We start from the raw sequence: 45,735 nt of genomic DNA, 5'->3' as shown, positions 1-45,735 counted from the left end.
CGTACCGGGCGACGGCCGGCGCTCCCGCGGTGCCCGCCTCTACAGCCAGTCGTGCTCCCACGCGTAGCGCGCCGCTTCGTGCCGGGTCCGGGTCTGAGTCTTCTGCATGGCGTTCGAGAGGTAGTTGCGTACGGTGCCTTCCGCCAGGTGGAGGCGGGCGGCGATGTCGGCGACGGAATAGCCGTCGCGAGTGACGCGCACGTGCCTCGGCAGCGTACCGGGCGACGGCCGGCGCTCCCGCGGTGCCCGCCTCTACAGCCAGTCGTGCTCCCACGCGTAGCGCGCCGCTTCGTGCCGGGTCCGGGTCTGGGTCTTCTGCAGGGCGTTCGAGAGGTAGTTGCGTACGGTGCCTTCCGCCAGGTGGAGGCGGGCGGCGATGTCGGCGACGGAATAGCCGTCGCGAGTGACGCGCAGGACGTCGATCTCCCGGTCGGTGAGAGGGCAGTCGTCGACCACGGCGAGCGCGGAGACGTCCGGGTCGATCCAGCGCTTGCCGCCGTGCAGCGTGTTGATGACCGACGTGATGTGCGCGGGTTCCGCCGACTTGCTGACGAAGCCCTGGACGCCCAGTTTCAGGGCCTTGCGGAGCACTCCGGGCCTGGCATGGCGGGTCAGCATGAGGATCACCTGCTCCGGCCGGGCGCGGCGGATCTCAGCGACAGCGCCCAGTCCGTCCACACCGGGCATCTCGAGATCGATGACGAGCACGTCGGGCCGGTGCTGGAGCGTGGCCCGCACCGCCGATTCGCCGTCCTGTGCTTCGGCGAGCACGGTGATCTCGCCTTCGAGGCTCAGCAACGCCGCCAGCGCCTTGCGGAGCAGAGCCTCGTCGTCGGCGAGTACCACGGTGGTCATCGGTCGGTCCTCCCGTTCGAAAACGCCGCGGCCGTGAGGAAGCGCCCGTCCGTCTGCTCCACCGTCAGCTCACCTCCGTTGTCGCCCACTCGCTCCCTGAGGGTGGACAGTCCGCTGAGCCCGGACAGGGGAGCCGTCCCCGCGCCGTCGTTGACGATGGTGATGCCCGACTCCGCGACAGTGATCCGCACCCGCGTGGCTTGCGCATGGCGCAGGATGTTCGTCGTCGTCTCCCGCAGGACCTGGCCGAGCAGCTCGTTGACCCGCTCGTCGACATCGGCCTCACGGTCGACCCGCACGCGGATGCCCGCGGCCTCGAAGAGGTTCTTCGCGTTCTCCAGCTCCACGGACAGATTGAGCCGCCGCTGTGCGTACGCCAGCTCCTTGGTCTGGGTGATGGTGTCGCCGACCAGGGCGCGCACCTCCCGCAGTTCCTCCTCCACCCGCCCGATGTCACTGCGCACCAGCTTCTCGGCCAGCGCGATCTTCAGCTTCACCACATGCAGTGTGTGGCCCTGGATGTCGTGCAGATCACTGGCGAACCGCACGCGTTCCCGGACGACGGCCAGCTCCGCTTCGCGTTCCCGTGACTGCTCCAGTTCCTCGACGAGGTCGTAGAAGACCTGCCCGGCGAACATGCTGCCGGTCACCACGACCGTGACACCTGCCGGGATGAGGACGTAGAGGATCAGGACCTCCGGCACATCCGCCGGTGCGACCAGCAGCCGGGCCGCGCCCACAGCGGCGACGAAGGCGATCAGCCCGACGGCGGCCACGATGCGGTGGCGGGGCAGCTTGGGCGCGTACAGGGGGCCCAGGACGGAGATGCTGTAGAACGCCGTATGGCCGCCCACCACCAGCACCCCGGCGATCCACACCATCGCGGTGACGATCAGACAGGGGAGGACGACCCGCGGAATGCCGCTCGCCGTCCACCGAGCGGAGGCGACCAGCGCCGCGGCCACGCCCAGGCTCAGGATGACGGCGTCCCACCACGTCCGGGCATCGACCGCCACCAGCAGGGTCCCGACGGAGGCGTTCACCGTGACCATCGTGGTGACGTTCAGCCGGCGCAGCCGTTCGCGTGTGCCCTCACGGTCCTCGGGCATCAGGTCCTTCCCCGCGGCGGCCTCACCGCTGAGTCCGCTGAATCCCCTGCGTCCGCACGCTGAGTCCGCACGCTGAGCAGCGGGATCGCCGACGCGCTCGCCACGGTGAGGGCAGCGGCCGTCCACATCAGCCACTGGTTGTTCTCGAGCCAGGACTCCATGTCGTCAGGGTAGAGACCGACGCCGAGGCGGTGGACGAAGAAAACCGCGCAGACCAGCAGGAAGACGGCCGTATTCGCCGTCAGCAGTATGCGCAGGGGTCTGGTGTCCATGTACGGCGCTCCGGGGTCGAACAGAAGAGTCTCCCCCGTAGTGTTCTGCCTGCTCACGGGCGGCACCAGTGACACCGCGTCATGGGTTCACCCCCCGAGATGTCACGGTGCGGCGATGACACCACGGCACTGCCGGACAAGCCTGACGACGGCTGAGATCAATGCATGACCTCGACACCAGTCATCGACGTTGACCGCCTCAACCTCAGCTACGGCGACTTCCACGCCGTGAAGGACCTGTCGTTCCAGGTGCGGAAGGGGGAGCTCTACGCGCTGCTCGGCACGAACGGGGCCGGCAAGACCTCGACCCTGGAGACCGTCGAAGGCCACCGCGCGGCCACCTCCGGCACCGTGCGGGTCTTCGGGCAGAGCCCCCGCGACCGGCGGGCCGTGCGGCCCAGGATGGGCATCATGCTCCAGGAGAGCGGGTTCTCCCCGGACCTGACGGTGAAGGAATCCGTCCGGATGATCGGAACGCTCTCCCGGCGCAAGGACAGGGTCGATCGGGTCCTCGACATCGTCGACCTCACGCACAAGGCCGGCACCAAGGTGTCCCAGCTCTCCGGCGGTGAGAAGCGACGTCTGGACTTCGCCACGGCCGTGTACGGGAAGCCGGAGCTGATCTTCCTCGACGAGCCCACCACCGGCTTGGACATCCAGTCCCGGGACGCCCTGTGGGACGCCGTGGACAAGCTGCGCGAAGACGGATCCACCGTCGTGCTCACCACGCACTACCTGGAGGAGGCCCAGGCGCGCGCCGATCGCATCGGGCTCATGCACCAGGGTGCCTTCCACCAGGAGGGGACCGTCGCCGAGCTGACGCGGACCCTGCCGGCCGCCATCCGCTTCTCCCTGCCGGACGCCGCACCGGCGCTGCCGCTGCGGGCCACGCGCGCGAGTGACGGACGGTTCCTCGTCGAGACGTTCGGCCTGCAGGAGACCCTCTACGCCCTGCTCGACTGGGCGCACGCCAACGGGCTGGAGCTGCGGGAACTCGAAGCCGGGCCGACCCGGCTCGACGACGTCTTCCGCGCCATCGGAGACGACTAGCCCGCTCCCCCGACGATCAGCCCCCTCCCCCGGAACCTCCCAGGAAAAGGCCTTTCACCATGCTCTCAATCGCTCTCGGCGAGCTGATCCAGATCTTCCGGAACCGGCTGGTTCTGGTCACCAGTTTCATCATGCCCACGGCGGTCAGCGCGTACTTCATCCGCCAGCACGAAGTCTTCGCGGACCTGGGCAGCCTCGGATACATCGCGGCGGTGGTGGTGTTCACCGTGGGCGCGTTCGGGCTCTACACGACGACGGTGACCACTCTGGCCTCGCGCCGCCAGAACCTCTTCCTCAAGCGGCTGCGCTCCACCCCGGCGGGCGACGCCGGCATCCTCTCCGGCCTGATGCTCCCCGTCACGGTCCTGGCGCTGGTCCAGGTGGTCGCGATCCTCGTCGTGCTGGCCGCGGTCGCCGGCGAACCGGCCAATGTTCCCCTCCTGGCGGCGGCGGTCCTCGCCACCGTCGTCATGATGCTCGGCCTGGGACTGGCCACGGCCGGACTGACGAACTCCCCCGAGCACGCCCAGGTGACCACGCTGCCGGTCAGCCTCGGCACCATCGCCGTCGCCAGTTGGGTGGGGATCAGCGGCACCGAGGAACTCACCCTGCTCAAGCGGCTGCTCCCCGGCGGCTCGGCCACCGAGCTCGTCCTCAACGCCTGGAACGGCGGCGTCCCCGTCACGGACTCCCTCCTCCTGCTGGCTCCCACACTGGGCTGGGTCGTCGTCGCCATCGCGCTGGCGTCCCGCATGTTCCGCTGGGAGCCGCGCCGGTGAGCGGGAACGGGGAGTGCCGCGCTGCCTCACAGCGTTGGTGTCAACCCGAGGTGCGGTCCTGCGCGGCGGTCAGGGCGACCTGGGACTCCCGCGTCCCAGCACACCGTTCCAGGCTGCCGGCATCTCCGCTGGTCAGCACCCGTTCCAGCGTTCCGGCGTCCCGTCATCACCGCCGTTTGTGGCGGGCGGGACGGATCGCGGAACAGGCTGCGGTCGTCCCAGCAGCCCGCTGGACGACCCACTTCGCACGATGGAGATCTCGATGCGTTCGCGCTTTGCCGCCCGCCCCGCCCGCCTCGCCCTGGCCGCCGTCGCGGCGGTGGCCCTCACCGCCACCGCGTCCGCCACGGCCACCGCCGACAGCCGAGGCAGCACCGCGCGGGCCTGCGTAACCAAGGACCTGACCTTCAAGCTCACCACGCAGACGCAGGCGGGTGGCTACTACCTCCTCACCGCCAAGGCCAAGTCGGGCGTCACCTGCTATCTGAAGGGTGTCTTCCCCTCCGCGTCCTTCGGCTCGGCGGCCGACACCGAGGTGGCACCGGCCGAGCACGCCGTCAGCGAGGACGTCGTCCTCTCCGGCTCCACCCGGGCCTACGCCGGCATCAACCCCAAGACCACCAACAACGATTACGGCAAGGAGTTCGAGCGGATCCACCTGTCCATCGCGGGCGACGAGGCCAACTCCATCAGCCTCGACCTCCCCGACACCGCCCTGGTCGACAGGCCCGTCGCCACCAACTGGCACGCCGACCCGGCCGACGCCGTCCCGTTCTCCGACTGACACGCACGCCGGGCGCCTCCGCCGCGCCCTCGTGACAAGACCGCACCCCCGGCCGACGTACGCACCGTCGGCCGGGGGTGTCCAGGTGATGACCACCGACGCGCACGCGATGCCCGCGCGGCGAAAGTCGGTCCATGGACACGGTCATGGATCGCGCGGAGATCGTTTTGCGGGTACGGCATGCGAACGGCCGGTGGTCGGCCAGGACGCTCTGGGTGGTGGTGCTCGACGGGGAGGCGTACGTCCGCTCTGCGTTCGGGCGGCGCAGTGCCTGGTACCGCCGGGTCCTGCGGCACGCGGACACGGAGGTGGAGGCGGCCGGGGTCAGACTGTCCGTCACCCTCCGGCCGGTGGACGACCCCGAGCTCGTCCAAGCCGGGCATCACCCCCACCCACTGGTTCCGCGGCGAGGGCATGATCCACGGCGTGCGTCTCGCGGGCGGCCGGGCCGAGTGGTACCGCAACCGCTGGGTGCGCACTCCCTTCCTGGACGGCGTGCCGTTCACCGGAACCGAGCTCGAGGTCAGCGCCGCCGCCACCAACATCATCTTCCACGGGGGCCGCTATCTGGCCCTGCAGGAGGCCAACCTGCCCTGGGAGGTCAGCGCCGACCTCGACACGATCGGCGTCCACGACTTCGGCGGCAAGCTCACCAGCGCGATGACCGCCCATCCCAAGGAGGACCCGGAGACCGGCGAGCTGCACTTCTTCAGCTACAGCCCCTTCCCGCCGTACCTGACCTACTACGTGGCCGACGCCTCGGGCGACATCGTCGCCTCGCAGGTCGTCGACGGATCCGGCCCCTCGCTCATGCACGACTTCGCCATCACCCGCGAGCACGTCGTCTTCATCAACTCGCCCGTGGTCTTCGACCACGCCGAGCACTCCGGCATCCCTTACCGCTGGCACGACGACGTCCCGCTGCGCATCGGCGTGATGCCGCGCGCCGGAGGCAGGACCACCTGGTTCGAAGCGCCCGACCAGGCGGCGCTGCTGCACGTCGCCAACGCCTACACCGACCCCCACGGCCGGGTCGTCCTCGAAGCACCGCGCTTCGACCGTTCCCCCTGGGAGAACTCGTGGAAGTGGTGGGTCGGCGCTCCCGGCTACGGCACCAGCCCCGACGCCGGCTCGACCTTCCACCGGTGGATCATCGACCCGGCCACGGGCAAGGTCACCACGGAATCCCTCAACGACCTGGTCACCGAGTTCCCGTCGATCAACGACGCCCACACCGGTTCGGCCCACCGCTACAGCTACGCCATCGCCTTCCCCGGCGCGGGCCTGTCGGGCTATCACACCGTCAAATTCGACACCCGGTCCGGCAGGGAGAAGCTGCTCGCCCACGGCGAGGGCCGGATGCCCGGCGAGGCCGTCTTCGCACCCGCCGAGGGCGCGACCGCCGAGGACGACGGCTATCTGCTCACCATCGTCAGCGACCTCAAGGCCGACGCCTCGGAGCTGCTCGTCCTGGACGCGAGCGACCTGAGCACCGTGGCCGCGGTCGAACTCCCCCGCAGGGTGCCCGCCGGCATCCACGGCCACTGGATCCCGGACACCGAACTGCCCGCCTGACCCGCGCCGACCGCCCCGGCGGCGGCTCGGTCCGCTGCCTCGCCGATACGGCCCGGCCTCCGAACCCGCGGGGCGCGAACTGTCTGGATCCCCGACTGCGCCGCGCCGGCCGCCCGGCCCGCTGCGACACCGATGCGGCTCTGGCCCGCACACGGGTCCCGCACATCCAAGGCCACTGGAGCCCCGCCATGGACTGCCCGCCCGACCGACCAGCCCCATCCGCCGTAGGACTCCCCCAAGGCGGCCCGGACCCCGACCCCGACCCCGACCCCGAGGAACCGCCATGACCATGAACTACCCCACGACCATCGACGAGAACGCCCCCGTCATCGCCGACCACACCATCCGGATCGCCGCTCCCCTCGAGCGGATCCGGCGACTGCACACCGAGATCGGCTCCTGGCCCGACTGGCAGCCCGATATCGCCGAGGCCCGACTCGACGGCCCCATCGCGCCCGGCACCACCTTCCACTGGACGACTGCGGGCCTGTCCGTCGACTCCACCCTCTACGCGGTCGACGCCCGGCACCGCATCCTGTGGGGCGGTCCCGCGCACGGCATCACCGGCGTGCACGAGTGGACCTTCACCGAGGACGGCGACGTCGTCGTGGTCCGCACCCGGGAGTCCTGGTCGGGCGCGCCGGTCGACGCCGACCGGGACAACCTGGCCGCCGCGCTGGACTCCTCGCTGAGCGGCTGGCTCAACGCCCTGAAGAAGGCAGCGGATTAGCCCCGTTTTGGCCGAGTTACGCATACGGTCCTTGTTCGTTCAGCAGTGCATGACCAACACGCGACGCACCCTCGCCGCCCTTGCTCTCGCCGGGGCCGCCCTCACCACTACCGGCACAGCTCACGCCGCCGACCCCGGCGACAACGGCGACCAGACCAAGGGCCAGTCCAGCAGCACTGCCGTAAGCACGAACGGGGACAACCTCCTCAGCAGGTCCACCAAGGCACTCAACGCACTCAACCCACTCACCAGCATCCTCCCGGTGAACATCAACGACCTTGGCCGCTAGACATGTGTCTCGGCAGTAAGGCGTGACACGACTCCAAACTCCGGGCCCCGGGGATCTCATGGGATTCCCCGGGGCCCATCCATGGGGTGTCCGGCAACGGGCAGGGGAAGTCGCCGCCCGGACCATGCGCGTCTCGACTGATTCAATGAGCACGCGCCGCGACGGGCACCCCGGCGCAGCCCGCAACGGAGGAGTCTTTGTGACACTGCAGGACATCGCGGCACGGCTGGGTTCGCTGCTCCGCGCCGGCGGTCTGTCCGTCAGCACCGCGGAATCCCTCACCGGCGGCATGCTCGGCGCGACGATCACCGGCACCCCCGGCGCATCGGACTACTACCGCGGGGGCGCGATCACGTACGCGACGGACTCCAAGGCGACGGTCCTCTCCGTAGCCGAGGCGACCCTCGCCTCCGACGGCCCCGTGAGCCCCGCGACGGCCGAACAGATGGCGTGCGGTGTACGAGAGTTGTTCGGAAGCTCCCTCGGTGTCTCGACAACCGGCGTCGCCGGCCCCACCGGCCAGGACGGCAAGCCCGTAGGCCTCGTCTACATCGGCGTCTCCGACACGGAGCGCACGGTCAGCCACGAGTTCAGAAGCACCGGCTCGACGCGCGACGAGGTGCGCCGCCAGGCCGTGGAGCGGGCACTGAGCCTGCTGGTCGACCATCTTCGCCCCAACACGCCACCCCTGACGTAACCCTGAGACGTCCCCCAGGCCTCCCCCATCTGTCCCCCATCCGCCCCCGAGATGTGTCAGAAATCTTTGACAGGTGTCGGATGGCGCTGTCAGCCTTTTCTGACAGGTACGACGGAAAGGGGCCGCGATGCCCGAGGTCCCGCCTCCGGCACCGACGGGCGACGAGTTGCTGAAGGTGCTCTCCGCCCTCGGCAATCCGCACCGCCTGCGGATCGTCGCGGCGCTGCTGGAGAGCCGGAACTACGTCAGCGCGCTGGCGCGCGAGATCGGGATGAGCCGCCCGCTGCTGCACATGCACCTCCAGCGGCTGGAGGCGGCCGGACTGGTCGTCGGCACGCTCGAACTCGGGGAGGACGGCAAGGCGATGAAGTACTTCGATGTCACGCCGTTCTTCTACGAGTTGACCCCCGGCGTCATCGCCCGGGCGTCCGCGACGCTCAGCGATTCCGAGAAGACCGAGGCCGAGAAAGAGGAAGCGAAGTGAATGGGGAACAGGTGACGCTGGCCGACAGCGCGGACACCGTGAGCGCGCTGGTCGGGGCCGTGGGCGCGGGCGGGCTCTTCACTCTGCTGATCGTGATCGTCTGGCAGACAGCCGCCACCTGGCGGGCCCGGATGCTGGCCGCGCGCGAGCAGCAGTACAAGGACCTCGCGACCAAGTACGCCCAGCTCCTCGAGGACACCGTGGAACTGCAGCGCCGCACCGTCGAGGGACAGCGGCAGACCCTCGACGAGCTGACGCAGACCCGGCTGTCGGTGTCCTCGATGGAGAAGATGATGCGCGAGATCGAATAGCGCCCCGAAGCGCGCTGAGAGACGCGTACGGCCGGGAGCGGCAACTCCCGGCCGTACAGAGGAAGAACACACCCTTCGGACACACCACCCGTACGCCACGGCAGGTCGTCACACCCGCAAGCGCCGTGGTGCGGGTCCCATGCGCCCTGGTGCCGGTCGTCGAACGGCCGGCGGCGCGCTCCCTACGTAAGGAGACTACTCATGCGTGCGCTGCTCCAGCATGTCGCCCGCGCGCCCGCCGGACGCCGTGGCAAGTGGCTGGTCCTGGCGGCCTGGCTGATCCTGGCCGTCGCCCTCGGCCCGCTGGCCGGCAAGCTCGGCGACGTCGAGGAATCCGGGCCCAACGCGTTCCTGCCGCGCGGCGCGGAGTCCGCGCTGGTCAACACGGAGCTGGAGAAGTTCCGTACGGACACGGTGATGCCGGCCGTCGTCGTCTACACCGGCGACGGTGCGGAAGCCATGGCGACGACCGACCGCGACGCCTTCGCGCGGTACGTCCCCGCCGGTCAGGAGGTCTCGCGGCCGATCCCGTCCGAGGACGGCAAGGCCTTCATGACGATCGTCCCGCTGGACAGCGAGGACGGCATCACCGACAAGGTCGACGAGCTGCGTACGGTCGCCGGCGCCAACGCCCCGCCCGGCGTGGACGTCGAGGTCGGCGGCCCCGCCGGCTCCCTCGCCGACTCGGTGGCGGTCTTCGACGGCCTCGACACGACTCTGCTGCTGGCCACCGGCCTGGTGGTGGCCGTCCTCCTGCTGCTCACCTACCGCAGCCCGGTCCTGTGGCTGCTGCCCCTGGTGTCGGTGGGCTTCGCGGCAGTCCTCACCCAGGTCGTCACGTATCTGCTGGCGAAGCACGCCGGGCTTCCGGTCGACCCGCAGAGCGCGGGCGTGCTCATGGTCCTCGTCTTCGGCGTCGGCACGGACTACGCCTTGCTTCTCATCGCCCGCTACCGCGAGGAACTGCACCGCCACGAGGACCGTCACGAGGCGATGCGGATCGCGCTGCGCCGCTCCGGCCCGGCGATCCTGGCCTCCGCCGCCACCATCGCCGTCGGCCTGTCCTGCCTGGCGTTCGCCGACATCAACTCCTCCCGCTCGCTGGGGCTGGTGGGCGCGGTGGGCGTCGTCTGCGGCTTGCTCGCCATGGTCACCGTGCTTCCGGCGCTGCTCGTCATCACGGGCCGCTGGGTTTTCTGGCCCTTCGTCCCGCACCACGGCACGCCCGTCCGCAAGCCGCGCACCATCTGGTCCCGGGTCGGAGCCTCTGTCGCCCTGCGTCCCCGCTGGTCGTGGCTGGCGTCGGTCGCCGTCACCGGCGTGCTCGCGCTGAGCGCGGTGGGCGTCAACATGGGCCTGACCCAGGCGGAGATGTTCCAGGACAAGCCCGAGTCGGTCGTGGCCCAGGAGAGGATCTCGGCGCACTACCCGTCGGGCGCCTCCGACCCGGCGGACATCGTCACCCGCGCCGACCGGACCGCCGAGGTCAGGGACGCCGCGGCCGCGGTGGACGGTGTGGCCCGTGTCGAGAACGACACCGCCCGCACGCCGGACGGCGAACTCGCCTCGCTGTCGGTGGTCTTGAAGGACGCCCCGGACAGTCAGGCCGCCAAGGACACGATCGACGCCCTGCGCGACGCCGTGAACCCGATGAACGCTCTGGTCGGTGGTACGACCGCAGAGGCCCTCGACACCCAGCGGGCCGCCGACCGCGACCTGACGACGGTCGTTCCGATCGTGCTCCTCGTCGTCCTGGGCGTCCTGATCCTCCTGCTGCGGGCCCTGATCGCCCCGCTCCTGCTCCTGGCCACGGTCGTGCTGTCGTACTTCGCAGCCCTCGGCGCCTCGAACATCCTCTTCGAACACGTCCTGGGCTTCGCGGGCGTCGACTGGTCGATCCCGCTCATGGGCTTCGTGTTCCTGGTGGCCCTCGGCATCGACTACAACATCTTCCTCATGCACCGCGTGAAGGAGGAGACCGGCAGGCTGGGCCACCACCACGGCGTCCTGGAGGGCCTGACCAGCACCGGAGGCGTCATCACCTCGGCGGGCATCGTCCTGGCCGCGACCTTCGCGATCTTCGCCGGCCTGCCCCTGGTGACGATGGCCCAGATGGGCGTCCTGGTCGGCATCGGCGTCCTCCTGGACACCTTCCTCGTCCGCACGATCCTGGTACCCGCCCTCGCCCTCGACCTGGGCCGCTGGTTCTGGTGGCCGGGCAATCTCTTCCACACCCTGCCCACCGCACGAAACGCCCCCGAGAACACCCTCTCCCACAAGGTGGCGTGAGCCCCTCGGACAAGGGCCGGGATCATCCATCCGTCGGCTCGCGCCGTCGTTTCGGTTCGGTGACGGGGCGGGACCGGCTTGGTGAGGGGCCGTACGTTGTATCGGCATGAGACCCCGTATCGCCGTGATCGGCAGCGGCCCCGCCGGCCTCACCTTCGCCCGCGTACTGCACCGTCATGGTCACCCTGTCACCGTCCTCGAACGCGATGCCGCCCGCGACGCACGTCCCGCGGGCGGCACGCTGGACCTGCACGAGGGGCTGGGCCAACTGGCGCTGGAGAAGGCGGGGGTGCTGGCGGAGTTCCAGGCGCTGTCCCGTCCCGAGGGGCAGGCCATGCGCATCCTGGACACGGACGGGACCGTCCTCCGCGACTGGCGGCCCCGCCCGGACGACCGGGCCAACCCCGAGATCGACGCGGGCAACTCCGCGACCTGCTGCTCGGCCCGCTGGACGTCCAGTGGGGACGGCTCGTGACGGAGGTGGTGCCGGAGAGCCCGGATGGCGTGCTGGTCCATTTCGCGGACGGGCGACAGGAGACCTTCGACCTCGTGATCGGCGCGGACGGTGCCTGGTCCCGGGTCCGCCCGGCGGTCTCGTCCGCGACGCCGCAGTACACCGGCGTCACCTTGATCGAGACCTCCCTGGACGACGTCGACACCCGCCACCCCGACCTCGCCCGGCTGGTCGGCGACGGTTCCGTGGCTGTGTACGGCGTGAACCGCGCGCTCGTCGCCCAGCGCAACAGCGGCGGCCACGTCAAGGTGTACGCCCAGTTCCGCGTGGAGTTGGACTGGCACACGAACCCGGACCTGCACAGGAGCCCGGACCAGCGCGCGGGCCTGGACCTGGCCGACGTCGAGGCCGTGCGATCAAGCCTGCTGGCCCAGTTCGACGGCTGGGCCGCTCCCGTCCTCGACCTCCTCCGCCACGGCACGGCTTTCGTCCACCGCCCCCTCTACGTCCTTCCCGTGTCCCACACGTGGGCCCACGTCTCCGGGGTGACGCTCCTGGGCGACGCCGCCCACCTGATGCCCCCGTTGGGGGCGGGCGCGAACCTCGCGATGCTGGAAGGCGCCGAACTCGCCGAGTCCGTCGCCGCCGCCCCCGGCCCCGGAGATCTGGACGAGGCCGTCCGCGCCTTCGAGAAGCAGATGTGGGCACGAGCCGGCAGGTGGGCGAACATCACGACGGCTGGCCTCGAACGCCTCGTGAGCCCGGACCCCTCCCAAGCCCTCGCCCTCTTCGACGAGGTCCAGCCATCCTGACCGCCAAGCGCGAGAGCATCGCCCACTCCGCCGGTTCCTCGCCCCCCGGGACGCGGGGTCGGCCATCCGCTCCCCAGGAGTGCATCTGACAGGCCGCGCCGGCCAGGAGCGTCACGCCCCCGACCGTGGCTGATCGCCAACGCTGGCGACGCAGCCCGGGACTGGGACCCGCCTCCAGCCCGAATCGAAGTCGGCACATGGACCTAAGACGCTGCGAGTCCCCCGACACGACGCACCGACAGTTCGGTTGCGCAGCCCGCGCCGCATCACACCCAGGTAGCGGCGACCGGATGCAAGGCGTGTTTCCTGGCCGTCGGCGTGGACGGCGGCGGCGTGGGCGGGCCCGCACATGAGCCGCGGTGATGGAGGGGTCGGTCAACTGGGCCTCCAGCGTGGCAAGCCGGCATGGGCTTCAGGACGTGTGGGGGCGGTTTCCGCTGGTGCCGGACCGGGGTGCGAGCGATGACGGCGCAGCTTGGCGGGGCTGGTCAGCAGGCTCTCTCACCTGGGGCTGGGTTGCTGCCAGGCTGGCGAGAATCTTGAGGCGTTCCTCGGAGGTGCTGCCCGGTTCGGCGGTGTAGAGGCTGAGGTCGTGCACGGCCCGGGGAGACACGGGCAGGTGCAGGGACTGGTAGGTCAGCTCCAGAAGGCCGACCTCGGGGTGCTGCAGCCGCTTGACGCCGTCGTGGCGGATACGGACGTCGTGTGCGGCCCACATGGTGCGGAAGTCGGGGCTGACTGTGGACAGTTCGCCGATGAGTTCGCGCAGGGCCCGGTCATGCGGTTCCCTCCCGGCCTCGGCACGCAGCAACGCGACGGTGGCGGCGGCGCCGGAGTCCCAGTCGACGAAGAAGTCCTGTGAGCCCGGGTCGAGGAAGTGGTAGCGGGCGAAGTTGGCGCGGCCGCGCTTGTCGGTGGTGGGGCTGTCGAACATCGGGGCATGCAGGGCCCGAGCCAGCGGGTTGGTGGCGATGACGTCCAGGCGGCCGTTGCGTACGAAGGCAGCGGACATCGCGATGGAGTCCAGCAGCCACCGGATGCGGGGCGGGACCTCGACATCCCTGCGGCGGGACGGCGTGCGCCGGGCGGGCCGGGCGGCGCGAGCCAGGTCGAACAGGTAGGTGCGTTCGTCCTCGTCGAGCTGCAGGGCCTGGGCGACCGCGGCGAGCACATCCTCGGAGACGCCGCTGATGTGGCCTTTCTCCAGGCGGGTGTACCACTCGGTGCTCACCCCGGCCAGCACGGCGACCTCCTCGCGCCGCAGCCCGGGCACTCGGCGCCGGTTGCTGGTGGGCAGTCCGGCCTGCTCCGGGGTGATCTTGGCGCGTCGGCTGGCAAGGAAGTCGCGGATCTCGGTGCGGTGGTCGGAGCGGTCGTCGGGGCGCGGGTCCATGACCTCCACGGTAGCCACCGGCTCGCAAGAAGGGAGGTTGAGTTTGTACCCCCTATAAACGCGACCTTCCTCAAGGGTGGGGCGGCTTGTTCCCTGGGTGACGTACCCCGATCACAACCCCCACGGAGATGAGCCTTGAGTACGCGAGGAGCAACCCTCCACGCCCCCGCCGAGACCGTACGGGCTGACAACCCCCAGCCTCCGTCCGCCCGGCTGCCGCTCGTCGTCTACGTGCTCGCGGTCGGCACGTTCCTGATGGGCACCACCGAGTTCGTCGTGGCCGGCCTGCTGCCCGAGATCGCGGTCGACCTGCAGGTCAGCGTCGCCCGGACCGGCCTGATGATCACCGTCTTCGCGGTCGGGATGATCGTCGGCGCGCCGCTGATGGCGATGCTCACGCTGCGGCTGCCCCAGCGGCTGACCCTGATGCTCGCCCTGGGCGTCTTCGCCGTCGGGCACGTCATCGTCGCCCTCAGCTCGAACGTCACCCTGGTCCTGGCGGCACGGTTCCTGACCGCGATCGCCACCGGCGCGTTCTGGGCAGTGGCCAATGTGGCCGCCGCACGCGCCGCGGGCCCTGCCGCCAGTTCCCGCGCCCTGGGCCTCGTCGGCGCCGGAGCCATGCTCGCGAACGTCGTCGGTGTGCCGCTGGGCGCGTTCGCCGGGCAGCTCATGGGCTGGCGCGGACCGTTCTGGGCGCTTGCGGCCTTCGCCGCCGCGGCCGTCGCGCTGATCGCCCGCACCGTCCCGCACGACGGTGGCGACCAGCAGGCGGTGTCGATCCGGTCCGAGCTGACCGCTCTGCGCTCCGGCCGCCTGTGGCTGGTGCTGGCGGCCTGCGCCACCACGACCGGCGGTGTCCTGGCGGCGTACTCCTACATCTCGCCGCTGCTGACCGGCCGGTCGGGGCTCGCGTCCGGGATCGTGCCGCTGGTCCTGGTCGGCTTCGGCCTCGGTGCCCTGGCCGGCTCGCTCGTCGGAGGCCGTCTGGGCGACCGTCGCCCGCACGCCGTGACCCTCGTGGCCGCCGCAGGAGCCACGCTCCTGCTCCTGGCGATCTCCCTGCTGGCCGGCTACGCCGTGCCCACCATCGTCCTGGTCGCCCTGCTGGGCTTCTTCGGGCTCGGCGCCAACCCGGTGCTGATGGCCATGGCCGTCCGCTTCGCACGCCAGGCACCCGTCCTGGCCTCGGCCCTGACCGTCTCGGCGTTCAACCTCGGCACCGCCATCGGCTCCTGGATCGCCGGCCTCACCCTCGACTCCGGCCTGGGATCCACCGGCCCCGCCGTCGTCGGCACCGCCATCGCCGCCCTCACCCTGATCCCCACCACCGCCCTCGCCCTCACCCAGCGGCGCCGCTCCACAGCAGCCGCCTGGGCCACCACGGAGGCCGACGCCACGCAGGACAGGGCATCAAGAACGGCCGGCTGAAACCACGTGTCTCCAGGGTTCTCCCGCTGGCCGCTGCCGCCGAGGCGCACCGCCTTCCGGGAGACCGCCAGACCATCGGCAAGGTCCTGCTCTCCACCGCCGGCTGACGCACACCACCCCCATCCCGTACTACCTGGAAACGGAGCATCACTCATGCGCGCAACCCTTCTCCACGGCGCCGGCGACGTCCGCGTCGAGAACGTCCCCGACTCCGTCATCAAGCACCCCACCGACGCGCTGGTCCGCATCACCGCGTCCTGCGTCTGCGGCAGCGACCTGTGGCCGTACGGCTCGATGAAGCCCGAAGACGGTCCCGCCCGGATGGGCCACGAGTTCATCGGCATCGTCGAGGACACCGGCTCCGAGGTGACCACCGTCAAGCGCGGCGACCTGGTCCTCGCCCCGTTCGCCATCTCCGACAACACCTGCGCGTTCTGCCGCGCGGGCCTGCACACCTCCTGCTCCCACCCGCACGCCAACTTCTGGGACGGCGAAGCGGAGGAGGGCGGCCAGGCCGAAGCGGTCCGTGTACCCCTCGCCGACGGCACCCTCGTCAAGCTCCCCGTCGCCCCGGACTCCGCCCTCGTCCCGTCCCTGCTGACCCTCTCGGACGTCCTCGGCACCGGCCACCACGCCGCCGTGGCGGGCGGCGTCGACGAGCGCACCCGCGTCACCGTGATCGGCGACGGCGCCGTCGGCCTGCTCGCGGCCCTGTCGGCCAAGCGCCTGGGCGCCGAACAGATCATCCTCATGGGACGTCACCAGGCGCGCACCGACCTCGGCCGCGAGTTCGGCGCCACCGATGTCGTCTCCGCACGTGGCGAGGAAGGCATCGCTCAGGTGCGGGAGCTGACCGGTGGGCATGGCACGCACGTGGTCCTGGAGTGCGTCGGCAACATTTCCGCCTACGAGCAGGCCACCGGCATCGTCCGTCCCGGCGGTGTGATCAGCCGCGTCGGCGTGCCCCAGTACGAGGAGGCGCCGATCGGCTTCGGCAGCCTCTTCCGCCACAACATCCGCCTGGCCGGCGGACCGGCGCCGGTGCGCGCCTACATCGAGGAACTGATGCCCGACATCCTCACCGGCGTCATCGAGCCGGGGAAGGTCTTCGACGTCACCACCGACCTCGACGGCGTCCCGGCCGGCTACAGGGACATGGCCGACCGCAAGAGCCTCAAGGTCCTCGTCGACAACTGACCCCCTGCAATCAACGACCTCTCATCCTCCCCTGCCCCGGTTGCGGCTGATCCGCCCAATGATGCGAAGGCGTACCCATGTCCACTGAACCTGTGTCCGCTGGTCCACCCCCCACTGAACCGGGCGAGCCCTCCTCGGCGCCCACTCGGCGGACCTTCATCGCCACCACTACCGCGGTTAGCGGCGTTGCCGTCGCGGGTGGCGTGATCGGAGGGCCCTTCCTTGCCGGCCCCGAGAAAGCGGCAGCCGCCGCGCCGCCCGCCGGCCGTGTGGCCCTGACGGTCAACGGCACCCGGCGGACGGTGACGGTGGACAACCGCACCTCGCTGCTGGACCTGTTGCGCGAGCACTTCGGTCTCACCGGCTCCAAGAAGGGCTGCGACGCCGGGGCGTGCGGTGCGTGCACGGTGCTGGTCGACGGGCAGCGGCACAACGCCTGCCTGACCCTCGCGGTGCGGCTGGAGGGCGCCGAGGTCACCACGATCGAGGGCTTGGCCGACGGCGACGAACTGCACCCGCTGCAGCAGGCGTTCATCGACGAGGACGCCTTCCAGTGCGGCTACTGCACCCCCGGCCAGATCATGTCCGGCGTCGGCTGCATCAAGGAGGGCCACACCGGCTCGCCGGAGGAGATCCGGGAGTGGATGAGCGGCAACATCTGCCGCTGCGGCTGCTACGTGAAAATCACGCGCGCGGTCGAACAGACCGCCCGCCGGAAGTAGAGGTGCGGCCCCCATGTTTCCCTTCTCCTACACCCGCGTCTCCGACACCCGTGAGGCCCTCGACGCCGGTCGCCGCGGCGGCCGTTACCTAGCCGGCGGCACCACCCTGGTCGACCTGATGCGCGAGACCGTCGAGCGCCCCGAGAACTTGGTCGACATCAGCGGCCTGCCGCTGCGCGAGATCAGAGCCACCGAAGGCGGTGGACTGCGCATCGCTGCGCTGGTGTCCATGTCCGAGGCCGCCGCCCACCCCAAGGTACGCGCCCTGTATCCCGTGATCTCCGAGGCGCTGGAGCTGAGCGCGTCGGCCCAGTTGCGGAACATGGCCTCCATCGGCGGCAACATCATGCAGCGCACCCGGTGCACGTACTTCCGTGACGTGACCGCCGACTGCAACAAACGCGACCCCGGCTCGGGCTGCGCCGCGCTGAAGGGCCACAACCGCACCCACGCGATCCTCGGCACCTCCGACGCCTGCGTCGCCACCCACCCCTCCGACGTCGCCGTGGCGTTCACCGCCCTGGAGGCGACCGTGCAACTGCTGGGCCCGGACGGGGAGCGCCGTATCCCCTTCGCCGACTTTCTGTTGCGGCCCGGCAGTACCCCCGACCGTGAACAGGCCATCCAGCAAGGTGAGTTGATCACCGCCGTGGAGATCCCGGCTCTTCCGCGCCCACTGAAGTCGGGCTACCTGAAGGTGCGCGACCGCCAGTCCTACGAGTTCGCCCTGACCTCGGCGGCCGTCGCCCTGCACGTGCGCGGCGGGGTGATCCGCGAGGCGAAGGTCGCCGCCGGAGGCGTGGGCACCGTGCCCTGGAAGCTGCCCGCCGTGGAACGGCACCTGGTCGGCGAACGCCCCTCAGCAGCCTTGTGGGCAGCCGCCGCGGACAAGGCAGCCGACGGGGCCCGTCCCCTGCGGCACAACCGGTTCAAGCCCGAGCTGCTCAAGCGGACCGTCGAGCGTCAGTTGCGCATCGTGGGAGGTACGAAGTGAGTCCCCAGCCCCAGGCCGCCGTCGGCGCCCCGCTGTCCCGCGTGGACGGGCGTCTCAAGGTCACCGGCCAGGCCCTGTACGCCGCCGAGCACGACGTCGAGGGGGCCCTGCACGCGGTCATCGTCGACAGCAGCATCGGCCTCGGCCGCATCACGTCCATCGACACGGACGCCGCGCTCGCCCACCCCGGCGTTCTCCGGGTGATCAGCCACCGCAACGCGCCGAAGCTGCCGTACCTGGACAACCCAGGGTCGAACAATCCGGAGGGCCGGCGGCTGCGGGTCTTCCAGGACGAAAAGGTCCTCTTCCACGGCCAGCCGGTCGCCGTCGTCATCGCCACCACCCTGGAAGCCGCGCAGCACGGCGCGAGTCTGGTCGAGGTGCGCTACGACGCGAGGAAGCCCTCGACCGACATGGCCGAGGCGAAGCCCGACGAGCCGACCACGTACGCGCGCGGTGACACCGCCGCCGGGCTGCGTGACGCGGCGGTGCGCATGGACCTGAACTACCGCATGGCGCGCAACCACCAGAACCCGATGGAGCCGCACGCCACCATCGCCCGCTGGAACGGCGACAAGCTGACCGTGTGGGACAAGACCCAGTGGGTGGTGGGCACCCAGACCGAACTCTCCACGGTGTTCGACCTGCCTCTGAAGTCCGTGCGCGTCATCTCGCCGTTCGTCGGGGGCGGCTTCGGCAGCGGGCTGCGCTGCTGGCCGCACACCGTGGTCGCCGCACTCGCCACCCGCGAGATGAAACGCCCCGTCAAAGTCGTCCTGAGCCGCAAGCAGATGTACTTCGGCACCGGCTTCAGGCCCTCCTACGACTACCGCCTGCGCCTCGGCAGCGACCGGCGGGGCCGACTGGCCGCCATGGTGCACGAGATGGACGCGGAGACCTCGTCGTACGAGAAGTTCGAAGAAGCCATCATGCTCGCCGGCCAGATGTTCTACAGCACGCCCAACGTCAGCCAGGCGTACCGGAAGGTGCCGCTGGACGTGAGCACCCCGCTGTACATGCGAGGTCCGGGCTTCACGAACGCGTCCTTCGCCATCGAGTCGGCCATGGACGAACTCGCGAACCGGCTCGGTGTCGACCCGATCGAGTTGCGCCTGCGCAACGAGCCGGCCGAGGACGAGTCGAACGGGCTGCCCTGGTCCACCCGCCGGCTGCGCGAGTGCTACAGCGTGGGCGCCCGGGAGTTCGGCTGGGACCGGCGCGACCCCAAGCCCCGCTCGACGCGTGACGGCGACTGGCTGATCGGTCTGGGCATGGCCGCGGCCGTGTACGACCCCGGGCGTTACCCCGCGCAGGCCCGGGTCCGCCTGGACGCGGACGGTACGGCGGTGGCCGAGGCGGCCTCCAGCGACATGGGGCCGGGAACCTACACCTCCCAGACCCAGGTCGCAGCCGACGCCCTCGGGCTGACCATGCGCACCGTCACCTTCCGGCTCGGCGACTCCCTCTACCCGCCGACCCCGCCGCACGGCGGCTCGATGACCATGACCGTGGTCGGTTCCGCCGTCCTCGACGCCTGCGACAAGGTCCGTGGGCAGGCGATCAAGCTGGCCGTGGAGGACGAGGAGTCGCCGCTGTACGGCGTCAAGGCCGAGGACATCGTCGTACGCGGCGGCCGACTGCACGTGCAGGGCACCCCAGCCCGTGGCGAGACCTACCAGCGGCTGCTGACCCGCAACAAGCTCACCCACCTCGAAGCCGACGGCGCCTACGCAGGCGCACCGGAGCCCGCACGGCACTCGTACTTCTCCTACGGCGCGGTCTTCACCGAGGTGGGCGTCGACGCCACCCTCGGTCTCGTACGCGTGCGGCGGATGCTCGGTGTGTACGACGTGGGCCGCATCGTCAGCCCCAAGCTGGCGGACAGCCAGGCGCTGGGCGGCATGGTGGGCGGCATCAGCCAGGCGCTGCTGGAGCACACGGTCACCGACCACCGCGACGGCCGGATCGTGAACGCCGGCCTCGCCGACTACCTGGTCCCGGTCAACGCCGACATCCCCGACCTCAAGGCGATCTACCTGGAGGGCGAGGACCCCGACGCCGACCCGCTCGGCGTGAAGGGGATCGGAGAGATCGTCCAGGTGGGAGTGGCGCCCGCCATCGCCAACGCGGTCTTCAACGCCACCGGCCGCCGCATCCGCGAACTGCCCATCACCGCAGAGGCGTTGATCTGAGCCGAAGTGCCCCGGGCCACTGAGGAGCGGCCCTGCCCCATACCCACGGAGACAGGTTCATGTTGAACATCGCGGACACACTGCACCTCTGGTGCCGCGAAGCACGCCCCTTCGCACTGGCCACCGTCGTCGACGTCCGCGGCAGCGCACCCCTGCCGGCGGGTACGTCGGTCGCGGTGGACGAGGACGGGACCGCGGTCGGCAGCATCTCCGGCGGCTGCGTCGAAGGCGCCGTGTACGAGTTGTGCCGACAGGTGCTCAGGGACGGGGGCGCTCCCCAGCGGGCCTGGTTCGGCTACTCCGACGACGACGCGTTCGCCGTCGGGCTGACCTGCGGTGGCGAGCTCGACGTCCTTGTCCAGCGCGTCGACCCCGCAGCGCAGCCCCACTTGGCCACCGCCTTTGAGGAGGTCCTGCGGGGCAGGCCCGCAGCCGTGGCACAGGTCGTCGATGGTCCCGACGGACTCGTCGGCCGCGCCTTGTGTGTCCTGGGTTACGTCGACGCGGCCCACGGAACGCTGGACGACGAGGAGGTGGACCGGGCGGTGACGGCGCAGGCCGGTGCCCTCCTGCGGGCGGGACGTACCGCCCGCGTCGAGGTCGGCGGCGACGCGGACACCTGCCCCGAAAAGCTGTCCGTCCTCGTCCATGTCCACGCCTCCCGGCCGCGCATGCTGATCTTCGGCGCCGTCGACTTCGCCGCCGCCCTCAGCCGGATGGGACACTTCCTGGGCTACCGGGTCACCGTGTGCGACGCGCGCCCGGTCTTCGCCACCGCGGCCCGGTTCCCGGAGGCGGACGAGGTCGTGATCGACTGGCCCCACCGGTACTTGGAACGAGCCGAGGTCGACGGCCGCACCGCGATCTGTGTCCTCACCCACGACGCCAAGTTCGACATCCCCCTGCTGCGCCTGGCCCTCGACCTGCCCGTCGGCTACGTCGGCGCGATGGGATCCCGGCGCACCCACGACGAACGCCTGCGTCTCCTGAGCGAGGCCGGTGTGCCCGAGGCGCAACTGGCCCGGCTGCGCTCACCGATCGGCCTCGACCTCGGCGCCCGTACACCCGAGGAGACAGCCCTCTCCATCACCGCGGAGATCATCTCCTACGCCAACCATGCGACCGGCCTGCCCCTGTCCGACGGCACCGGGCCGATCCATGAACCGCTCATCCGACGCCAGGCACGCCCGGAATGATCCCCTTCCCCGGCGACCATGCCGCGGACGTCCTGCGCCGACCGCCCACCTTGCGTCATCGAAAACATGTCGGCCTGAGCGAGTCACGTAAAGGACCAGGTCACGCTCTGTTTCTCGGCTTGCTGCCGCCCGTGCGGGCGGCCAGAGCGTCGAACGAGCGTCATGACCGACTCAAGGTCGAGGAACTGCCGGGCTTCCTCCAGGTTCCGGCGAACGGCGTCCTGGTCGACGCCGAGGCTCTCCACCGCACCTTGCCCGATTGATCCCCCTGCCTGATTACGGCGTCAAACCGGGGAGCCACCTACCTCAACTTGCTCCCGGGTCAAGGTCCGCCCCAGTCGAAATCGCCGTGGCAGAGCAGACAGGCCCCGCGCGTGGACAGGTCGCGCAGCAGCGTGAGCGCGGCTGCCGACGGTTGCCCCTGCAGGCACACCACGGGCGGGCATGCGGGGCCGAAGGCGCCGGCAGCCGAGGCCCATGCCTCCCGTCGCCACTGGGCACCGGAACCGTCGGGGAAGCCCGTGAGGGCACAGCGCGCGTACGGCAGCCTGCACCAGAGGGCCGGCGCTCTCCGGCGTGCGGGCGAGGCGCCGTACGAGACCGTCCCTGCGGACCCGCTGCGCCCACTGGGTGAACTCCCCGTCGAGGGTGCCCAGCGGGGTGTACGCCTCCTCCCAGGCCCGTTCCCCCCTGTTCCGGTGCTGCATCTGGCCACCTCCAGCGGTGGTCCCGGCACCGGCAACGGGATAGTGGGAGCCACTCCCGACGCACTGATCGAACCGCAGACCGCCACGAACACGAGCGGGAGTTCGGGCCCACCTCATAAGCACCGCCGGACCGACCCCTCAAGTGGCCGAAAACAGCGGCAAGGAGGGATACAGGCGCTAAGAAATCCGTTTCGGCGAGGGCGAATGTGAAGACACACTTCACCGCACCCCACCACTCCAGCGCAGCGGCGGTGCCGAGTGTCACACCTTCCATCCTGGGGCGATGCTCTGCTTGTTTCCGGCACATCCGGGGCTTCCGCTGTGACTACACTCGCCGCCCATGCAGGAGTTCGCCCCAAAGACAAACCATCAGAAAACGCTTCATCGTTCATCGGGCCTCGACGGCGTCGACCCGCGTGTGAAGAGGGTGTGGCGTGTGGCCGAAACCGTCGTCCGCACGGTCAGACGGAGCTGCGGCCCGGCGGCAGGCCCCGATGGCCCTGTGACTAACGCCATATCCGGGACGGCTGTGTGAGTCGCTCGGCACATCGCCGGCACGCCCGTTCCCGCGACCCCCGCGGACACTGGCGGCTGCTCGCCCTGACCCTGTCCGTCGTCTTCGTCATCCTGCTCTTCGAGGGCTGGACCATCCACGAGGTGGACGCCGCCAAGTCGCGCCGCCCGTGCACCGAACCCGTGCCCAAGGCCGTGGACGAGAGCGGCCCCGTCCTGCGCGGCATCGACGGGGACAAGGTGTCCTCCGCCGCCGCGCCCGCGCGCACCGCCGCCCTCACCTTCGACGGCGGCCCCGACCCCGAGTGGACGCCACGGCTGCTGGACCTGCTGCGCGAGCACCACGCGCACGCCACGTTCTTCGTGTTCGGCGCCCAGGCGGCACGCCATCCGGATCTCGTCCGGCGGATCCTCGCCGAGGGCCACGAGATCGGCTCCAACACCTACACGGGAGCCGACCTCGGCTCCTCGTCGCGTGTCCGCTTCGGAATGGAACTGGGCCTCACCCAGAAGACCCTCGCGGGCACGGCCGGCATCCGCACCGACCTGTTGCGGATGCCGATGACCACCGAGGTGGACACCCTGTGCGGCGCCGAGTGGCAGGCCGCCCGGAAGGTCTCCGACGACGGCTATGTGCTGGTCGCCGCCGACCGTCCCACCCGCGACCCCGCACGCGGTCTGATCCGGCAGTTCAGCCAGACGGAACTCGCGTACGACGAGACGAAGCAGCTTCTCGAGCACCCGCACGCCGAACGGTTCACCACCGTGACCGATGCGGTCGGCATGCCGCCCGCCGACACCCGGGTGTCCACCGCCGAACGGTGGCAGGGCGAGGCCCTGAACTGGACCGTGAAGGCCGGGAACACCTTCACGCACATCATGATCTGGGTGCTGGGCGTGGCCGGAACACTGGGCCTGCTGCGGCTGCTGTCGCTGGCCTTCTTCGCCCGCGCCCATGTCCGGCGCCTCACCCGCCTGCGCCCCGGCGCCCCCTGGCTGCGGGAGGTCAACGCCCCCGTGACGGTGCTGGTGCCCGCCTACAACGAAGCGGCCGGCATCGAGTCCACCGTCCACTCCCTGCTGGCCTCCACACATCAGTACCTCGAAGTCATCGTGATCGACGACGGCTCGACGGACGAGACGGCCGACCTCGCCACCTGGATCAACGACCCCCGGGTGCGGGTGATCCGGCAGCCGAACTCGGGCAAGGCGGCCGCACTCAACACCGGTCTGGCCCACGCGTCCCACGACATCCTGGTGATGGTCGACGCCGACACCGTCTTCGAGCCGGACGCCCTGTACCGGCTGGTCCAGCCGCTCGCGCATCCGGCCGTCGGCGCCGTCAGCGGCAACACCAAGGTCGGCAACCGCCGTGGGCTGCTGGGCAGATGGCAGCACCTGGAGTACGTCTTCGGCTTCAACCTCGACCGGCGCATGTTCGAGGTGCTGGAGTGCATGCCGACCGTCCCGGGTGCCATCGGGGCCTTCCGCCGGGACGCCCTCATGGGCGTCGGCGGGGTCAGCGAGGACACCCTCGCCGAGGACACCGACCTGACGATGGCCCTGTGGCGGGCGGGCTGGCGGGTGGTCTACGAGGAGTCGGCCGTCGCCTGGACCGAAGTGCCGACGTCCCTGCGGCAGTTGTGGCGGCAGCGCTACCGCTGGTGCTACGGCACGCTCCAGGCGATGTGGAAACACCGCCGGGCCGTCGTCGAAGTGGGCGCGGCCGGACGTTTCGCCCGCCGCGGGCTGAGCTATCTGGCGGTCTTTCAGGTGCTCCTGCCGCTGCTGGCGCCGGTGGTCGACCTCTTCGCGGTGTACGGGGCGCTCTTCGCCGACCCCGCGCAGGCGGCGGGCGTGTGGCTCGCCTTCCTGCTGGTCCAGCTCATGTGCGCCGGTTACGCGTTGAGACTCGACGGCGAGCGACTGCGGGCGCTGTGGTCGATGCCGTTGCAGCTCTTCGTCTACCGGCAGTTGATGTACCTGGTGGTCATCCAGTCCGTGGTCGCCCTGCTGCTCGGCACCCGGCTGAAGTGGCACCGCATGCAGCGTTCCGGCACGGCTGCCACCCAGCAGCTCAGGCAGCCGGTCGCCGAACGCCAGTTGTCATCGAGGTGATGGAGGGATGGTCCACCCCATGAATGACGGACCGGGCATGTGGCCCGGCACCGGCCGACGGAACGAGGACGGGGAGACCCGGACATCCCGGACGGTCACGGGCCGGGTGTGGCAGAGCGGCACCGGACCGCCTCCGCCCCCGACGCCCGTCCGGCCGTACGACGGGTACATCGTCGGGCCGCACCCGTACGGCGGCCACGACACCGCGGGTCTCGGGCCGTACTCGTACGGCGCCCCTGCTCCGGCACCGGCACCGGCCCCGACTCCGGCACCGGCACCGATTCCGTACGACAGCCCTGCCGACGAGCCGAGCTCCGGCCCTGCGCCTGCGCCCGGTCCCGGCCCTGAGCGCGGCGGACGCAGCACCAGCACCCGGCCCCCTCGGGTGCGGCCCGGCCGGGCCCGGCGGGTCGTACGCCTGCTGGCTGTGCTGCTCTGCGCCCTGGTCCTCACCGGCGCGGGCACCTACGCCTGGGCCGACTTCAGGCTCGACAGGTCGGTCGATCTGAGCGGGGGCACGGACCGTCCGCCGCGGGGGAAGGGGACGAACTACCTCATCGTGGGCTCGGACGGCCGGGACGGCCTGTCCGAGCAGGCCAGGAAGGATCTGCACACCGGCACGGCCGGAGGCAGCCGCACCGACTCGATGATGATCCTGCACACCGGCGCGGACGGGGCCACGATGGTGAGCCTGCCGCGCGACTCCTGGGTGACCGTCCCGTCGTACGTCGACCCGAACACCGGCAAGTCCCACCGGGCGGCGAAGAACAAGCTGAACGCGGCCTACTCCCTCGGCGGGCCCAGGATGCTGGCGCGGACCGTCGAGCGGAACACGGGCCTGCGCATCGACCACTACGCGGAGATCGGCTTCGCGGGGTTCGTCGGCGTCGTGGACGCGGTCGGCGGTGTGGAGATGTGCGTGGACCGGAACATCGACGACCCCAAGTCGGGACTGAGGCTGAGGACGGGCTGTCACAACCTGACCGGCACCCAGGCGCTGGCGTTCGTCCGTCAGCGGCACCAGGAGGCGGACGGTGACCTGGGGCGCTCCAGGAACCAGCGCAAGTTCCTCTCCGCCCTGGCCGGCAGGGCCGCTACGCCCGGCGTCGTGCTCGACCCGTTCCGTACCTGTCCCGCCCTGGGCGCGGGGCTGGACACCCTCGTCGTGGACAAGGACATGGAACTGCCGAGGCTGCTCTCGCTGCTGCAGGCGATGCGGAACGTCTCGGGAGGCGAGGGCAGGCAGCTCACCGTCCCCGTGGTCTCGCCCGGCTTCCGCACGGCCGGCGGGAGCGCCCTGAAGTGGGACGGGACGAAGGCGCGGAAGCTCTTCGGCGAGTTGCGGACCGACCGGCCCGTGAGCGCCCCGGAGAAGGGCTGACCGGCCAGGAGAGCTGTGGGCGGCCGGGCCCCGCGCAGTGGACGGAACCCGGCCGCCCCGTCCCTCTCCGTCCCACTCCCGGGGGGAGTCAGGGGCGGCACGGAGAGAGCTGTGAGGACGGATCGACGCCGCCGGACCGCACGGCGCGGACGCTGTACTCACCCAGCGCACGGCAGGTGCGGAACGTTACCCGAGTGACGCATGGTGACACTTCCGCGGGATCGGACGCTGGTCATGATGGGGCTGTCGAAGCGAACGGGGCGCGTCGGGCGGCACTCGTCATGAACCCGGCGCGAACGAGGACGGTCTTGGGTCAGGAACGGCAATCCCGCCACGCACACGTCCTCGACGAGGAACTGGGCGCGGCCGTCGCGCGGGCCCAGGACGGCGACGAGGCCGCGTTCACGGTGCTCTACCGGATCGTGCAGCCGGGCCTGCTCGGCTATCTGCGCGGACTCATCGGCGAGGAAGCGGAGGACGTGGCGTCCGACGCCTGGCTGCAGATCGCCCGGGACCTCGGACGGTTCAAGGGCGACGGGCCCGGTTTCCGCGGCTGGACGGCGACCATCGCCCGGCATCGAGCCCTGGACCATCTGCGCCGCCGGAGCGTACGCCCCCGGCCGGGAGCGATCGAGCAGGACGTCCTGGACCTGCCCGGCCCGCACAGCACCCATGAGCAGGCCCTGGAGTCCCTCTCCACCGAGCGGGCCCTGGACCTGGTGCGCGGGCTGCCGCGGGACCAGGCGGAGGCCGTGCTCCTGCGCGTCATCGTCGGCCTGGACGGCCCCGCTGCCGCGCGCGTCCTCGGCAAGCGCCCCGGTGCGGTGCGTACCGCCACCCACCGGGGGCTGAAACGCCTCGCCCGCCAGCTCGGCTCCGGGCGGGAAACGGAAGAGGGTGTGACGGATGAGACATCCCGCACGCTGGGGAGTCCACATGAGTCACGACGGCGTCAGTGGACGGGCGGTCCGGCGGCACACCCCGGCATGCCGGACGCTTCCAACGGAACGGGCAGGAACGGACAACGGGCATGGGTGATCTGAGCAGCGACGGAGTCACGGGCCGTCGACGTGTGCATCCCGGCGAGGCCGTGCCCGGCCCGTGGGTCCTGCGGGACGGGACAGCGCTGCCGACGGCCCTGGCCACTGCCCTGCTCACGGGTGATCCCGGCCCGGAAGCCGAGCAGCGGGCAGTGGCCGCCTTCCGGACCGTCCTTGACGCCGGGACGCCCCGGGCGCGCACCCGGGGCCGGGACGACTGGCGGCCGGCCACGGAGCGGCGGGCCGGGCGTCCGGTGAAGACGGTGTTCGCCGCCGCGTTCACCAGCATCGCCCTGGGCGGGGTCGCGGTCGCCGCCATCGGTTCGGTCGGTTCGTCCACGCCCGGTGCCGGGCAGCGGACCGCGCACCCCTCGATGGCCGCCTCCGCCGGGCCGGGCGGCACGGCCTCGCCGACTTCCTCCGGCAGCCCGGGCCACCGGGACGGCTCGTCCTCCGCCCGGGATACCGAGGCCCACTGCCGGGCCTACGAACAGGTCAAGGACCGCGGAAAGACCCTCGACGCGACCGCCTGGAGGCGGCTCGTCGAGGCGGCCGGCGGCGAGGACGAAGTCGACGCGTACTGCGTCGAACGGCTCGCGCGGACGTCGGCCGCGCCGAACGGATCCCCCAAGACGAACGGCCCCGGCGAGGGCGGCGCGGACGCCGGCTCGGGAACGAGCGTCGGCACAGGAACGGGTGCGGGCTCGGGAACGAGCGCCGGCTCAGGAACGAGCGCCGGCTCGGCGGGGAACGCAGGGACGTCAGGCAAGGGGAACGCCGGCAGCGGCCGGGCGGGCGGCAGCAAGGGCGAGTAGCCCCCCGCACCCGTTCGCCGGCCGGGCCGGCGCATGACCGCGGCAACCACGCGTAGTCAGGGCCGTCGGCATGCCCTGTGACGAATGCAGCGCCTCATCCGATGTGTAAGTAGTGAAGGAATTGAGTTCAGCCGATGCCAGCGATGTGGATGAGGCGTGATGAGTTACTCCTTGCGAGCCCGGAGGTTTCGAGTGCGACCGTTCACCCTCAACTACGCCTTCCCCAGCGCGCTTCCGGCCGTGGCGACGCCCTACCGCTTCGACGAGTCGCGCCAGTTGAACGTGCTGCCCGACGGCAGCGCCGCCGTCAGTGACCCGGACCTGCTCCTGGCGGCCGGCACGACGGTGTCCACGGCTGGTTCCAAAACACACTTCGACGACTGACGGTCGGCGATCGCATGACCGTACTGATCCTGACCTCCAAAGAGGACGTCACCGCCGACATGGTGGTGGCCAAGCTGCACGACGCGGCGGTGCCCGTGATGCGGCTGGATCCCGCCGACCTGCCGGACAAGGCCCTGTTGTCCACGCTGTACACCCAGGGCGACTTCGAGGGCCATCTGTCCGCACACGGACACCTGGTCAGCATGAAAGGTCTGCGCTCCGTCTGGGTGCGCAGACCCGGCGAACCGGCCTCGCACGCGGCGGAGCCCTCCGCGTGGCTGACCGCCGAGACCCGTCAGGCACTGTTCGGGATGCTCTACTCGGCCTCCGCGCGCTGGATGAACGATCCGCGCAACGCGGACCGGGCCCGCCTGAAGCCGTGGCAGTTGAGGGCCGCGCACCTCAGCGGGTTCGCCGTACCGCCGACCGTCATCACCACGTTGCCGCGCCTGGCGCGGCAGTTCGCCGAGCAGCACCGGGAGGTGGTGGTGAAGTCCGCCTCGGGGCCGCCACCCGGTGAACCCACGCTGACCCTGCCCACCACGCTGATCGGCCCCGACTCGGACTTCTCCGGCGTCGCGGCCGGTCCCGCGCTGTTGCAGCGGTACGTGCCCAAGCGTGCCGACGTCCGTCTGACCTGCGTCGGATCCCGGCTGTTCGCCGCGCGCAAGACGGCTGAACCGCACCAGATCGACGGGCGCTACGGCGACACCGAGCACGTCTGGGAGCCGGTTCCGGTGCCGGACCGTGTCGGGACATCCGTGCGCGACTACGTCGCCACGGCCGGACTGGCGTACGCCGCCTTCGACTTCGCCGAGGACGAGGACGGCCTGTGGTGGTTCCTCGAGTGCAACCAGAGCGGCCAGTACGGTTTCGTCGAACTGGAAACCGGCCAGCCGATCTCGGAGGCGGTGGCGCTGTGGCTGTCCCGCCGGGTCGACCGCTGATGAAAGAAGGCGGCCGCGGCCACCGCGACACCGAGGGCCGTCAGGTCACCGCATCGAGGAAGGTCAGCACCGAGGCGTCCTCCTCGATCAGCGGAGCGAGGGCGGTGTTGAACGGGCCGCCGTACGGGGCCTTCAGGTGCGCCTGGAAGGCGTCCTCGTCCCGGTACGCCTCGAAGATCCAGTAGGCGCGAGGGTTGGCCGACTTGGTGTAGACCTCGAAGGTGAGGTTGCCCTCTTCCTGGCGCACCTTCTCGGCGTACTCCAGGATCATGCGGGCGACCTCGTCCTCCGCACCCTCGCGGGCGGTGAACTCGGCGAACAGGGTGGTCTTCGTCATGCTCTGGTGTCCTTGTCAGTCGTGAGCGGAGTCGAGGTGCCAGACGCGGGCCTGGTCCAGCTTCACCGAGCCGTTCTCGGCGAAGACCTGCACTCCCTGGCTGGCGGGGTCGGGGAAGATCTGGTCGGTGATCACCGCTTCGCCGCTGCCGCCGAAGACCTCGACGGAGGACCAGTCGACGAGGATCCGCAGCTTCACCTTGCCGTTCTCGGCCTTCAGCGGTGCTGTCTGGACGCCGGGGAAGGTGCTGTTGAAGTCCACGGCCCCTGACCGGGTGCGGTCGACGTACAGCTCCTGGGTCGTGGTGTCGTAGCCGATGACGGTCTCTTCGCCACCGGCGCCGGTGCGTACCTTCAGGCCGAAGCGTTCGGCGTCCTTGAGGGAGAAGGTCGCCTCGATGTCGAGGGCCTTGCCCTTGGCCGCGGGGCCGATCAGGGGCTTTGTAGTGCTCTTGACGGTAACGCCGGACGCCGTCGCCGGGCGCTTCTGACGGAGCGACTCCAGGCCGTTGACCGGCTGACTGGTCAGCCGGACCTGGCCGTTGACGGTGCGCAGCGCCATTTCCCGTGGAGCACTCTGCGCGCCGCGCCAGGGGGAGGTGGGGATGGCACCGCTGTAGTCCCAGTTGTTCATCCAGCCGACCATGTACCGCTTGCCGCCCGGTGCGCCCTCCCAGGACACGGCCGCGTAGTAGTCCTTGCCGTAGTCGGCCCAGTCGGCGCGCTGCACGACGGACTTGGCGGGGGCGTCGGCAGCGGTGAACCGGTCGGCCAGGATGTGGCCCCAGCCGGCGTTGTTCATGTCGACGATCTGGATCCGCGCCTTCTTGCCGGCGTAGGGGCGCAGGTCGAAGGACGCCCAGTCCAGGGTCTCGCTGTTGGCGCCGGTGGCGCTGCGGACGACCTGGCCGTCGACGATCAGGTTGACGGACGTCTCCTGGGAGACGGGCTGGGCCTTGGTGTCGGACAGCGTGATGTGGTCGACGTTGAGGTGGCCCCAGCCGCCGGTGTTGTCGTCGACGATCCTGATCCGCGCCTTCTTGCCGGCGAGGTCCTTGACGTCCCAGGCAGCCCAGTTGAGCGCCTCTCCGTCCTTTCCGGTCGTGCTGCGCACCACTTGGCCGTCGACGAGGAGTTCGACGGCGGTGGGATCGGCGGAGCCGGCGGGGTGGTTGCCGCCGCCGACGAGGAAGTTGACGTAGTCCTTGTCGATGGTGAATTCCGGCGAGGTGAGGGTGCCGGTCGTGGAGTCGCCGTTCAGGTAGCTGTTGGCCAGGCCGCTGCCCAGGAATCCGGAGACTTCCTGCTGGTCGGGGAGGGTGCCGGTGGCCGGTGCCGAGCCGAAGGCGGCTCCGGTCGTCGTCCAGTCGCCGTAGCTGCCGCCTTCGAAGTCGGCCAGGACCGTCCCCGCGGGCGGGTCTCCCTGTTCCAGGAGTGTCCCGGGCTCGTGCGGGTGCCGTCCGCCTCCGACCTTGAAGTTCAGGTAGCGGCTGTCGACGCTGAACTCGGGCGAGGTGAGGATGCCGGTGGCCGCGTCACCTCCGTGGAAGCTGTTGGCGAGGCCCTTGCCGTCGAAGCCTTCGACGGTCCCCTGCCCGGCCACCGCACCGGTTGTCGGTCCGTCGCCGAACGCGGTGCCGGTGGCCGTCCACGCGCCGAAGTCGGTGTTCTCGAAGTCCTGCATCACCGTGCCGGTGGGCGGGGTGTAGGTGCCCTTGTCGTCGGCGGTGAACTTCTTGCCGTCGAAGTCGCCGACGAAGTACTGGGCAGCCGAACCGCCCGCGATGCCGCCGGGGTTGATGTTGACGACCAGGACCCATTTGATCTTCTTCTTGTCCCCGTCGACCGCGAGGGGGAACAGGTCGGGGCACTCCCACACGCCGCCCGTCGCGCCGGCCGGCCCGAACTCGCTGAGCGGCTTCCAGTCCTTGAGGTTCTTGGACGAGTAGAACCGCACCTTGTGCTCGGTGGACAACGACACGCTCATCAGCCAGCTCTTGGTCGGCTCGTACCACTGGACCTTGGGGTCGCGGAACTCCTTGGAGCCGATGTCGAGGACCGGGTTGCCCTGGTACTTGGTCCAGGTGCGGCCGCGGTCGGTGCTGTAGGCGAGCGACTGGGCCTGGATGCCCGTGCCCTTGTCGAAGCTGGTGTAGATCGCCACCATGGGCGGGTTCTTCTTGCTGCCGAAGCCGGTGGTGTTGTTCCGGTCGACGACCGCGCTGCCGGAGAACACCATCTCCTTGTCGTCGTGCGACAGGGCGAGCGGCAGCTCCTTCCAGTGGACGAGGTCCTTGCTCACCGCGTGCCCCCAGGACATGTCGCCCCACGAGTTGCCGCCCGGGTTGTACTGGTAGAAGAGGTGATACTCGCCCTTGTAGTACACGAGACCGTTGGGGTCGTTCATCCAGTTCTTCTCCGGAGTGAAGTGGAACTGGGGCCGGTAGGTCTCGGAGTACGGCGGGGCGTCGGCAGCGACGGCCTGAGGGGCCGGCGGCGCTGCGGACAGGGCGCAGACGGTCGCCACCGCCGCGATCATCCGTATACGGGCATGCCGGGATACACGTCCTGAGCTCATGGTGTCTCCTGTGCTGCGGCCGTCCGCGCGGCGGAGCTTGATGCCCGAGCGGAACCTACCGAAAAGTGACGCCTTCTCGGCGCCGTCGTCCACAACGCCGAGCAGAAATGTCATCGTTGACTTGTGTCATCGATGACATCGAGTGGCCCGATGATGGACGCCATCCGGTCGGCACGTCAACGGTTCGGCCGGGACGTCCGCTGCGCGACTCGCCTGTCCGTCATGCGCGATCGGCCGTGGCGAGCTGCTCCAACTGGCTCCGCCACGGGGGGTTGGGACCGGAAACCGAGCAGGTCAGAGCAGCGACCCGGGTGGCGAACCGGCAGGCTTCCGCGACGTCGTCGAGCCGGAGTTCCGCCAGCCGGCCACCGAGCAGGCCGCGGGCACCCAGGTGGTGCAGCAGCCCGGCCGTGAAGGAGTCCCCCGCCCCGACCGTGTCGGCGACGCTCGTCGGCACGGCGGGCACCTGTGTCCGTTCGCCGTCGAGCGAGGCCAGGGCGCCGTCGGCGCCTCGTGTGATCACCACGAGGCGCGCCCCGGCGGCGTGCCAGATGTCGCACGCCTCCTGGGGCGGCGTGCCCGGCAGCAGGAGTTCCAGGTCGTCCTCGCTCAGCCGCAGCACGTCGGCGAGGCCGCACCAGTGCGCCAGCCGGGCACGGTAGACGTCGGGGTGCACCAGCAGCGGCCGGACATTGGGGTCGATGCTGACGGTCGCGTGAGGGGCTGCCGCCGCCAGGAACTCCTCCACCACCACCGCTCCGGGTTCCTGAACCAGGGCCAGGGATCCGGTGTGCACGCAGGCGGTCCCGGACAGATCCACCCGCGCCAGTTCCTCGGCCGTCCACTGCCAGTCGGCCGTGTTCTGCGCGTGGAAGGAGAACGCCGCCTGCCCCTGGGCGTCCAGTTCCGCCACGGCCAGCGTGCTGGGTTCCGCGGCCGGGACGGCGCTCGACAGGTCCACTCCCGATGTCTCCAGGTGGGCGCGGAACAGACGCCCGAACACATCGCCCGACAACCGCGCGAGGAAGCGGGCCGGGGTGCCGAGCCGGGCCAGGGCCACTGCCGTGTTCGCAGGTCCGCCGCCGGGCAGCACCCGCAGGGCGAGTTCGTTCGAGGCACTTGCGGGTTCGGCGAACGCGTCCGCGACGCACTCTCCCAGGACGGTGATCTGACGCGGGCTCATGGGCTGCTCTTCTCTGACGGACGTACGGGCACACCGGGCGTCGTGGTGCGGCTGCCGGACTGCCACGGAAGGGGCGGCCGCGAGCGTTGTCGATTTGTGACGCGTGCAAGGCATTGACGTGTCCGGGAGACGGAGTCCATCATCCTCGCCATGCAGTGTCAACGATGACATAAGTCAACGATGACACTCCGGGTGGCTTGCTCTGACATCAACCACGTGCCGCTCGCCATACCTCAGGAGTCGATCATGCCTCGCACCACTCGTCTGTCCTCCTCCCTCCTCAGAGCGGCCGCCGTCGCCGGCGTCGCGGCCCTCACCCTGACGGCCTGCGGCTCCGGCTCCGGTTCCGGGTCGGGCTCTTCCAGCTCCGGTTCGGGCGACGTCAAGGTCGGCCTGATCACCAAGACCGACACCAACCCGTTCTTCGTGAAGATGAAGGAGGGCGCGGAGAAGGCCGCGAAGGCCGAGGGCGTGCAGCTCATGACCGCGGCGGGCAAGTTCGACGGCGACAACGCCGGTCAGGTCACGGCCGTCGAGAACATGGTCGCCTCCGGCGTGAAGGGCATCCTGATCACCCCGAGCGACTCCAAGGCGATCGTGCCCGCGATCGAGAAGGCCAAGGCCAAGGGCGTCCTGGTCATCGCCCTGGACACCCCGACCGAGCCGCAGAGCGCGGTCGACGCCCTCTTCGCCACCGACAACCTCAAGGCCGGCGAGCTGATCGGCGAGTACGCCAAGGCCGCGATGAAGGGCAAGACGGCGAAGATCGCCGCCCTCGACCTCGCGCCGGGTGTGTCCGTCGGCGTTCAGCGCCACAACGGCTTCCTGAAGGGCTTCGGCGCCACCGACAAGGATGTCGCCTGTGCTCAGGACACCGGCGGCGACCAGTCCAAGGGCCAGACGGCGATGGAGAACTGTCTCCAGAAGGAGCCCGGCATCAACGTCGTCTACACGATCAACGAACCGGCGGCCCTGGGTGCGTACACCGCGCTGAAGGCCAAGGGCCGGGAGAAGGACGTCCTGATCGTCTCCGTGGACGGCGGCTGCACCGGCACCCAGGCGGTCAAGGACGGCAAGATCGCCGCGACCTCGCAGCAGTACCCGCTGAAGATGGCCGCCGAAGGCGTCAAGGCCGTCGTGACGTACGCCAAGGACGGGAAGAAGGCGTCCGGTTACACCGACACGGGCGTCACCCTGATCACCGACAAGGCGCAGGACGGAGTCACCTCCAAGGACACCGCCTACGGCCTGGAGAACTGCTGGGGCTGAGCCGCCCCCGACGACCGTACGCCCCTAACCCGGGCGGTCGGCCCCCTCCTCCCCGGCCGGGGGACGGCCGCCCTCTCGTTCCCTTGTCCTCCGGCAAGGAGAGACACGGACTTCTGTCTTCCGACAAGGACTTCGCATGACCGCCACGTCCACGCCCCCGAGCACGTCCTCGCCGTACGCCGGGCTCAATGCGCCGACCACGGCCCGCAGGCTGCTCACGGCACCGACCACCGGCCCGCTGGTAGCGCTCCTCCTGGCCTGCGCCTTCTTCTCGTTCTCCACCGACCAGTTCCTGACCGGCGGCAACTTCTCGCTGATCGTGCAGCAGGTCATGGTCGTCGGTACCCTCGCCATCGGTCAGACCCTGATCATCCTCACTGCGGGCATCGACCTGTCGTGCGGCGCCGTGATGGCGTTCGGCAGCATCGTGATCGCCAAGTCGGCCGCCGAGGGCTCCCTGCCACCGCTCGCCGCCATCGCCCTGGGCATCGCCGTCTGCGGCGGCTTCGGCATGCTCAACGGGGCACTGGTGAAGAAGATCCCGCTGCCGCCGTTCATCGTCACCCTGGGCATGCTCAACGTGGCGTTCGCGCTGACGCACATCTACTCCGAGGAGCAGACGGTCAGCAACCTGCCCGGCCCGCTGACGGCTCTCGGGGAGACCTTCCCGCTCGGCAAGACCGACATCACCTACGGCTCGCTGGTCACCATCGCTCTGTTTCTCCTCCTGGCCTACGCGCTGAGCAGCACCGGCTGGGGCCGGCACGTCTACGCCCTGGGCAACAGCCCGGAAGCGGCGCGGCTGAACGGCATCCGCACCTCCCGCCTGACCATCGGCGTCTACACCGCGGCGGGTGTCCTCTACGGCATCGCCGCCCTGCTCCTCATCTCCCGCACGGGTGTCGGCGACCCGCAGGCCGGGCAGACCGACAACCTCGACAGCATCACCGCCGTGGTCCTCGGCGGCACCAGCCTCTTCGGCGGACGCGGGTCGGTGCTGGGCACCTTCATCGGCGTCCTCATCGTCGGTGTGTTCCGCAACGGCCTGCAGTTGATGGGCGTCGCCTCCATCTACCAGACCCTGATCACCGGCGTCCTGGTGATCCTCGCGGTGACCGTCGACCAGATCTCCCGGAAGAAGGCCCGATGACCACCACCACTGAGACCCCCGTTCTGCAGGCTCGCGGTCTGGTCAAGCGCTACGGCCACGTCACCGCCATCGACGGCGCCGACTTCGACCTGATGCCCGGCGAGGTCCTCGCCGTCATCGGCGACAACGGAGCCGGCAAGACCAGCCTGATCAAGGCGCTCACCGGCGCGCTGGTCCCGGACGAGGGCGAGATACGCCTCAACGGCAAGCCGATCCAGTTCTCCGGGCCGCCGAGCGCACGCGCCCACGGCATCGAGACGGTCTATCAGGACCTCGCCGTGGCCGCCTCCATGGACATCGCGTCGAACATGTTCCTGGGGCGTGAGCTCCGCCGCCCCGGCGTCCTCGGCAGTGTCTTCCGCATGCTGGACAAGAAGCGCATGCGCCAGGAGGCCGCCGAGCACATGGCCGACCTGAAGATCGGCCTGCGCTCGCTGACGCAGTCGGTCGAGACGCTCTCCGGGGGGCAGCGGCAGGCCGTCGCGGTCGCCCGTTCCGTCGCCTGGGCGCGCAGTGTCGTCGTCATGGACGAACCGACCGCCGCCCTCGGCGTCAAGGAGTCCGGTCAGGTCCTCGACCTCATCCGCCGGGTCCGGGACAAGGGCATGCCGGTCGTGCTGATCAGCCACAACATGCCGCACGTCTTCGAGATCGCCGACCGGATCCACGTCCACCGCCTCGGCCGTCGCGCTGCCGTGATCAAGCCCTCCGACTACTCCATGGCGGAGGTCGTGGCCATCATGACCGGCGCACTCACCGTCGATGCGGCCGGAGGTACTGTCGTAGCCGATTCCGAAGCGGCGAAGGCCGCGGGAGTCCAGGCCAACTGAAGCACTCACAGGTTCCGGCCGAGGCCGCGGCCGGGACCGACGAGCACAGGAGACTGTTTCCTCCATGGCAGCGAACCGCCGCCCGACCCTGGCAGACGTCGCCCGAGAAGTGGGTGTCAGCGCCAAGACCGTCTCCCGCGTCCTCAACGAGGACGGCCCCGCCTCGGCCGAGACCAGGGAACAGGTTCTCGCCGCGGTGGCCAAGCTCGGTTTCCAGCCGAACCTCATGGCCCGCAACATCCGAGTGGGCGGGCCCGACACCACCATCGGACTGGTCATCCCCGACCTGGCCAACCCCTTCTTCGGAGCCGTGGCCAGGAGCATCGAGGACACGGTCCGCGACCGCGGCCTGACCCTGCTCATGGGCTCCTCCGCGGACGATCCCGACCGCGAGCGGTCGTTGACGGACAAGTTCCTCGCCCGCCGCGTCAGCGTCCTGATGGTCGTGCCGTCCGTCGGCGCCGACCACTCCCACCTCAAGACCCACCGCGCCGCGGGACTGCCGGTCGTCTTCATCGACCGCCCGGGGGCGGGCCTGGCCACGGACAGCGTCGTCAGCTCCAACCGTGACGGCTCCCACGAGGGCGTCGCCCACCTGATCGCCCACGGACACCGGCGCATCGGCTTCATCGGCGACCTGCCCACCAAGCTCTACACCCGTCGCGAGCGCCTCGCCGGCTACCGCTCGGCCCTGCAGGAAGCCGACCTCCCCTACGACCGCTCGCTCGTCGCCAGCGCACACGACCAGCAAGGGGCAGAGGCCGCGACCTCGAAGCTGCTCGACCTGGTCGACCCGCCCACGGCCCTCTTCGCCGGCAACAACATCATGGCGCTGGGCATAGTCGCCGAACTCGCCCGCAGCAAGCGCAAGGACGTGGCCGTCGTCGCCTTCGACGACATCTCGCTCGCCGAGGCACTCGAACCGGCCCTGACCGTCGTCGCCCAGGACCCCGAGGAAATCGGCAGAACCGTGGCGACCACTGCCCTGACCCGCCTCGACGGCGACCGCTCCCGTGCTCGCACCATCACCGTGCCCACCCGATTGATCGTCCGCGGCTCGGGCGAACAACCCGCGGCCGGCACGCGGGAGACCTGACCGGATCACGGAAGTCCCTCTACTCCTCAGCCTCGTTCGCGAACTGCAGAGAGATGCGGCGAAGGACGTCCGCGGCAGAGACGTCGGTGCGCCCTTCGTCATGGGCTTCGGCGAGTTGCACAAAGGCGAAGGAGAAGCAGTTGGCGATGCTCACGAGGGTGGGCCCCAGCTCCTCGGCGACGAGATCCGCGGCCGCGCGGCCGCCGGCATCCGCAGGAAGGTGGATCTGCGGCAGGGTCTCTGCCAGAAGCGCGGAGACAGCCCCGGTCAGCGCGACCTGCCCATCCGGGTTCTCGCGGACCTGCCGCCGCATCTCAAGCGCCTCAGTGAGCATCCCGACGACCTTCTGCATGATCTCTCGCTGCTCCATGGGCGCAGCCTAGACGTGCTGATGCCAGGGCGAGCTGCCGTCCTCCCTCCCCGTGCCGGGGCTGCCGGGCGATGGCTGCCCCTGTCTCCCGGCTGCCCGCAGCCTGATCGCGGTCCCGGAACCGGTCGGTGGGCGGCGCGTCCGTCCGGGTCAGCGGTGCTCGGGGTTGTCCGCCCCCGGGCGGCAGCCCGCGTCCCACTCCGAGCGCTGATTGCCGTGGGCGGGAACACCTCCGGCGCGCTTCAGCAGAGCCGCAACGTGCATCAGGTTCCAGGTCATGAAACTCGTGTTGCGGTTGGTGAAGTCGTTCTCCGGGCCGCCCGAACCCGCGTCGAGATACGACGGCCCGGGGCCGGCGGCCCCGATCCAGCCCGCGTCCGCCTGGGGCGGGATCGTGTAGCCGAGGTGCTGGAGGCTGTAGAGGAGGTTCATGGCGCAGTGCTTCACACCGTCCTCGTTGCCGGTGATCAGGCAGCCTCCGACGCGACCGTAGTAGGCGTACTGGCCCTGGGAGTTCAGCAGGGAGGAGCACGCGTAGAGGCGCTCTACGACCTGCTTGGTCACCGAGCTGTTGTCGCCCAGCCAGATCGGGCCGGCCAGGACGAGGACGTCCGCCGCCATCACCTTCTCGTACAAGTCCGGCCAGGCGTCGGTGGCGAAGCCGTGCTGGGTCATGTCCGGGTGGACGCCGGGCGCGATGTCGTGGTCGACGGCGCGGATCAGGTCCGTGGTCACACCTGCGCCGTCCATGATGGCCCGGCTCTTGTCGATCAGCCCCTGGGTGTGGCTGCGCTGCGGGGACGGCTTGAGGGTGCAGTTGATGTAGAGCGCGGTCAGGTCGTCGTAGTGGTGCACGGCACCGGTGGGAGAGGCGGGCTGCGCTGCCATGGCGGACTCCGGGGAGGAGAACGGACAGGTCAAAGACCGGGGGAAGGGCGGCTCGCCGAGCGGCCCCCGGCGGCAGCGTCTCGCGGAACTCGCGCGATGTCCCGCTGCGACCCACCTGCGGACGCCGATTTCCCCCCGCCGCCTTCCGACCGCTCGCCAAAGATCCTGGAGGCGGCAGCGGGGCCCCGGGGTGCGGCCGGACGAGGACGAGGCAGCAGGACACCGCCACGTGCCGGGCCACCGGCCCCATCCGAAGGGCCGGTCGATGGCAAGCCCCGCGGCAAGGAAGACCCGACCTACGTGGCGCGCCGGAACGCACCGCCCTCGTGCCACGGCATTCCCGGTGACGGTGCGACCCCTGTGCGTGAAACGCGGCTTGCCGACCCTGCGCGCCGTGGTTGCTCGCAGGGCACCGGCGATGACCGAGGGTGGACTCAACCGCCGGACGTCTGCCCCCGGCGCGGCATCTGGGGCGACTTCGCGGCCTCGGCCTCCGCCTTGGCGTCGCTCACCGCGGCGGCGGCCTGTTTCCCGGCCTCGTCAGCAGCCGCGGCGGCGTCGAGTGAAGCCGTCCGACCCGCATCGAGCTCCGGAGCCCGGCCTTCGTCCGACGTGTGATCAGCGCCGGCGCCGGCCGCTTCCTCAGGTTGCGCGGTTGTGTGAGGACCCGCCGCCGGCTGATCACCGAACGCGCGGGTGACGGTCCGGACTGCCTCGGTCAGCTCCCCCGGGATCACCCAGAACGTGTTGTTGTCGCTGCTCGCCAAGTGCGGCAGCGTCTCGAGGTACTTGTAGGCCAGGATCTTCGGGTCGGCATTGTTGCGATGGACGGCCTGGAAGACGAGCTCCACCGCCTTGGCCTCACCGTCCGCCCGAAGGATCATGGCCTGTTGGGTGCCCTGCGCCTCCAGGATGTCCTTCTGCTTCGTGCCTTCCGCGGTGAGGATCTTGGCTTGCCGCTCCCCTTCGGCGTGCAGGATGGCCGCGCGCTTGTCACGCTCGGCCCGCATCTGCTTCTCCATCGCTTCCTTGATGGTGTGCGGTGGATCGATGGCCTTGATCTCGACGCGGTTGACCCGGATGCCCCACTTGCCGGTGGCGTCGTCGAGGACGGCGCGCAGCCGGGAGTTGATCTCCTCGCGCGAGGTGAGCGTCTCCTCCAGGTCCATGCTGCCGATGACGTTCCGGAGCGTGGTCACCGTGAGCTGATCGATCGCGTGCAGGTAGTCGGCGACCTCGTAGGCCGCTGCCCGGGGGTCGGTGATCTGGTAGTAGAGCACGGTGTCGATGTTCACCACGAGGTTGTCCTCGGTGATCACCGGCCTGGGATCGGACGAATAGACCTGCTCGCGCACGTCGAGTTTGGTGTTGATGCGGTCCGCCACCGGGACGACCAGGTTCAGCCCGGGTTGCAGCGTCCGGCGGTATCGGCCGAACCGCTCGATGTTGTACCGGCGCGCCTGCGGGACGATCCGCACGGTGGAGGCCACGAGGAAGACGACAACAAGGGCCGCCACAAGAATGGGGATGACAACTGGATCCACAGTGCCTCCATTGCCGTGTGTTCAGCCGTTCAAGGAAGGAGTTCGCGGGGGTAGACGATGGCCGTGGCGCCTTCGATCTCCATGACGTCCACCCACGCTCCCACCGGGATCACGTGGCTCTCGTCGAGGGCGCGGGCGGACCATTCCTCACCGGAGAGTTTGATCAGGCCGCGGGTCGCGGTGACCTCCTGCTTGACCTCGGCCCGCTTGCCGATCAGCGCATCACTGCCCTCGAGGGTGAGGGGCTGCTGTGCCATATGGCGCCGCGCGACAGGACGGACGATGACGAGGCCCGCTGCCGCCGCTGCGCCCAGGGCCAGGAGCTGGCCGAGAAGGCCGATGCCCACACCAGCGACTACGGCGGCAACCAACGCGGCGCCCGCCAGCAACCCGAAGACCAGTGTCAGGGTGAAGAACTCCGCGGCACCCAGTGCCGCGGCGGCGAGCAGCCATACGAACCACGGCATCGCATCGCCCTCCTTCTGGGGCCTTCTCCACCAAGCTACCGCCCGGAAGGCCGGGCAGACAGGGCACCGGAGGTGCGGGCAGCTGAGCGCCCCAGCTGAAGCTGCGGCGCTGAGGCCTTTCCTCGCCCCCGGTCCCGACCTACGGCGGGCCTGGTTCCGGCGTCCGGGCGCGGGGGCCGCACCGGGCCGGCAGGCGGCAGGCGGCAGGCGGCAGGCGGCAGGCGGCAGGCGGCAGGCGATCCGTAGTACGGGAACCGGACAATGTAGCTCCCTGCCCCCCCCCCCGAAGCGGGCCCGCTTTCTCACCCTCGCCCGTCGACGACCCCGGATTCCCAGGCCCAAGCGGCGATCTCCACACGGTTGCGGGCTGAGAGCTTGATCTGCACGTTGGAGAGATGCGTCTTCACCGTGCCGACCGTGATGGTCAGTTCGGTGGCGATCTCGGCGTTGGTCAGCCCTCTGGCCACCAGGCGCACCAGGTCGTTCTCCCGCGCGGAGAGTACGGTGTGCGGTTCCCGGCGGGCGGGCACGGCGCTGTTGAGGCGCCGCAACAGCCGGACGGTGATGGCCGGGCTCACCAGCGCCTCGCCGGAGGCGGCCGCCCTGATGGCCTCGACGAGGAGGGCGGGGCCCGAGTCCTTGATCAGGAATCCGGAGGCGCCTTCGCCCAGAGCGCGCTGGACGTACTCGTCGTCGTCGAACGTCGTCACCACCACGACCTTCGGCGGATTCACGGTGCCGGGGCGGGTCAGTCTGCGCAGTGCCTCCAGCCCGTCCATGCGGGGCATGCGGATGTCCATCAGCACCACGTCGGGCCGGTGGCGCTCGGCGAGTTCCACCGCGTGCACCCCGTCCGTGGCCTCCCCGACGACCTCGATGTCGTCCTCCGCGGCGAGGATCATCGCGAATCCGGCGCGGACCATGGCCTGGTCGTCGGCGATCAGCACACGGATCGTCATGACGCCGCCGCCTTCGCCGGGGAGGCGGCCGGGGACACGGGGAGGGTCGCCTCGACGCCCCAGCCGCCGGCTGTCACCGGGCCCGCCTGGACGTCTCCGCCGATCAGGCCCACCCGCTCGGCCAGGCCCTTCAGCCCGAAGCCGCTCTGGGAAACGTGGCGCGGCCGTCCGTCGTCGCTGACCCGCACGGTGAGCCGGTCTCCCGAGCGGTCCACACGCACCCGCACCTCGGTGCACCCGTGGGCGTGTTTGCGTACGTTGGTGAGGGCCTCCATCACCACCCGGTGGGCGGTGGTGGACACCTCGACCGGCAGGTCGTCGAAGGTCCCTTCCAGTTCGAGCCGGGCCCGAGCGCCACCGACGGCGGAGAACTCCTCGACGAGCGTACGCACTTCACCGATGCCCGCCAGCGGCGTCAGTGTCACTTCGCCGTCGGCGTCACGCAGCATCCCCACCATGTGCCGCATCGAGGTCAGTGCCTCCGAGCCCGCCTGTTCGATCCGCTGCAGCGCGGGCGGTACGAGTTCGGGCCGTCGGCCGGCGATCGCCTGGGCCCCCTGCGCCTGCACGACGATGCCGGTCACGTGGTGGGCGACGAAGTCGTGCAGGTCCCTGGCGAACTCTGTCCGCTGCTCCAGGCGGAGGGCCGCCGCTTGGCGCCGCCGGTCCACCAGGAGCAGGCGCATGCCGAGACCGATGCCCAGCGCCGTGACCGCTGCCAGGGCGAAGAGCAGCGCCATGATGATGGTGGACTGCCGCACCGAGACCGACACCGGCCGCAGCACGATCGCCATGCCCAGCAGAGGGACGGCGAGCCCCACCCACGACGGCTTCCCTCGTCGGGCGACAAGCAGCAGGAGCCACACGAGCGCCGCCGGCTCGGCGAATCCCAACGACTGCGAGCTGCCCACCATTTCCAGGTGTATCCAGACCGAGAGGCACAACGACCCGACCGCGCCCACGCAGGCGGCCACCGGCAGCGCCCGGCGGTCGAGCCGGGGTGAGACGACGGCGAGAGCGACGATCAGCAGGGCGCCGATCAGCTTGGCGGGGCCGCGGTACTGGATCCAGTAGAGGCCGCCCGCCCAGTCGAGCACGACGAGGCCGGCCAGGGCCCCGCCGAGCAGCATCCACGCCGTGACGGGCAGGGCCTCCGAATGTCCCGTCTCCCTTGTGACCGTGGGTGTGGGCGCTTCCTTCGCCGCCTGCACCATCTCTCACCGTCCCTCCGGCGGACCGGCCGAAAGTCGGAGCCGGCCTCGCATGATCTGTCTTTCGCCCGATCCGCCGCGAGACGCCGCGGAGGAGAGTCGTGGTCACCGGGCGGCGTTCGCCATTCATCACGCAAGGACCACGTCATGATCACGGCCGACATCACCTTAGTGGGGAGCCCCAAAGGGGCCGGAGCCCGCGTAGGCGACTTCCCGGCAGTGGTCGACCGTACGCCGCCGGCCCTCTCCCCCACACGCACAGGGCCGGCCCTCCTCCCACACGCACAGGAGCCACACATGGACCACCCAGGGACGCATCGCGGAAACGGAACGGGCTTCGCACCCCCCGCCGGCGAATCGGCGATCGAGGCCCATGGGCTCGGCAAGCAGTACCGGCGCGGCTGGGCATTGCGGGACGTTTCCTTCCGGCTGCCGGCCGGGCGGGTCTGCGGCCTCGTCGGCCCCAACGGCGCAGGCAAGAGCACCCTGATGGGACTGGCGACCAACATGATCCGGCCGACGACCGGCGACCTGCGGGTGTTCGGCGCGGTACCGGGGTCGACGGAGTCGGTCCTGCGCACCGCGTTCCTCACCCAGGAGAAGCCGCTGTTCCGGCGTTTCACCGTGGCCGAGACCCTGCGCCTCGGCCGTGAGCTCAACCCCCAGTGGGACCAGGAGGTCGCCGAGGGCATCGTCCAAGCGGGCCGGGTGCCGCTGAAGGCGAAGATCGGCACGCTGTCCGGCGGGCAGCGCACCCGCGTCGCCTTCGCCCTGGCATTCGGGAAGCGCCCCGACCTGCTCATCCTCGACGAGCCGATGTCCGATCTGGACCCGCTGGTGCGCCGCGAACTCATGGCCGTGCTGAGGGCGGAGGCCGCCGAGCACGGCACCACGGTCCTGGTGTCCTCGCACATGCTCGCCGAGCTGGAGTACATCTGCGACTACCTCCTCGTCGTCGCGAACGGAGGTCTGCGTCTCGCGGGCGAGGTGAACGAACTGCGCGCCGCACACGCCCTGCTCGACATCCCCGGGGGCGGCTCGTTGCCCACCGTCGCACCCCACACCGTCATCGAGCCCCACCGCGGCGAGGGCCGGCCGGGCGTCCTGGTGCGGCTGGGCGCTCCGATCACGTCCGGCGGGCCGGTCACGCCTCCCACCCTGGAAGAGCTGCTGCTCGCCTATCTGCGTTCACCCGACGCGCCTTCGCTGATCGCCCCCAGCGCCCGCGTCGGCGACATCCACGACATCATCACCCGCGACCGGCAGAAGGCTGTGACCGCATGACCACGCTCACTCACGACCCGGCCCGCACGGCGCCCGCCGGGCGCCCGCAGAACGCGCCGGGCTCCCGGCAGGCCGCCCCGCGACTCGGCGGTACCGCCTGGCTCGTCTGGCGCCAGCACCGCGCCGCGTTCTGGACCCTCATCGCCCTCACCCTCCTGAGCGTGGTCGTGATGGTCTTTCTGCGCGGGCAGGTGGTGGACTACCTGGACGCGCACCCGCAGAAGTCCGGCGGCCTGCCGCCCGATTTCGAGACGTACACGTCCCGCCTGTTCAGTTTCGGCGGATACCTGGGCTTCGTCCCTCTCCTCACGGGTGTCCTGCTCGGTGCCCCGCTCATCGCGGGCGACCTGGAATCCGGCACCGCCAAGCTGGTGACCTCGCAGTCCGTCAGCCGGCTGCGCTGGCTCACCATGAAGCTCGCCATGCCCGCCGCGCTGATCGCACTGTCCACCGTCGTACTCGCCGCCGTCTTCAACTGGTGGTGGAGCCCGGTCAAGGGGCGGTCCGACACGCTGGAGTGGACCAGCGGCGCGTTCTTCGACGTCACCTCGGTGATGCCGGTGGCCTACGCCCTGCTGACGTTCGCCGTGGGCGCGGCGGTCGGCATGGTCCTGCGCCGCACGCTGGTGTCGATGGTGGTCACGCTCGGCGTCGTCGTGGCGATCGGGGTCGTCTGGGACCGGTTCCGGCTGAGCCTGGGGCACATCATGTCGGTCGGCACCGACAAGGGAGTAGGACCCGGCGCCGCGCGGCCGGAGCTGCCCGCCGGGGCGGTGCAGCAGGGAGAGGGCACCTACTTCCTCACCAGCTCCGGAGCCCGTCTCGACTGGACCACCTGCCTCGACAAGGTCGACAACGACCGGGCGCACACCGCCTGCCTGGAGTCCAAGGACGTCATCGGCTGGTCCATGGACTACCTCCCCATCTCCCAGATGCACACGATGCAGTGGCTCGGAGCGGGCATCATGCTCGCCGTCGCCGCAGCCATCGTCACCTTCATCATCGTCTGGGGCCGCAAGCGCCTGCTGTGACGTCCCGGCAGGGAAGAAG

Annotated in this window: 44 protein-coding genes and 3 pseudogenes; 32 read left to right on the top strand and 15 right to left on the bottom strand. The window is 70.3% G+C overall.

Annotation, left to right across the window (positions count from 1 at the left end; all coding sequences use genetic code 11):
* Positions 1-39: 39 nt before the first annotated feature.
* The 4 genes and pseudogenes from ACFTZL_RS00585 to ACFTZL_RS00570 form a co-directional block, all read right to left on the bottom strand.
* Positions 40-198 (bottom strand): annotated as a pseudogene (locus ACFTZL_RS00585) (response regulator transcription factor); the annotation flags it as partial.
* Between the two features lie 54 nt (positions 199-252).
* Positions 253-855: a response regulator gene (locus ACFTZL_RS00580; RefSeq protein ID WP_382576424.1), complete on the bottom strand. Its 603-nt coding sequence runs from the start codon at positions 853-855 to the stop codon at positions 253-255.
* Positions 852-1,964: a sensor histidine kinase gene (locus tag ACFTZL_RS00575; RefSeq protein WP_382576421.1), complete on the bottom strand. Its 1,113-nt coding sequence runs from the start codon at positions 1,962-1,964 to the stop codon at positions 852-854. Before ACFTZL_RS00575 ends, ACFTZL_RS00580 begins: the two co-directional genes overlap by 4 nt.
* Positions 1,964-2,236, bottom strand: a complete 273-nt coding sequence (locus tag ACFTZL_RS00570) for a hypothetical protein (RefSeq protein ID WP_382576420.1) — start codon at positions 2,234-2,236, stop codon at positions 1,964-1,966. Before ACFTZL_RS00570 ends, ACFTZL_RS00575 begins: the two co-directional genes overlap by 1 nt.
* A 165-nt stretch (positions 2,237-2,401) precedes the next feature.
* Between ACFTZL_RS00570 and ACFTZL_RS00565 the strand changes: the two genes are divergently transcribed.
* The 12 genes and pseudogenes from ACFTZL_RS00565 to ACFTZL_RS00510 all read left to right on the top strand — a co-directional run bounded on the left by ACFTZL_RS00565 (position 2,402) and on the right by ACFTZL_RS00510 (position 12,490).
* The gene (locus ACFTZL_RS00565) at positions 2,402-3,286 is read left to right on the top strand and encodes an ABC transporter ATP-binding protein (RefSeq protein ID WP_382576418.1); all 885 of its coding nucleotides are present in this window, start codon (positions 2,402-2,404) and stop codon (positions 3,284-3,286) included.
* A gap of 59 nt (positions 3,287-3,345) precedes the next feature.
* The gene (locus tag ACFTZL_RS00560; protein WP_382576416.1) at positions 3,346-4,065 is read left to right on the top strand and encodes an ABC transporter permease; all 720 of its coding nucleotides are present in this window, start codon (positions 3,346-3,348) and stop codon (positions 4,063-4,065) included.
* 262 nt (positions 4,066-4,327) lie between these two features.
* Positions 4,328-4,849 (top strand): DUF4232 domain-containing protein, encoded by a 522-nt coding sequence (locus ACFTZL_RS00555; protein WP_382576415.1) that lies wholly within the window; start codon positions 4,328-4,330, stop codon positions 4,847-4,849.
* A gap of 134 nt (positions 4,850-4,983) precedes the next feature.
* Positions 4,984-5,208: pseudogene (locus ACFTZL_RS00550) on the top strand (DUF2255 family protein); the annotation flags it as partial.
* Complete coding sequence (locus ACFTZL_RS00545) at positions 5,117-6,424, top strand: carotenoid oxygenase family protein (protein ID WP_382576413.1); 1,308 nt, start codon at positions 5,117-5,119, stop codon at positions 6,422-6,424. The pseudogene ACFTZL_RS00550 and the gene ACFTZL_RS00545, both read left to right, overlap by 92 nt.
* A gap of 283 nt (positions 6,425-6,707) precedes the next feature.
* A complete protein-coding gene (locus ACFTZL_RS00540) occupies positions 6,708-7,154 on the top strand; it encodes an SRPBCC family protein (protein WP_382576410.1) in 447 nt (148 codons plus the stop codon).
* 49 nt (positions 7,155-7,203) lie between these two features.
* A complete protein-coding gene (locus tag ACFTZL_RS00535; protein ID WP_382576408.1) occupies positions 7,204-7,443 on the top strand; it encodes a hypothetical protein in 240 nt (79 codons plus the stop codon).
* A gap of 199 nt (positions 7,444-7,642) precedes the next feature.
* The gene (locus ACFTZL_RS00530; protein ID WP_382576405.1) at positions 7,643-8,140 is read left to right on the top strand and encodes a CinA family protein; all 498 of its coding nucleotides are present in this window, start codon (positions 7,643-7,645) and stop codon (positions 8,138-8,140) included.
* A 127-nt stretch (positions 8,141-8,267) separates the two neighbouring features.
* On the top strand, positions 8,268-8,624 hold the full coding sequence (locus tag ACFTZL_RS00525; protein ID WP_382576403.1) for an ArsR/SmtB family transcription factor: 357 nt from the start codon (positions 8,268-8,270) through the stop codon (positions 8,622-8,624).
* Positions 8,621-8,935, top strand: coding sequence for a hypothetical protein (locus tag ACFTZL_RS00520; RefSeq protein WP_382576400.1), 315 nt, complete (start codon positions 8,621-8,623; stop codon positions 8,933-8,935). Before ACFTZL_RS00525 ends, ACFTZL_RS00520 begins: the two co-directional genes overlap by 4 nt.
* Before the next feature lie 201 nt (positions 8,936-9,136).
* On the top strand, positions 9,137-11,224 hold the full coding sequence (locus ACFTZL_RS00515) for an MMPL family transporter (protein ID WP_382576398.1): 2,088 nt from the start codon (positions 9,137-9,139) through the stop codon (positions 11,222-11,224).
* 106 nt (positions 11,225-11,330) lie between these two features.
* Positions 11,331-12,490 (top strand): annotated as a pseudogene (locus tag ACFTZL_RS00510) (FAD-dependent oxidoreductase).
* Between the two features lie 412 nt (positions 12,491-12,902).
* Here the strand turns inward: ACFTZL_RS00510 and ACFTZL_RS00505 are convergent.
* Complete coding sequence (locus ACFTZL_RS00505) at positions 12,903-13,883, bottom strand: helix-turn-helix transcriptional regulator (RefSeq protein ID WP_382576397.1); 981 nt, start codon at positions 13,881-13,883, stop codon at positions 12,903-12,905.
* A 135-nt stretch (positions 13,884-14,018) separates the two neighbouring features.
* Between ACFTZL_RS00505 and ACFTZL_RS00500 the strand changes: the two genes are divergently transcribed.
* The 8 genes from ACFTZL_RS00500 to ACFTZL_RS00465 all read left to right on the top strand — a co-directional run bounded on the left by ACFTZL_RS00500 (position 14,019) and on the right by ACFTZL_RS00465 (position 21,878).
* Complete coding sequence (locus ACFTZL_RS00500) at positions 14,019-15,314, top strand: MFS transporter (RefSeq protein ID WP_382576394.1); 1,296 nt, start codon at positions 14,019-14,021, stop codon at positions 15,312-15,314.
* Positions 15,257-15,421 (top strand): zinc-binding dehydrogenase, encoded by a 165-nt coding sequence (locus tag ACFTZL_RS00495; protein WP_382576499.1) that lies wholly within the window; start codon positions 15,257-15,259, stop codon positions 15,419-15,421. The genes ACFTZL_RS00500 and ACFTZL_RS00495 overlap by 58 nt, the downstream gene beginning before the upstream one ends.
* A gap of 46 nt (positions 15,422-15,467) precedes the next feature.
* Positions 15,468-16,511 (top strand): zinc-dependent alcohol dehydrogenase family protein, encoded by a 1,044-nt coding sequence (locus ACFTZL_RS00490; protein WP_382576393.1) that lies wholly within the window; start codon positions 15,468-15,470, stop codon positions 16,509-16,511.
* Between the two features lie 77 nt (positions 16,512-16,588).
* The gene (locus tag ACFTZL_RS00485; RefSeq protein WP_382576391.1) at positions 16,589-17,233 is read left to right on the top strand and encodes a (2Fe-2S)-binding protein; all 645 of its coding nucleotides are present in this window, start codon (positions 16,589-16,591) and stop codon (positions 17,231-17,233) included.
* A gap of 13 nt (positions 17,234-17,246) precedes the next feature.
* Complete coding sequence (locus ACFTZL_RS00480) at positions 17,247-18,227, top strand: FAD binding domain-containing protein (RefSeq protein WP_382576389.1); 981 nt, start codon at positions 17,247-17,249, stop codon at positions 18,225-18,227.
* The gene (locus ACFTZL_RS00475) at positions 18,224-20,419 is read left to right on the top strand and encodes a xanthine dehydrogenase family protein molybdopterin-binding subunit (RefSeq protein ID WP_382576387.1); all 2,196 of its coding nucleotides are present in this window, start codon (positions 18,224-18,226) and stop codon (positions 20,417-20,419) included. The genes ACFTZL_RS00480 and ACFTZL_RS00475 overlap by 4 nt, the downstream gene beginning before the upstream one ends.
* 59 nt (positions 20,420-20,478) lie before the next feature.
* Positions 20,479-21,615, top strand: a complete 1,137-nt coding sequence (locus ACFTZL_RS00470) for an XdhC family protein (protein ID WP_382576384.1) — start codon at positions 20,479-20,481, stop codon at positions 21,613-21,615.
* The gene (locus ACFTZL_RS00465) at positions 21,612-21,878 is read left to right on the top strand and encodes a hypothetical protein (protein ID WP_382576382.1); all 267 of its coding nucleotides are present in this window, start codon (positions 21,612-21,614) and stop codon (positions 21,876-21,878) included. The genes ACFTZL_RS00470 and ACFTZL_RS00465 overlap by 4 nt, the downstream gene beginning before the upstream one ends.
* 59 nt (positions 21,879-21,937) lie before the next feature.
* Here ACFTZL_RS00465 and ACFTZL_RS00460 read toward each other — a convergent pair whose 3' ends face one another.
* On the bottom strand, positions 21,938-22,048 hold the full coding sequence (locus tag ACFTZL_RS00460) for a DUF2399 domain-containing protein (RefSeq protein WP_382576496.1): 111 nt from the start codon (positions 22,046-22,048) through the stop codon (positions 21,938-21,940).
* 805 nt (positions 22,049-22,853) lie between these two features.
* Between ACFTZL_RS00460 and ACFTZL_RS00455 the strand changes: the two genes are divergently transcribed.
* From ACFTZL_RS00455 to tgmB, 6 genes are all read left to right on the top strand, one after another.
* Positions 22,854-24,953 (top strand): bifunctional polysaccharide deacetylase/glycosyltransferase family 2 protein, encoded by a 2,100-nt coding sequence (locus tag ACFTZL_RS00455; RefSeq protein ID WP_382576379.1) that lies wholly within the window; start codon positions 22,854-22,856, stop codon positions 24,951-24,953.
* Between the two features lie 19 nt (positions 24,954-24,972).
* Positions 24,973-26,334, top strand: coding sequence for an LCP family protein (locus ACFTZL_RS00450; RefSeq protein ID WP_382576377.1), 1,362 nt, complete (start codon positions 24,973-24,975; stop codon positions 26,332-26,334).
* Positions 26,335-26,615: 281 nt separating this feature from the next.
* Entirely contained in the window at positions 26,616-27,377 is a 762-nt protein-coding gene (locus ACFTZL_RS00445; RefSeq protein WP_382576376.1) for an RNA polymerase sigma factor, read from the top strand.
* On the top strand, positions 27,365-28,189 hold the full coding sequence (locus tag ACFTZL_RS00440) for a hypothetical protein (protein ID WP_382576374.1): 825 nt from the start codon (positions 27,365-27,367) through the stop codon (positions 28,187-28,189). The genes ACFTZL_RS00445 and ACFTZL_RS00440 overlap by 13 nt, the downstream gene beginning before the upstream one ends.
* Positions 28,190-28,381: 192 nt before the next feature.
* Positions 28,382-28,573, top strand: coding sequence for a putative ATP-grasp-modified RiPP (gene tgmA, locus ACFTZL_RS00435; protein WP_382576372.1), 192 nt, complete (start codon positions 28,382-28,384; stop codon positions 28,571-28,573).
* Between the two features lie 14 nt (positions 28,574-28,587).
* Complete coding sequence (tgmB, locus tag ACFTZL_RS00430) at positions 28,588-29,520, top strand: ATP-grasp ribosomal peptide maturase (RefSeq protein WP_382576369.1); 933 nt, start codon at positions 28,588-28,590, stop codon at positions 29,518-29,520.
* A 40-nt stretch (positions 29,521-29,560) separates the two neighbouring features.
* Here tgmB and ACFTZL_RS00425 read toward each other — a convergent pair whose 3' ends face one another.
* From ACFTZL_RS00425 to ACFTZL_RS00415, 3 genes are all read right to left on the bottom strand, one after another.
* Complete coding sequence (locus ACFTZL_RS00425) at positions 29,561-29,857, bottom strand: putative quinol monooxygenase (protein WP_382576367.1); 297 nt, start codon at positions 29,855-29,857, stop codon at positions 29,561-29,563.
* Between the two features lie 15 nt (positions 29,858-29,872).
* Positions 29,873-32,434: a GH32 C-terminal domain-containing protein gene (locus ACFTZL_RS00420; RefSeq protein WP_382576365.1), complete on the bottom strand. Its 2,562-nt coding sequence runs from the start codon at positions 32,432-32,434 to the stop codon at positions 29,873-29,875.
* A 220-nt stretch (positions 32,435-32,654) separates the two neighbouring features.
* A complete protein-coding gene (locus ACFTZL_RS00415; protein ID WP_382576363.1) occupies positions 32,655-33,617 on the bottom strand; it encodes a carbohydrate kinase in 963 nt (320 codons plus the stop codon).
* Between the two features lie 246 nt (positions 33,618-33,863).
* Here ACFTZL_RS00415 and ACFTZL_RS00410 point away from each other — a divergent pair, with 246 nt between their 5' ends.
* The 4 genes from ACFTZL_RS00410 (at position 33,864) to ACFTZL_RS00395 (ending at position 37,962) form a co-directional block, all read left to right on the top strand.
* A complete protein-coding gene (locus ACFTZL_RS00410) occupies positions 33,864-34,886 on the top strand; it encodes a sugar ABC transporter substrate-binding protein (RefSeq protein WP_382576361.1) in 1,023 nt (340 codons plus the stop codon).
* A gap of 136 nt (positions 34,887-35,022) precedes the next feature.
* A complete protein-coding gene (locus ACFTZL_RS00405) occupies positions 35,023-36,036 on the top strand; it encodes an ABC transporter permease (RefSeq protein WP_382576358.1) in 1,014 nt (337 codons plus the stop codon).
* The gene (locus tag ACFTZL_RS00400) at positions 36,033-36,866 is read left to right on the top strand and encodes an ATP-binding cassette domain-containing protein (protein ID WP_382576356.1); all 834 of its coding nucleotides are present in this window, start codon (positions 36,033-36,035) and stop codon (positions 36,864-36,866) included. The genes ACFTZL_RS00405 and ACFTZL_RS00400 overlap by 4 nt, the downstream gene beginning before the upstream one ends.
* A gap of 64 nt (positions 36,867-36,930) precedes the next feature.
* Positions 36,931-37,962 (top strand): LacI family DNA-binding transcriptional regulator, encoded by a 1,032-nt coding sequence (locus ACFTZL_RS00395; protein WP_382576355.1) that lies wholly within the window; start codon positions 36,931-36,933, stop codon positions 37,960-37,962.
* A gap of 19 nt (positions 37,963-37,981) precedes the next feature.
* On the opposite strand, the gene ACFTZL_RS00390 is transcribed toward ACFTZL_RS00395, so the two are convergent.
* The 6 genes from ACFTZL_RS00390 to ACFTZL_RS00365 form a co-directional block, all read right to left on the bottom strand.
* Positions 37,982-38,332, bottom strand: a complete 351-nt coding sequence (locus ACFTZL_RS00390; protein WP_382576354.1) for a hypothetical protein — start codon at positions 38,330-38,332, stop codon at positions 37,982-37,984.
* A gap of 150 nt (positions 38,333-38,482) precedes the next feature.
* Positions 38,483-39,220 (bottom strand): flavodoxin family protein, encoded by a 738-nt coding sequence (locus ACFTZL_RS00385; protein WP_382576352.1) that lies wholly within the window; start codon positions 39,218-39,220, stop codon positions 38,483-38,485.
* Between the two features lie 434 nt (positions 39,221-39,654).
* Positions 39,655-40,764, bottom strand: a complete 1,110-nt coding sequence (locus tag ACFTZL_RS00380; RefSeq protein ID WP_382576350.1) for an SPFH domain-containing protein — start codon at positions 40,762-40,764, stop codon at positions 39,655-39,657.
* Positions 40,765-40,793: 29 nt separating this feature from the next.
* Entirely contained in the window at positions 40,794-41,231 is a 438-nt protein-coding gene (locus ACFTZL_RS00375) for an NfeD family protein (RefSeq protein ID WP_382498397.1), read from the bottom strand.
* 302 nt (positions 41,232-41,533) lie between these two features.
* On the bottom strand, positions 41,534-42,190 hold the full coding sequence (locus ACFTZL_RS00370; RefSeq protein WP_382576348.1) for a response regulator: 657 nt from the start codon (positions 42,188-42,190) through the stop codon (positions 41,534-41,536).
* On the bottom strand, positions 42,187-43,404 hold the full coding sequence (locus ACFTZL_RS00365; RefSeq protein ID WP_382576346.1) for a sensor histidine kinase: 1,218 nt from the start codon (positions 43,402-43,404) through the stop codon (positions 42,187-42,189). The genes ACFTZL_RS00370 and ACFTZL_RS00365 overlap by 4 nt, the downstream gene beginning before the upstream one ends.
* A 294-nt stretch (positions 43,405-43,698) precedes the next feature.
* Here ACFTZL_RS00365 and ACFTZL_RS00360 point away from each other — a divergent pair, with 294 nt between their 5' ends.
* Complete coding sequence (locus ACFTZL_RS00360) at positions 43,699-44,685, top strand: ABC transporter ATP-binding protein (protein ID WP_382576343.1); 987 nt, start codon at positions 43,699-43,701, stop codon at positions 44,683-44,685.
* Positions 44,682-45,716, top strand: coding sequence for an ABC transporter permease (locus ACFTZL_RS00355; RefSeq protein ID WP_382576340.1), 1,035 nt, complete (start codon positions 44,682-44,684; stop codon positions 45,714-45,716). The genes ACFTZL_RS00360 and ACFTZL_RS00355 overlap by 4 nt, the downstream gene beginning before the upstream one ends.
* Positions 45,717-45,735: the final 19 nt, after the last annotated feature.

It is taken from the genome of Streptomyces sp. NPDC056948 (assembly GCF_042674225.1).
GTDB classification, from domain to species: Bacteria; Actinomycetota; Actinomycetes; order Streptomycetales; family Streptomycetaceae; genus Streptomyces; species Streptomyces purpurascens.
This window is presented reverse-complemented; position numbering and strand designations above follow the sequence as displayed.

Excerpts from the sequence above, each read along its gene's own strand:
- ACFTZL_RS00580 (WP_382576424.1), bottom strand. The coding sequence starts at position 855 with ATGACCACCGTGGTACTCGCCGACGACGAGGCTCTGCTCCGCAAGGCG.
- ACFTZL_RS00575 (WP_382576421.1), bottom strand. The coding sequence starts at position 1,964 with ATGCCCGAGGACCGTGAGGGCACACGCGAACGGCTGCGCCGGCTGAAC.
- ACFTZL_RS00570 (WP_382576420.1), bottom strand. The coding sequence starts at position 2,236 with ATGGACACCAGACCCCTGCGCATACTGCTGACGGCGAATACGGCCGTC.
- ACFTZL_RS00565 (WP_382576418.1), top strand. The coding sequence starts at position 2,402 with ATGACCTCGACACCAGTCATCGACGTTGACCGCCTCAACCTCAGCTAC.
- ACFTZL_RS00560 (WP_382576416.1), top strand. The coding sequence starts at position 3,346 with ATGCTCTCAATCGCTCTCGGCGAGCTGATCCAGATCTTCCGGAACCGG.
- ACFTZL_RS00555 (WP_382576415.1), top strand. The coding sequence starts at position 4,328 with ATGCGTTCGCGCTTTGCCGCCCGCCCCGCCCGCCTCGCCCTGGCCGCC.
- ACFTZL_RS00540 (WP_382576410.1), top strand. The coding sequence starts at position 6,708 with ATGACCATGAACTACCCCACGACCATCGACGAGAACGCCCCCGTCATC.
- ACFTZL_RS00535 (WP_382576408.1), top strand. The coding sequence starts at position 7,204 with ATGACCAACACGCGACGCACCCTCGCCGCCCTTGCTCTCGCCGGGGCC.
- ACFTZL_RS00525 (WP_382576403.1), top strand. The coding sequence starts at position 8,268 with ATGCCCGAGGTCCCGCCTCCGGCACCGACGGGCGACGAGTTGCTGAAG.
- ACFTZL_RS00515 (WP_382576398.1), top strand. The coding sequence starts at position 9,137 with ATGCGTGCGCTGCTCCAGCATGTCGCCCGCGCGCCCGCCGGACGCCGT.
- ACFTZL_RS00505 (WP_382576397.1), bottom strand. The coding sequence starts at position 13,883 with ATGGACCCGCGCCCCGACGACCGCTCCGACCACCGCACCGAGATCCGC.
- ACFTZL_RS00490 (WP_382576393.1), top strand. The coding sequence starts at position 15,468 with ATGCGCGCAACCCTTCTCCACGGCGCCGGCGACGTCCGCGTCGAGAAC.
- ACFTZL_RS00485 (WP_382576391.1), top strand. The coding sequence starts at position 16,589 with ATGTCCACTGAACCTGTGTCCGCTGGTCCACCCCCCACTGAACCGGGC.
- ACFTZL_RS00480 (WP_382576389.1), top strand. The coding sequence starts at position 17,247 with ATGTTTCCCTTCTCCTACACCCGCGTCTCCGACACCCGTGAGGCCCTC.
- ACFTZL_RS00470 (WP_382576384.1), top strand. The coding sequence starts at position 20,479 with ATGTTGAACATCGCGGACACACTGCACCTCTGGTGCCGCGAAGCACGC.
- ACFTZL_RS00465 (WP_382576382.1), top strand. The coding sequence starts at position 21,612 with ATGATCCCCTTCCCCGGCGACCATGCCGCGGACGTCCTGCGCCGACCG.
- ACFTZL_RS00450 (WP_382576377.1), top strand. The coding sequence starts at position 24,973 with ATGAATGACGGACCGGGCATGTGGCCCGGCACCGGCCGACGGAACGAG.
- ACFTZL_RS00445 (WP_382576376.1), top strand. The coding sequence starts at position 26,616 with ATGAACCCGGCGCGAACGAGGACGGTCTTGGGTCAGGAACGGCAATCC.
- ACFTZL_RS00440 (WP_382576374.1), top strand. The coding sequence starts at position 27,365 with ATGGGTGATCTGAGCAGCGACGGAGTCACGGGCCGTCGACGTGTGCAT.
- tgmB (WP_382576369.1), top strand. The coding sequence starts at position 28,588 with ATGACCGTACTGATCCTGACCTCCAAAGAGGACGTCACCGCCGACATG.
- ACFTZL_RS00425 (WP_382576367.1), bottom strand. The coding sequence starts at position 29,857 with ATGACGAAGACCACCCTGTTCGCCGAGTTCACCGCCCGCGAGGGTGCG.
- ACFTZL_RS00420 (WP_382576365.1), bottom strand. The coding sequence starts at position 32,434 with ATGAGCTCAGGACGTGTATCCCGGCATGCCCGTATACGGATGATCGCG.
- ACFTZL_RS00415 (WP_382576363.1), bottom strand. The coding sequence starts at position 33,617 with ATGAGCCCGCGTCAGATCACCGTCCTGGGAGAGTGCGTCGCGGACGCG.
- ACFTZL_RS00410 (WP_382576361.1), top strand. The coding sequence starts at position 33,864 with ATGCCTCGCACCACTCGTCTGTCCTCCTCCCTCCTCAGAGCGGCCGCC.
- ACFTZL_RS00405 (WP_382576358.1), top strand. The coding sequence starts at position 35,023 with ATGACCGCCACGTCCACGCCCCCGAGCACGTCCTCGCCGTACGCCGGG.
- ACFTZL_RS00400 (WP_382576356.1), top strand. The coding sequence starts at position 36,033 with ATGACCACCACCACTGAGACCCCCGTTCTGCAGGCTCGCGGTCTGGTC.
- ACFTZL_RS00395 (WP_382576355.1), top strand. The coding sequence starts at position 36,931 with ATGGCAGCGAACCGCCGCCCGACCCTGGCAGACGTCGCCCGAGAAGTG.
- ACFTZL_RS00390 (WP_382576354.1), bottom strand. The coding sequence starts at position 38,332 with ATGGAGCAGCGAGAGATCATGCAGAAGGTCGTCGGGATGCTCACTGAG.
- ACFTZL_RS00385 (WP_382576352.1), bottom strand. The coding sequence starts at position 39,220 with ATGGCAGCGCAGCCCGCCTCTCCCACCGGTGCCGTGCACCACTACGAC.
- ACFTZL_RS00375 (WP_382498397.1), bottom strand. The coding sequence starts at position 41,231 with ATGCCGTGGTTCGTATGGCTGCTCGCCGCCGCGGCACTGGGTGCCGCG.
- ACFTZL_RS00370 (WP_382576348.1), bottom strand. The coding sequence starts at position 42,190 with ATGACGATCCGTGTGCTGATCGCCGACGACCAGGCCATGGTCCGCGCC.
- ACFTZL_RS00365 (WP_382576346.1), bottom strand. The coding sequence starts at position 43,404 with ATGGTGCAGGCGGCGAAGGAAGCGCCCACACCCACGGTCACAAGGGAG.
- ACFTZL_RS00360 (WP_382576343.1), top strand. The coding sequence starts at position 43,699 with ATGGACCACCCAGGGACGCATCGCGGAAACGGAACGGGCTTCGCACCC.
- ACFTZL_RS00355 (WP_382576340.1), top strand. The coding sequence starts at position 44,682 with ATGACCACGCTCACTCACGACCCGGCCCGCACGGCGCCCGCCGGGCGC.